The following is a 57,671-nucleotide window of genomic DNA, read 5'->3' as shown; positions in this document are numbered from 1 at the left end:
AAATTTTAAAAGAATTTAATTATAAGGTTGGGATCGCCACTGACCCAGATGTTAAAAAATTACAAATAATATATTATCGAAATGATGCAACTGTTTCAAAAAGTGCAACTGGTTATGATGATGTAGAAACGGTTAAAATGACAACAACTGGTTATCCACGAAATGGGGTTATTACCCCAACACAAGTACAATTAAATTTTGGATGGGTTAAGATAAATTGGACAACAATAATGTGGAGTAAGGATTATAATTAAATTAATAAATGGAGGTGTAATTATGGCAAAGAATCATTATACCGATGAATTTAAACAACAAATTGTTAGTCTTTATAAAACAGGTAAAACAGCAAAACAATTGTCCAGTGACTATCAGGTCGGTAAATCAACAGTTTGAAAATGAATTCATGAATTCAATAATTCTGGTTCATTTAAAGCAAAAGATAATCGAAGCCCAGAAGAAAATGAACTAATTCATCTAAGAAAAGAAATTAAACAATTACGAATGGAAAATGATATTTTAAAGCAAGCCACACTGATAATAGGCAAAAAATAGTAATTATTAAAAACAACAAAGAAAAATATGCAATTACTAATTTATGCAAAACACTAAAAGTTCCTAGATCAACGTTTTATTATCAATTGAAATCAAATAATCCTAAATCAAACCATACTATTGATAATGCTGTTATCAGTATTTTCTTAAAAAGTCGTAAAAATTATGGCACAAGAAAAATTAAAGTTATGTTAGCACAACAAAATATTTTATTATCACGAATAAAAATTAGTAAAATAATGCAAAGATATAACTTAATTTCCAATTATACAAAACTTAAATATAAACATTAAAGTAACAAAAACGCTACATACAAATATCATAATTTGTTAAATCAAGAATTTAATAATTATAAACTACATGAAGTTGTTGTCAGTAATTTAACACAAGTTGCTATCAATAGCAAATGATATTATGTGTGCTTTCTAATTGATTTATTTAATCGTGAAGTTATTGGTTATGATGTTAGTTTTCATAAAGATGCCAAATTAGTTGAAAATACTTTTAAAAAGCTTAGTTTTTCTTTAGATAATATTAAAATATTTCATACTGATCAAGGAAGCGAATTTAATAACAATATCATTTACAATCTTTTAGCTAAAAACAATGTTGCAAAATCTTATAGTAAACCAGGCTGTCCTTATGATAATGCTGTTTCTGAATCAACCTATAAAATTTTAAAAACAGAATTAATTAAAAACAGAAAATTTAAAAATATTGAACAATTTAAATTAGAATTATTTGACTATGTTAATTGATACAATAATGTACGAATTCACAGCAAATTAAATTATTTAACACCAATTGAATATAAAAATCTTTACTCTACATAAAATTTGTCCAAAAAACCCTTGCCATTCCATTTTGGAGAAACACCAGATAAAACGAGAGCCTTTTTAAAAGAAAATCCAAATTACCATCCATCGGATTTGTATACAATGATTGTTGAATGATCAAATGCAAAATATTGTGGGACATATGATTTTCGCCAGTTAGCTTATGCTTTATCAGCTACGAGTGGCCGACCAACATTTGATCCAAATGTTTATACAAGTTTTTCATCATATATGGATAGTGGGACTTCTATTTTTGGAAACTATGCTTATAATTGAATTAAAAAACAAGCCTTTCATGATGAAGCAAGAGCCTTTCTATTTGCAACACAGGTTTCAAATTTATTTAATATGATTCATTACTCAGGAACAAATATGTTTATTAGTGATAAAGATAAGGGTTTACAAGCAAATAGGTTATGCAATGATTATACTAAGTTAGATCCCAAGGTTGATTTCATCGCATCAGCATTTGCAGCTGATCCACGCATTAAAGTAAACAATAAGGGACCAATTAATGATTTTCTTAAACAAAATATTTATGATTACGAATCAAATAATGGTTATAATTCAACTAGTTTTGGGGTTGGTAGTTTAGTACAAGAAAGAACAACATTATTTGATGAAAATCAAATTTTAAATAAATCAACTAATTTTTCAATGGGGAGTGGAATTAAGTTTGTTGATCGTGATGAACAAGGAAATGCTGTTGTAGCAAATGATTATCCTTGAACAAACCGCCGATTAACAGATGTTCTTCCAACTTATCAATGGAAAATTTATGATGAAACAAAAAAGGAACAGCCTCTAAATATTAATGATATTACTGGGATGTATGATTACGATAATGTTTATAAAAAAGGAAATTCAATTGTGATTGGTAGTGGTTTTGATGGTTTAGGAAAAGTTTTATCAGCGAAATGAGATCAAACCAAAGTTTATTACTAAGATATTATGGGAACTAATTTAAGTAGTAATCAACATCAAGTTAGTTTTATTTATTATGATGGTTCAAATAATAACAGTAATGCTGAAGTTAACTTTTGAATTACAACAACTAATCAAACAACAGGAGCATCATCGGGGCAAACTTTTAGCCCAACCAAAACGGAAAAATTAAAAGATGGGTGAGTAAAAATTTCATTTGATTTAAACCACATTGAAAATGTTAAGAAAACAAATCGGATTTCAAAAATTGGTTTACAAATTCGACCACAAACCAAGAATTTTAAATTTAATGTTGGTGAATTTAACATTGCAACTGCGACAAATCAGCAAACCAATAGTGTTGATATTACTAATCCAGGAGTTGAATATGCCATTAAACGACATAATTTAACTAAGGAATGATTTAACCTTCGTTTTAGTTGAAAAAGTCAAAATGTAAATAATCTTAATTATTATGCAATATATTATTTTGCAGATAATAAATGATATCGAGTTGGTGAAACAACACAAAATTATTATTTTTTAAAAAATTTAACAAGTACTCAGCAAATAATTCAGTTGATGATTAAACCCGTTTATAATGATAACATTGCTACGACAGGTTTTGTCTTTAATGTTCGGGTATCATAAGGAGGCATTGATGAAAATTAGTCAAAATTATAAGATGTTTAATCGTTGTATTAGTTATATGTTTAAAACGATTTTAAAAACATCACGAACGTATATTTATATGGTTGTTGCCCCAATTATTTTAATTACTTTTGTTTATTTCTTTTGATATCAACAAATGTTAAAAACAAGTCGTTATATTATGATTTCATCATTTACTCTAATTCCTGCTTTGTTTTTGTTATTTCTAGGTTCATTTATCATTTGTGAATGACGAGATTCGGTTTTTTTAAAATATTTAAAAAATTTTGGTTTAAATAAACTTCAGTTTATGGCAGCTTTATTAATTGTTTTATTTACGATTACTTTTGCTATTATTTGGTTAATAGTGTGTTATTTATTCTTAATTGACTTAACCCATCAAGAGCATATTGTTCAAAATTGATTTAATTTTATTACATTATTTTCACAATGATTTGGTTGACTTTTTGGCATTATTTTAAATATTTTAATAATGTTCTTCTTAGCGCTTTTAGTTGCTGGTTCATTAAAAAATATTTACATTGTGCAAACGATTAATATCTTAATTTTTATTTTTTCGTTATTGTTCGGTGATTTTTTAATTGATTTATCGTATGCAACAACACCAGCAATTATCATTGGTTATTTTATTCCACAAAAATATATTACTTGAATTGTTTATATATTTTACACACAAAGTAATTATAATTCGAATGGGTTTTTCTTAATTGTCCCTTCTGTTGATCGGAACTTAGCATTTACATCAATTTACCAACCAATTTTTGGAACTTTAATTTTTATTAGTACAATTAGTGTTGGTTCATACTTTGCTTTTGTCACTAGATTTAAAAGGTAGGGTTTACTGGTTTTTACCAGTAAACCCTTATTTATTTAACCTTTATTACTGAAACCTTTTTTGCTTCAGAAAATTACTTTCTTTTTTAAAGAAAGGTTTTTATTATGGTAAAGTTAACAAAACAAGATCGAAAAAGGACATTAAAAAATAATTAAGATGAGTAATAAATAGATTATTCGACAGTATTAATTTTATTTATTTACATAAAAAAATGCATTATTTTGAATAATGCATAACATAAGTGTTGAAATATAAATCTTGTGGCTTAAAACCTAGTTCTTGGTATAGGGGCACTTTATCAATTGGAGCAACCATTCCTACACTTTGATATTTTGCTTTTTGGGCTTGATTTAATAAATGGTTTAACATTTTTTTCTCATCATTAGGGTGTTCGTTATCATAACTAATAATTTCACCAATCACAGCAAGTGCTGCTTCAAAATAAATAATACCAGTTACTATTGGAACATCATCTTTTGTTAATGTTGCAACATAACAAAGATTACAAGTTTGGTCCAAAGCAGCAGTACTTGTTGGTGTTGGTAAATCTTTTAACGGTAATTCATTGTCATTAACAATCTTAAGATTATTAGCACTGGTAAGTTTCGTATCATTAATTTCTTTTAAAGTTTTTAGATCTGTTGCAGTAATAAATTTTTCATTTTCTGATAATTCAACTGTTGTGGAAAAGGTTGTGAGATCTAATAACATTCCGTTCCCAGTTCGCCAATGATTTAATCCGCTTTTTTTAAAAAATGATCGTTCACCCTGAGTATTATCAATTGTAATGGTACATCAGATGAAGGGTGTTTTTTCTGAATAAAATTCATCAATAATTTCACCAGCTTTTGCGAATTGTTCTGATGTTGTTAAATGAAAACTAACAACCCCATTAGTGCTATCTTTTAGTTTGCGCGTATCAATTTGGTAAAATAAATTACTGTTATCAAACTTTGTTATTTGCAAATCATTATCATGCTTAGGGTCAATGTTGTAATTTATATAACTCACAATTAACTGGTTTAATTTTTCATTGTTAAAATTAAACATTTTAAATCCCCCTCTTTATTTGAATATAATTTTATCACTTTTTCTAAACATAGAAAGTCTTTTTATTAAGATTTAATATTATTTCCTAATCTTTTTCGTTATATTTACTTGTGATTTAGGGCAAAAAAGGCTAGAATATAAGTATTATATTGACTGTGAAGGAGTTTTGGTATGTTTAAATGGAATCCTCGGGTACATTTTTATTTACGTTTAGCTACGCTAATTTTACTGAGTTTATTTCTATTACTTGATTTAATAATGGCAATTTATTATCCACAACCAAAATTTGCCCATTTGGGTTACGGAGAACGGGTTTCAAATTATTATTCATTTTTTACAACGCAAACAAACTATATTGTCGCCTTATATTTTTTCTTATATTTATTTGAATCAAAATTTAAAAATACAAAGCCGCATTATATTATTCAATTAGCAGTTACAACATACATCACTATTACAATGTTAGTTTTTTGGATTGGAATTGTTGGTCAAAAAGATCAAGCGCATCAGTATCGTCCTTATCATTGGGTTGCAACAATTATTTTACACTTAATTATGCCAGTAACAATGATTACTAGTTATGTTTTAACATCAGGTGACCATTATTACTATTATGAAGATCACCATAAAAAATATTTATGATTAATTATGTTATATATGGTGTTGTATTTAACAATTATTCTTTTACGAGGGACTTATCGTCATTTAGATGGTAAAGATCCGAGTACATTATTTCCATACTTTTTCTTAAATTACTTCCAGCCTGGTGGGGATATTATGGTTGCCACCGCGTTGGTTGTCATTTGTGTTGTTGCCGTGTCATTACAATACTTTTATATTTTTATTAATAACTTATTGTACTTCCGTTACTATCGTAATAAGAATGTTAAAATTGTACCAATTCAATATGTGATGTACACTAATAAGGTCACAATCACTGGTTTTATTATTGGTATTATTGTGTTAACTTTTAACATTGGAATCAATATTCTTTATGTTATTTCTGCTTCGCTGCATGAAATTGTGGATGATAGAAGAAGTATTCAAATTATAAAACAATATCAAATTGATGATCATGTCTTAATTGCCTTTATTTTTATTTCCTTCTTAGCTTTAATTGGATTTATTACTTGTTTTGTTTTTGCATTACGTGGTAAAATTGGTGCACGAATTGCTGGCGCATTATTAATGATTGCATTGATGTTCTTTACATGAATTTGAGTTGTTGGACCAATCTTCTGTTTAATTACAGCCTTAATTATTTTCAATGGACATGAGAAAGTAACGGACATTACATTAGTAGAAGCACATAATTTACGCCAATTGAAAAAAACAAGAAAGGCACAGAAAAAGTTAGCTAAATAACATTTATTTTGAAAATAATTTGTTAGTTACTAAGTAAACATTAACAAGTTATTTGTTATAATTAAAAAAATTATTGACTTTATTAAAAATATTTGAAAAAACGATATGATATTTTTAGATTTAAAAAAAATTAGAAAAGAGGCCATAAAAAATGAAAGAACAAAAGAAAACGACTGCTCAGAGCAAGAAGTTTAGTTTGCCAGAATTAGTTTGATTAGGATTTAATTATACTTGTGGGATTGCTTTTACTTCAGTTTATGCAACAATGATGTTTTCAGAAGTTGATAAAACGGGGCAGTTTTTAGGGATGCATATGATTTGAATCTTCTTAGTGGAGTGGTTAGTGGCCGGAACTTGTGCGTGAGCATTTAATAAGTTATCACAAGTACACCCCGCTGGGAATGGTGCTAGTTATATTTATGTTCGAACAAATTTTGGAAAATTTTGAGGATGATTAATTTCATTCTTACAATATACGACATTACCAATTATTGTTACATCACAAATTGTTTCAATGATTCGTTTAAATTTTGTTGGTTCAGGAACATTTCTTGATACAAAAGATATTTTAGGCAATTGAGCAAACTTAATTTGAGATGCAATTGGAATTGCTATTTATATGTTAGTGTCATTTACATTATTCTTAGGAATGCGTTTATTGAAACGTTATTTAAATGCTTCTAGTTATATTAAATGAGGTTCAACAGGATTATTGATTATTGCGTTGATTGCCTTATTTATTATTAATGGAACTTCTGCGTGAGATGTTAATGCTAGTCCAAAGTACACCACCTTAAATCCAACTAATTTTTCAATTGCTTTTACCTCGTGTTTCTTTTTCTTTTTAGGGTTTGAAACATATGCCACAATTGGAAAAAATGTTTGTAATCCAGAACGCAATATTGGTCGTAGTATTATTTGAACAATGACATTAGCAATTATCTTTTATGTTGTTGTTACCATCTTAATGTTAGGAGCAGTTGCGGGCGCATTTACTAATAATCCAAATTTACAAATTTTCCGGTTATTAGGTAATCATGTTGGACAGTGAATTTATTATGCTGGTGTTATTATTATTATTATTATTATGTTAATTTGTACTATTTCGCTAAAAGCAAATGCGGGAATGTAAAATGCGTTATATTCAGGAGCGATTTTAGAACCATTTGCCGTGGAAGGGTTAATGCCAAGTAAATATAAAGAATTAAATAAAAATGGAATTCCTTTTAAAGCTTCGTTTTTAAACTTAATTATTACTTTTATCTTTGCAATGATTTGATTATTTATTCCTGATATTATTCAAGGTGCAACGGGTGGCAATGCTGTCTTCTCGTATGCTGCTATTACTGGGGAAGCATCATTAATTATGACTATTATTTATTCGTTTGTGATAATGGTTGCTTTAAAGTTAGGATTTACGAAAAAAATGCGGGTAAAGGTTTGAAAAATGATTGCTTGATCATTAGTATTAATTTTCTTAATTTGACAATTTGTGCAATTCTTTGTTGACTTAGGACGCTCATATCATACTGCAATTAATTAGTTAAATACAGGTGCTTCAAAAGGAATTGCAACGATTGTATCAAATACATTAGAAATTGCTTATATTGTCGGAATGATTAGTTTTGCTGTTATTTGGTATTACACATACTATTGAAAAAAAATATCAAGCACGATTAAAAACCAATCCACAATTACAAGCGACTTTAGATGCTTCCTTTACGGTAACAGATGATTGAAATTATGTTGTGAAGGAAATTCAAACTGAATTAGATCGTTATTTAGTTCGAAATCAAAAAATTTATCAATCTAAAGATAATCCAAATTATCAGGATGCTAAACATATTCGCCAGGAAGCTTATCAGGCTGAAGGGGATTTACAAGAACCTGACAAAACAGAATAAAATTAAATGTTATTTTAAAAAAAAGAACTGTTGTCGTTGACAGTTCTTTTTTTTAAAAATTCAAGGGTAACAAGTTGTTGTTTTTGTCGCTTCTCTTTTTTTAGAACCAATAATAATAGAACACCTGCGAGAGAGGCAAAAAGGCCAATTCCTGTAATAATTGTTAAACTAATTTGGTTTGCTAATTTATTAGTTAGATAACCCGTTTCAGTTCCATAATGTTTTAATAAAATTGAATCAATTTGTCAAAATCAGGCATCTGGTGAAAAAGCAATAAATGAGATTAACCCAACAGAGGCAGCATATTCTTTTTGACTAATATTAATTTCATAAATTGTTGCTCAACGGTTGGTAACTAATGATCAACAAATAATTCCTAATGTTAAATATAAAATAACAATTAAAGTTTGAATAACAATTTTTCAAGTTGATGATAATGATTCAAATGACGTTTCATTATAACCAGGTAAACTAATCGCAGTAATAGTAATTAAGGATGCTAAACTTAAACCAATTACAATAAATAAAATATATTTTTGGGTACGATCAGCTAATTTACCAGCAGGGGCATTAAATAAAAACCGGAAGAAATATGTTCGTAAAATTCCTACAACAACGACAATAATTGGTAGAATTTTTAAGGCATCTTGCATAAAAGTTACAAAAATACTTAAACCAGATTGATACATATAAACTCCCATAATTAATAAAGTAACAATTCATAATTTAAAATTTTTTAATGTTTTACCTAATTCTTTAATATCAAAATTATTATTTTGATTAGAATTATGATTTATATTAGGAACAAATTTTCATAATAAAATACAATTAATAAAAATTAAACCCGAAAAAATAAAGACAAGAGTACTAAAAGCTCAGTTTCCTAATGACTCTGTTCAAACATTTTCAAACAATCAAAAGACTAAATAAGCGATTGCAATTATAACTGTTCCAATCAACCCATTTAAACTACCATTAATTCCATTTAGTTTACCGTTTTGAGCAGGAGTTCCTTGTTCTTATAACAATTTCCATAGCGCACTTCAAAAAAATAAAGCAAGTAATAGACTTCTTGCATTACTTGTTAAAAAATTGCAAATATTTGTAAAAAAGATACTAATAGAAAAATATAATTTTAATTAATTATGTTTTTTATTTAAAAATTTAATATTTTTCCACAACGAAAAATTAATTTATTATTTAAATTATTTAATTTTAAATAAATATTTTATGTTAAATATAATAATTGTAAATTATAAATTGAGGCAATTAAATTAAATCTTAAACCAAATCTTTTTCTTCGATTACGATATTTTTCTGTAATAATTTTAAATTTTTTAAGAATAGCAAAAATATTTTCAATAATAATTCTCATTTTTGAAACTAGTCTATTATATTGCTTTTGTTCTTTGTTTAAAGGGTTTTTCTTTGTTTTCTTTGTAGGTATTAGAACATTATTGTGATTTTTTTGTATTCCTTGATAACCACTATCAACTATTAATTTGGTATTTTTTAAAATTGGGATTTTTGATTCTTTAAATAAAGCATAATCATGTTTTTTTCCGAGCGAAAAACTTGTTGCAATAATTTTTTTGGTTTCTTGTTCGATAATTACTTGTGTTTTGATCGTGTGTTTTTTCTTTTTACCAGAATAAGATTGTTTTTGTCTTTTTTTGGGCGTTGGATTGGAGTTTCGGTAGCATCAATAATAATAGTTTTATCATTAAAATAATCATTTATTAGTGCTTTTTTACCAGCAAGTTGTTGAAAATCAGAGTTTTTAATTAAAATATCTTCAATTCACTTAATATTACGATAACAATTAGCCTCACTAATATCAAAACTTTTACCAAGATGAAAATAAGTCTGATATTCTCGTCAATATAATAAAGTCATCAATAATCTATTTTCTAATGATAATTTATTAGTTTTACCACCTTTTTTAAATTTTTCTATTTCAGCAACTTTTAAAATATCTAACATTTTATTAAAAGTGGATTTTTTTATTCCTGTTAATCTTAACCATTCTCTATCATTAAGAGTATTAAATTTATTATTGTTAATATTTTTATGTCCTCATAAATTATATTTTATAATAATATTTTAATAAAAAAGGGTATCGCAAGAAGTCTAATAAAACTTCATAAGGAAAAAATAACATAAACTTGAATAATTTTTCCACTAGTAATAAAAGGAATTAAGCCATATCAAATACTGACAATCCCAATTCCAGTTAACCCAATTAGGGTTAACTTTTTTAAATTAAAGCGATCGGCAAAATAACCGCCCAGAAAATAACTTAATAATGCTACATATTCATAAATAGCATTGACTTGGGAAAACTGCGAGGCGCTAATTCCCAATCCTTCTGAAATTTTGACAGAAGAAATAACGTTTTTTAAGTAGAATTGGATAGCCATTACTAAGACATCAGCTAGTGCTAAAATAGCAATAATTCATATTGTTTTGCTACTAATTTTTTTCTGTTGTTCTGATGTTTCCATTTTGTTTCCTTTCAAAATAAAAATATTATTTTAAGGTCGGATTTAAGGTTGCAATGTCACTAATATAACTATGGACAAAATCTTGGGGATATAAATTATTAATAATTTTAAGATCTTTTTCATTTTTAAAAGTTCAGATATTTAATGGTAAATTAAGATTTTTAATAATAGCAACATTCTTTTTTTGCTTGGCTGTTGCAATTGACGGATGTAAATAATCAAATTTGTTAATTAAAGTTTGATCAATATCTTTTAAACTCTCAATTAAATAACCTTTTTTAAAAGGGTTATTTAAATTACTAATAAATTTTAAAGCGTCATGGCCAAATGAAGAAACAATAATTTCAGCATTTGTTTTTGTTTGTAGTAATAACAATTCTTGTTTAATCAAAGTAAATTCTTGTTCATTATAACGATCTGGTTTGATTTCAACATTAATTACTTGGTATTGCTTAGCAATTTTGTTAGTAAAATCATCAATCAATAAGGGTGGTAAAAATTCGGGATTTTTTTTAAAAAAATCAAGCTCTTTAATTTCTTGATAAGTAAAATGGCGAACAGTTTTATTAACATTCCCAATTCTTTTAAAATTATGGTCATAAAAAATAATAATTTGATGATTTTTAGTCATTCGAATATCAAATTCAACTCCAGGAAAAGTTTCTAATGCATTAATAGACTTCTTGCGATACCCTTTTTTATTAAAATATTATTATAAAATATAATTTATGAGGACATAAAAATATGAACAATAATAAATTTAATACTCTTAATGATAGAGAATGGTTAAGATTAACAGGAATAAAAAAATTCACTTTTAATAAAATGTTAGATATTTTAAAAGTTGCTGAAATAGAAAAATTTAAAAAAGGTGGTAAAACTAATAAATTATCATTAGAAAATAGATTATTGATGACTTTATTATATTGACGAGAATATCAGACTTATTTTCATCTTGGTAAAAGTTTTGATATTAGTGAGGCTAATTGTTATCGTAATATTAAGTGAATTGAAGATATTTTAATTAAAAACTCTGATTTTCAACAACTTGCTGGTAAAAAAGCACTAATAAATGATTATTTTAATGATAAAACTATTATTATTGATGCTACCGAAACTCCAATCCAACGCCCAAAAAAAGACAAAAACAATCTTATTCTGGTAAAAAGAAAAAACACACGATCAAAACACAAGTAATTATCGAACAAGAAACCAAAAAAATTATTGCAACAAGTTTTTCGCTCGGAAAAAAACATGATTATGCTTTATTTAAAGAATCAAAAATCCCAATTTTAAAAAATACCAAATTAATAGTTGATAGTGGTTATCAAGGAATACAAAAAAATCACAATAATGTTCTAATACCTACAAAGAAAACAAAGAAAAACCCTTTAAACAAAGAACAAAAGCAATATAATAGACTAGTTTCAAAAATGAGAATTATTATTGAAAATATTTTTGCTATTCTTAAAAAATTTAAAATTATTACAGAAAAATATCGTAATCGAAGAAAAAGATTTGGTTTAAGATTTAATTTAATTGCCTCAATTTATAATTTACAATTATTATATTTAACATAAAATATTTATTTAAAATTAAATAATTTAAATAATAAATTAATTTTTCATTGTGGAAAAATATTAAATTTTTAAATAAAAAACATAATTAATTAAAATTATATTTTTCTATTAGTATCTTTTTTACAAATATTTGCAATTTTTTAACAAGTAATGCAAGAAGTCTAATAAAATCAACCATACGATTTTCTCCGGCGGGGGGGGGGCTACGAAAACCTTGATGTGCAATTAACATAAATAAATTCCTTCCTTTTATAAGTATTAAATAACATATTTACAAATAATGTGTTAAAAATTATTAATAAATATTTTAATTAAAATTATTTTTTGATAATTTTTGGTAAGGTTATTTAGTTTGATTATAATGCCTTTTAAAAATAATTAGGATAAAAACATTATTTAAAAAATAAATGATAATATTAAATTAAAGACTATGGAAATTCTACATTAATTTAAGGAACATTTCTTCATATAAAGGATAAATGTCAAAAATAGATGGAGAATAAATTTATGACATATCTATGGTTATATAAAGAACTTAAAAAAAAAGAATAATTTTAATTTTAAGTATAAAAAAATGTTAGAAAAATTTGAGGATGTTAAATTTATTTTAACTAAAAATAATTTTATTTTTAAAAGTCAAATAGCCTTAAAAGGTTCAGTAAAAACAAAAACTGTTTATTTTGAAAGAAAATTAAAAGACAATGATTTAGATATTTCAATAAAATATTTTGAAAATGAATTAAATCTTGAAAAATTTAAAAAAATAAAAACAGATATTTTTAATTTTTTAGAAGAAAGTGTTGGAAAAGGCAAGGAAGTAAAAGATAACAATAGGTCAATACAAATTACGGGAAAAAATCAAATTAAAGTTGATATTGTTCCGATATTTTCAATTAAAGATTGTGATTATGTTTTTAAAAATTATGATAATTTAGAAGAGACATATGATGAAAAGTTATTTAATAAAATAAATAATACGTATAAGAATACAAATTTCTTTAAATTTGTATATATAATTAGGAACATTATTAATAAAGTTGCAAAGATTTTAAATATACCACTACAAGCAATCATCTTAGATATTTTAGAAGAAGAAAAAAACTTCGATGACTTATTAGAAGTATCTCAATTTCATAAAATGTTGTTTTTTATATCAAAAAAATTTTGAGATATGTATCATTTAAATACTAAAATTTATCAAAATAAAGAAGGTTTTTCTTTTAAATTAAAAAATAAGGCAAATGATAGAAAAACGTGTAAAAACTATATTTCTTATTTGATTCATGTCGATGAATATGTACAAGAGTGATATAAACTTTATAATAAAAAGTTAGAATATAAAAAAGAACTTGATATTGAAGAGTATCTTAGAAGAAAAGAACAAGAATATGTTAAATAGATTAATTAAATAATGTAAATTCATTTAATTAATCTATTTAATTTAGTTAAGATTTTCTCTCTTTTTGTTGTATAATTAATAATTATATATTAAATAACAAATTGGTGGTGAAACTATGGAGGCAAATTACAAAAAAAGTTTACGAAAACTAAGACAATATAATTACACTTTTTTTAAAGTTTTATTAGTAATTATCTTATTTCCAATTGTTTTATTACTATCCTTTATTTGTTCAAAAGTATTTGTGCCATATCTTTTTGAATATAAACGGAGTGGTATTGATCAAAATAATGTTGAATTAAATACCTTACAACAGTTAGAAGCTGATGTTAAAGCGAAAAAACTAAAAGATTTTGTTATTAATGAAAATGATTTACAAGAATCATTTATTGAATTTAATAATAATAAAATTAGTACATTAACGTTAGAACATCCAACTTCAACGAAATGAGTTGTTGGGTTACATGGTTTTAAACGAAATAAATATATTGGGTTACGAAATATCTATCATTTTTATCAATCGGGATATAACATCTTAACATTTGATGCTTACGCGCACGGAAATACTTATGGTAATAAATCTGATTTAGGTGTTACTAATTCAATTATTTTAAATTTTTTAATTACATGATTAAAACAAAATAAAAATCCAAGTGTGATTGGTGTCTTTGGGATTAGTATGGGAGCATCAACAGCATTATGATTTGCCCATCAGTTTTATTATGAAAATAAAATTGATTGATTAATTGTTGATTGTCCATTTTCACAACCAGTACAACAAATTCGTGCTTTTTTACGAAAATATGTTAAGTTACCATGATGATTAATATCGTTAGGAATTAACCGTAACTTTCGTAAGCATTCAAAAACAAATTTAAAACATATGAATTTATTAAAAGAAAATCAACGCCTAAAAGATTTACCAATTTTATTTATTCATGGGACAAAAGATAGTTTTGTAAAATATCATAATTCAGTGGTGATGTATTATTTACAACAACAAGAAAGTCAGAAGAGTGAAATCTTTTTAGTTAATAAAGCAGAACATACAGGGGCTATTGTTGTTGATCAAAATGCATATAAAGAAAAAACATTAGCGTTTGCTAAGAAATGAGATTTAAATTTTTCAGAAAAAAATTTGATAGTTTAATAAATTATGATGATTCTTATTGGTTAATTCAATAAGAATTATTTTTTATGCTACAATGAAATTAAGAAAAAATTATGATAATTGTTTATTAATTGTTCACTAAAAGGGACGTTTAATAATGAAAAAGTTATTAATTATTTTTATTATCATTTCATTAACAACCTTAACAATTAATATAACAAATGATAGTTTATTAAAACAAAAAATAGAAACAGAACAACGGATGAGCCTACCAACAAGTAAAATAACTTCTGATCAACAGATAGGGCAGGATGATAATTTAATTAGTGTTGAACAGCACAATAATTTATTAGCTGCAATTAAAAAAATAGAAAATAAAATTAAAATTAATCGTCAACAATTAAATCAAACGTTATGAAGTCCAACGGTCTATCAGTTTTTAACAAGTGATGAGTATCTTGCTTATTTAGAACTAATGAGTCAGTTAGGTATCCTTAAGTTTAATGCTGATGAACCATCTTTTTTTAATAATATTGCATATGGTTGACACAATGGTTTTATGCAAGAAACAAAGTGATACTGGTTTGGATATTGAAAACTACACATTGCAAAATGAAGATGTGATCAAGTCTATAATTTATTAACAAATGGTGGCAATGCTAGTAGTATTTTTGCTGATGGACTGTCACAAAAACCATATGGTACAATTATCGCGATTGCTAGTGAAATATTAAGTTTAATTGGAAATAATTGAAATACTGATGATGGGATGATAGTTCATTTTTATTTAGTGACTCCAGTTTGGTTTTCACATCGTTAATTGCAAAGCAATGTCATAATGAAAAATTATAAATTATTTTTATGAGGCATATGAATAATAGGACTTTATCAGCTTAGTATTTTAACAATTTTTCCATTCTTTTTATTTTATCAAGTCGTAGCAGTAAATGGTGGTGAAATAACAAGTTATTATTTTAATTATTCATTAGTGTGAGCATATTGCATGATTTTGGTTAGTTTTACTTTTTTTGGTTTTATTTGTAACATTGTTATTTTTTGTATTAAAACTAAAAAAGCAAAATTTATTCGACCAATCTTGATTTTGATTAGTGTGCTTCCTTCGATTATAATGTTTTTTCCTAGTTTGTTATTATATTTTGATCCTAGTTGTCAAGAAAGTCATACTTTTGATTTACAAAATTATAATGATAAATATAATAAAGTTGGAAAACAAGGTATTTGAATTTTTAATTTAGTAATGGTGGTTTGACTACTTTATGTTATTTTATTACCGCAGGAACTTAATTTCTTTATAACAAGAAAAGCAGAGTTAACAGTGCTAAAAATGTCATTTGAAACATTTTTAACAATTGTAATCCTTTTTATTGCAAGTTTAATTTCCTTTTGATTAGGATTAATTGCTATTAATTCAAAAAATAAAAAAGCACAATTATATGTAAGTATTATTTCTTATTTCTTAGCTCTTTCATTTCTTTATGGTGTTATTTTTCCAGTATTATTATTAACTTCACTATGTGGTGAAGTGCACAGATTATTTAACCGTTAACTTCATAACAATATCATTTTTATAATAACTTATACCTCGTTATACCTCGATAACTTTTTAATTTAGAAAAAAGTAGTATTTTTAAAATCAAAAATACTACTTTTATTTTTAATATTTTACAACTCTTAGCAAATGTGCTAGTATAATTAAGATTAATAGGAAGAGAAAAACTATGAAAAAAAATATTTTAACAATTTTAAGTGAGTATAAAAAACGACTATTAAATGACAAGTCAATAGGAGACATCTTTTTAACAAAAATTAATACAAAAAGTAAAAATATTATTAATTTGTTAGATTTGTTATTTTTGTCAAATCAAAATCCGGAAAAAGTGTGAAAAAATATTAGCAAAAAAGAAAATCTAATTATTACAAAATTATCAACAGAAACAATTAAAGAAATTTGTGGCTATGTTGGTGGAATTATTAATAAAAGTAGGAACGATGAAGAATTTGCTTTGCATTTAAAACAACATGGTTTTACTAAGTATCCAATTTTGCATTATTCAAAAATTCTTGAATTTATTTTTACGTTGTTTGTAAAAAAAGAGGGGAAAAAGATTACTGAAGAAAGTTTATTAAAATTAGAGAAAGTTATTACCGAAGAAACAACGAAAATTTTTAATAAATTTGCCCGAATTTTACAAGATGCTAAACTATATTTATTTGAAAAAAATATTAATCCTTTATATATTGGGTGACCATACATTGAAGGATTAACACAATCACAAAAAGTTTTTCGTGCCCCATTATTATTATGACCAATTACTGAAATTAGTCGAAATAAAACTAAAATTGTTCTTGCAACAAAACATGATGAAATCTTATTAAACTCAGCGATTCGTTTGAGTCAAATCAAAGATAGTAATTATAATGTTGCGGAATTTAGTTTTGATTCATTAACCTTAACAGATGATATTTTTATGAAGGCAATTACTGATTTAAAAACATTGGATTTTAAAGTTAAAAACGAAGACAGCATTAATTATTTACATAATTTAAATTATTATAAACAACAAGAACAATTGTTTCTCAAACATGATGAGAATTTAGAAAGTTATTTAAATAATAATTATCAGATTAATAATTTAGGATTAGTCCTTGATGGTTATTTTGGGATGTATAATATTTCCTCAACCACATTATATCGTGATTATTGTGATCTAGAAAAAGTTACTGATGATTCGGTTAATAAAATTTTTGAAAATGAATATAATGTCGAAGAAGATTGAAAAGAAAATCAGTTGCGATATCAAGAAAAGTTAACAGAAAGTGCTGTTATGGCTATTAATAATTATGATATTTCTCAAAAAGTAGCAATTAAAAAAGCTTTAGAAAAAAATACAATTATTCAAGGTCCACCGGGAACCGGAAAATCACAAACAATTAGTAATTTAATTGTTAATAATTTATGTCGTGGTGAACGAGTTCTTTTTTGTGCGGAAAAACAAGATGCAATTAAGGTAGTTTATAATAATATGAAAAAAATTCAAAATTATGCTTTAATGATTACGAATTTAGAAGAAAAGGAAAGTTTTTATCAAAAAATTTTAGATAGTATCAATAATATTAACCAGTTGTATCCACCAGTAGAAAGTGCAACATTCTTAAGCAAAATGGATACGATGTTTAATGATATTAAAAGATACAAAGCTTTTGTGCGTCAAAATGAGTATCAGGACTACCTCCAATTTTTAGATAATGTTAAAGCCCATCCAATGATATTAGATTTTGAATTATTAAGTCAGTTTTATTTCTTTGAATTAGAATATAATGATTATTTGCATCATTGTCATCGTATGTATCAGAATACAATCGTTGTTCAGAAATTTTTAGCGTTATTTAATGATTTTCCAAATTTTGCGGCACTTTATCATCGTTTTAGTACGAAAGAATTTAAAAAAATGTTAAAAAAAGCGACAGGATTAAAACCACAAAAATTTTTAGCGTTAATTTTTAATTTATTAAATAATAATCTGGTTAGTTACACAATTAATGGTGTTGATGAAAATAAATTTAACTTATTTAAAGTTGAAAAAGAAGAATTAATTGCGGCTTTGACAACAGAATTTAAAAATATTGATTATTTTGTTAATCGCTTGGAATTAATTGATCAAAATGATCGCTTACAACGTGAAGATAAAAACTATGAATTATATGCTTACTTAGGACCAATTATTGCGGATGAAGAAGACATCCCGTTGCTTTATCAACATTATTTTGTCCATCAATTTCAACTTAAACATGGAGCATTATTAAAGGTTGGTACATTGAATTGACGTCAGGAACTAACTAATTTAAGTAATAAATCAATGCTTAATACCACAGAATATTTAACTTATTTATATCATCAACAAATTCGTGATTCTATTAAAGAAAACTTCATTGAAACATTACCAAAAATTATTGAAGAATCTAAAAAGAAAACAAAAAGATCAATTACTTATTTTTTTAAAAATAATTATGAATTAATTAAAACGTTATTTCCAATGATTATGGTAACGCCAGATATTGCTTCGCAATTATTACCATTAAATCATCAGGAGTTTGACCAATTGATTTTTGATGAAGCGTCACAAATTTTTGTTGAACGAGCAATTCCAATTTTTTACCGCGCTAATCGGATTTTAGTAGCGGGAGATAAAAAACAATTAGGACCAACAAACTTTTTTTCATCGCGTTTTGATTATGAAGGGTTGGAAAATAGTGCCGAATTATTAGAAATTGAAACAAATTTAACAGATAAAAGTTTACTTGACTTTGCTAGTAAACAATATAATTCTAGTATGTTACGTTTTCACTACCGTTCAAAATATAGTGAATTAATTAATTTTTCTAATGCGGCTTTTTATGATAACAATTTAATTATGATTTCAAATAAGACAAAAAAAAATTTTCCCTTAAAACTAATTGAAGTTCCGGATGGAACTTGAAAAAACCGTGGTAATATTCCTGAAGCAAAACGGGTTGTTGCTTTAATAAAAGAAATCATTGTAACGCGCAAACAACAAGAAACAATTGGGGTTGTTACTTTTAACGAAGTTCAAAAAAACTTAATTTGACAATATTTGACAGAAGAATTTGAAAAAACACCAGAACTAGAACAAGAGTTGCACCGTGTTTATGATGGTCGGAATGAGGGATTATTTGTTAAAAATATTGAAAATATTCAAGGTGATGAACGTGATATTATTATTTTTTCAATTGGTTTTGCCCGCGATGAAAATAATAAATTTGCACAATTCTTTGGGCCGTTATCCCAAGCTGGGGGTGAAAACCGTTTGAATGTTGCTGTTACCAGGGCAAAAGAAAAAATTTATATTGTTAAATCATTTCCGTCATCATTAATTTCTGAAGATTCAAAACATCCTGGTCCGCGCTATTTTAAATATTATTTAGAATATGTTGAACAATTAAATCGTGGTAAAGACCAAGAACATAAAGTATTAGAAAAATTAGCAACAGCTAAAAGTTATCATCAAGAGCAACAAGGTTCTAAAGTTAACCGTCAATTTACATCCGAAGTTGCTGCTGCTTTAACAACCGTATTAAGCAAATATGATCGTTATCAAATTGCCACACATACTGTTCAAGGAACTTATCAAATTGATGTTACTGTTTATGATCAAAAAAATGATCATTATGTTTTAGGGATTATTTGTGATGATTTAATATATCCAATCGGAGTTGAACAAAAAGAATATGATTTTTATCGGCAAAAGTATTTAGTTGATCGTGGTTGAAAAATTGAATCAATTTTATATAGTAATTGAATGGTAAAGAATCAGCAAGCAGATCTTATTAACGACATTGTTCAAAAGATTATTGGTAAATAGGAGGCCTTATGAAATTTGATTTAGCTAAAATTAAAAAAATGAAAAATCTAACAGATTTAGACATATATTTATTTAAAACATATTTACCAAAAAATGGTAATCGAATTATTAAAGCTGAGTTATTAAATTTGATTCATACATATTTTCCAAGAGTAACATCAGATCAAGCAAATCAATTTATTACCTTGTTAAAAAATAACCGTGTTGTTTTTCTTCGTGGCTATGGTTATGTTGGTAATGAAACATTAGAATCATTTAACCGTCGCCAACAAGATGATGAAGAGGACGAACAAGAAAAGGTTCTGCGACCAACAGCGGTAATTAAAAAATTAGCACCAGTTGTTAAACAAAAAGAAAAACCAAAAGTTGTTGCAAAACCAAAAACAACATTAGTACGAAAAACGATTGATTTTAGTAGTTTATCTTTTTCGGACCGCTATCAAAATTTTATGCAATTATTATATCCAATTAAAAATGAAAAAGAAAAACCTAAAATTGCTTTAGTTGATATTCCTGATTTAACTTCTAATAATTTTGATGATAGCAGAAAAAATACAATGATGAAGGATGATGAAGATTATATTGACCCATCTAAACGAAATATTATTTTAAAAGATGAACCTGTTGCAGATATTGTAGAACAAACCGATGAATGAAACGAACCATCTAAAGCTGAAAAACTAGCTTTTGATTTTTCAAATCCGACTAGTTCGGAAACAATTTGACGAAAAATGAGTATTAGTCAATATCGAAAGTATTTTTTATCGTATCATCAAATTACCCAATTTCAATACCAAGGTTTAAATAAGTTTTTTATTGATTATTTATTAGCCTTACCAATTAATGATAGATTAATTATTAATTATTATGAAACAGCAATTACTAATAAGAAAGTTTATGAAGCTTTTTATGATAATTATTTACGGAATCGGATCAGATATGCTTTTTTAATTGATTATAATTTATTTTATGATGTTCCGTTAATTCAAAAGAATCTTAATAAATATCATAAAGATATTAAAAAAGCAGCGGAAAATATTATTGTTAATTTATTTATGCAATTTTTAACGTTGACTTTTAATGTCAATGAAAAAAAATTAGAGATTACTCCCGATGTGATCGAACAAATTAAAACTTTTTATTGAACATTTAATCAAAAAATGCATTTATTTGAATTTAAAGATTACATTTTTTCAACCAACCCAAAATGAAAAGAAGAATATGCGATGAACTTTATTAATTTTTTTGAAGGATATAAATTTACTTCAAATCAACAAGCAATCAATTTAATTATTGATCATCTTGAAAGTGATAAACTATTAGAATTATTAAAAGAGAAGATTAACAAAATTAACTTTCGAAAAACTACCATCAATGATCATGTCTTATGATATGATGTCAAAACAAGTTGTCATTTATTAGATAATGAATTAACTTATATTAAAGGAAACTTATTAAATAATATTCAAACTATTTTTGAAGAGACAATTGGTTAAGGTTTCTGTTGATACTGACCCATTTATTATTTAAAAAAATAAGGGAATATCATTTTTTAAATTTTTATTTTAAATAACCTTGCATTTCTTTATCCGCTTAGTAAAATTAAAGTACAAAAAAAGAAAGCTATTGAGGATACTATGAAAAAATGATTTAGTAAAATTAAATGACAGTGACAACAATTATGACATATTTTCTTGTTATAAGGTTTTTTGTTTTTTGTTGGCATTTATTTGACATCATTAGGGATTGCGATTTATGCGCCAACTAGTACTGGTGCTAGTCAAATTGATTTTACTATTTTTGCTTTGTTAGTCTTAATGTATGGTAATTATGCGTCGGGTCACTTAAATGATACGGTTCTAACTGCTCATTATGCCTTAGTGTTATGAATGTATTATTTAGTTTTAATTTTATTTACAATTATTTTTATGTTAATTGTAAATGTAAAAGCATATCGGAAAACAAAAGATCGTCAAATTTGAGTTAAATTTGCATTATGATTCTTGGCGATTTAATTTTAGTATGGTTATTACCACTGTTAATTCACTTTAATTGACAATATATTATTTCAGCGGATGGGATTCAACAATGAGCAGAGAGTTCTGGTGGTATTGCGGCGTGATTATTTTTAGGTGGTTTTTCATTATATTGTGTTGGGTTAGCAATTTGAATTTATAGTAAAACTTTATATGGTCCTTATAACCATGTTTGTGAAGCATTTATTAAACTAACAAAATTAAAATATCCTGTTGCTCAGATTTTATTAGATGTGATGATGGTTATTCCCGGGTTTATTTTCTGAGTCTTTTTACCATTAAATGATGATAAGTGAAGTTTTTTATTTACTAACTTTAGTTTTGGGACAAGGGCCTTTATATTTATTTCGGGACCATATGTTAATGTTGTTAAAAAAGTTTTAGCAAAATTTTTAAAAATTAATTTGTGGAAAGCAAATATTCTGGCACGAAATAATAGTGTTAGTACTTAATTATGAAACAGATTCTTTAAAATTAAAATAAAAGCACCTTCATGAATTAGATGAAGATGCTTTCATTACTCAAAATCTTTGCCAAGGAATAATCTTTGTTAAGAAAAGATTACATTGTATTAAGAATAGTTGTTACGGTCCTATTTGTAATTTCTATTGTTAAGCCTTGACTGATTTATCAATAAGTTGTATCAGTTGCCTTTGATAACTTATTTTCAAAAGTTTTTTTGTGTAGAGTGTGTAAATTTTTACACATATATTATTATAACCTATAAAATTAGGGGCTAAGAAAAGTATCAAATTATTTGCAAAATATAATTTATTTTGGAATTAATTTTAAAAGATATTTTATAAGAAAAGAAAATGTATTTTTTATTTAATAGACTTCTTGCGATACCCTTTTTATTAAAATATTATTATAAAATATAATTTATGAGGACATAAAAATATGAACAATAATAAATTTAATACTCTTAATGATAGAGAATGGTTAAGATTAACAGGAATAAAAAAATCCACTTTTAATAAAATGTTAGATATTTTAAAAGTTGTTGAAATAGAAAAATTTAAAAAAGGTGGTAAAACTAATAAATTATCATTAGAAAATAGATTATTGATGACTTTATTATATTGACGAGAATATCAGACTTATTTTCATCTTGGTAAAAGTTTTGATATTAGTGAGGCTAATTGTTATCGTAATATTAAGTGAATTGAAGATATTTTAATTAAAAACTCTGATTTTCAACAACTTGCTGGTAAAAAAGCACTAATAAATGATTATTTTAATGATAAAACTATTATTATTGATGCTACCGAAACTCCAATCCAACGCCCAAAAAAAGACAAAAACAATCTTATTCTGGTAAAAAGAAAAAACACACGATCAAAACACAAGTAATTATCGAACAAGAAACCAAAAAAAATTATTGCAACAAGTTTTTCGCTCGGAAAAAAACATGATTATGCTTTATTTAAAGAATCAAAAATCCCAATTTTAAAAAATACCAAATTAATAGTTGATAGTGGTTATCAAGGAATACAAAAAAATCACAATAATGTTCTAATACCTACAAAGAAAACAAAGAAAAACCCTTTAAACAAAGAACAAAAGCAATATAATAGACTAGTTTCAAAAATGAGAATTATTATTGAAAATATTTTTGCTATTCTTAAAAAATTTAAAATTATTACAGAAAAATATCGTAATCGAAGAAAAAGATTTGGTTTAAGATTTAATTTAATTGCCTCAATAGACTTCTTGCATTACTTGTTAAAAAATTGCAAATATTTGTAAAAAAGATACTAATAGAAAAATATAATTTTAATTAATTATGTTTTTTATTTAAAAATTTAATATTTTTCCACAACGAAAAATTAATTTATTATTTAAATTATTTAATTTTAAATAAATATTTTATGTTAAATATAATAATTGTAAATTATAAATTGGGGCAATTAAATTAAATCTTAAACCAAATCTTTTTCTTCGATTACGATATTTTTCTGTAATAATTTTAAATTTTTTAAGAATAGCAAAAATATTTTCAATAATAATTCTCATTTTTGAAACTAGTCTATTATATTGCTTTTGTTCTTTGTTTAAAGGGTTTTTCTTTGTTTTCTTTGTAGGTATTAGAACATTATTGTGATTTTTTTGTATTCCTTGATAACCACTATCAACTATTAATTTGGTATTTTTTAAAATTGGGATTTTTGATTCTTTAAATAAAGCATAATCATGTTTTTTTCCGAGCGAAAAACTTGTTGCAATAATTTTTTTGGTTTCTTGTTCGATAATTACTTGTGTTTTGATCGTGTGTTTTTTCTTTTTACCAGAATAAGATTGTTTTTGTCTTTTTTTGGGCGTTGGATTGGAGTTTCGGTAGCATCAATAATAATAGTTTTATCATTAAAATAATCATTTATTAGTGCTTTTTTACCAGCAAGTTGTTGAAAATCAGAGTTTTTAATTAAAATATCTTCAATTCACTTAATATTACGATAACAATTAGCCTCACTAATATCAAAACTTTTACCAAGATGAAAATAAGTCTGATATTCTCTTCAATATAATAAAGTCATCAATAATCTATTTTCTAATGATAATTTATTAGTTTTACCACCTTTTTTAAATTTTTCTATTTCAGCAACTTTTAAAATATCTAACATTTTATTAAAAGTGGATTTTTTTATTCCTGTTAATCTTAACCATTCTCTATCATTAAGAGTATTAAATTTATTATTGTTCATATTTTTATGTCCTCATAAATTATATTTTATAATAATATTTTAATAAAAAAGGGTATCGCAAGAAGTCTAATTTATAATTTACAATTATTATATTTAACATAAAATATTTATTTAAAATTAAATAATTTAAATAATAAATTAATTTTTCGTTGTGGAAAAATATTAAATTTTTAAATAAAAAACATAATTAATTAAAATTATATTTTTCTATTAGTATCTTTTTTACAAATATTTGCAATTTTTTAACAAGTAATGCAAGAAGTCTAATGAAAAATATTTTTTCGTTAAATAAAAATATAAGTGGTAAATTGTTATACACACTTTAAAAACATGATTAACATGATGCCCGTTTTAGTCCGCTGTTTTAATTTGTTATATAAAATTTTTGTTTTAAATTACTATTTTTTTCCAGTATGAATAGTTGTAAAAAAATATATTAACAAGATATAATTTAAATAGATTAAACTGTAGGCAAACATTCTTAATAGTTAAAGTAAAGGTTAAAAGAGAAAGTAGTAGAACAAGATGCAAAAAAATATAAAGAAACATGGCAAAATGATTGGATCGATTAGTGGTGGTTTATTAGCAGTATTGGGATTAAGTTTAGGACTATTTTTTGGGTTAAAAACTAGCAACATTGGTAATGATCATTTTGCAACAAAAAAACAAAATTATGAGAGATGATCACAGCAACTCCGCCCGATACAGCGCATGCTGTTTTTATTAATGGTTTTGTTGGAACTTCAATTGTGGAAAAATATTTAATAAAAAATGTTAAAGGAAAGTTTTCGGTTGATATTATTCGTAGTTATAAAAGTAGTGGTCGTGCTCCTGATGAAAATGAAAAAATTGCAAAATATAATTCAGCAATTTCTAAAAAATGATGTTGCAAAATATGCAAATGTTATTGATAAGTCGACAGAATTGTCACATATGAAATCATATTTTTGATTTAATAATAAAAATGGAATGATTCGTGCTTTAACGGGAAGTGGTAATTTTTCTAATAATGCATTATTAGAGGCACCTTCTTATAAGGGAGTTTTATATGATGTTACTAATTATAAAGGGGTTGGTCGTGATATTTTTTGTGGTGGGATTAACGCAACATAACAAGTAAATACAACAAGACTTAGTCAAATCTATCAAGCAAATTGTGCTGGTTTTGATATTAATAAGAAAGAAACTTATCAATCTGGGCCAAATGTTATTAAAGAAAAATCACAATTTAATGATATTGTTAATATTCAAAAACAAAATCCAAAGTTAAAAGGAGCGAAGGGATTATTAATTTTGTCTGGCGATGGGGGAATTGAAGTTATTAAAGACTACTTAGATCAAACAGCAGACGATAATATTAATTTAGATGTTTTTGTTGGGAATAGTGCGGCTGGTTTTGATCCAGTTTTGGAAAAGCAAGTGATTACTGATCAAAAGTATAGTAATCGTTTAAACATTATTCGTGAACATCCGCGGGGAAGTATTAAAGACGATGAGGGCCTTATTAAAAGTACGACAGCAAAAACACATACTAAATTGTACGCTTGATATAATGCCAAAAATGAACTGTTAGCATTTTGATTGGGTAGTGCTAATTTTACAAAAAATGGTGTTAAAAACACGCAATCATTTAGAGAAATTTTGTTGGAAATGCCATTAGAACTTGAAAATTTAAAAGAGAACTTAATTTGTAAAGTTGTTGGAGCTTTTAAAACAGAACCAAGTTAACGAATTCAAGATTTTTGTCGATAATGAGAATTAAGAAGCATTTTGGTTATTTTTTATAAATATTTGCAAAAAGTATATTGCAAATTTTGATCTGAACGAATCCTAATTTCTTCAGATTATTTTTAATTAAGATGTTAAATTTAATTTAAAAATTAATAAGAGTTAATTATACAAAATTTTATTGCAACTATTTGTTTAAGATAGTTGCTTTTTATTATTAATTATTTATAATATTTATAAATAATAAAGGAGGTGGAGAATGCGTCAGAAAAATGATAGTCACAATAAATTTTGTTTATCATATTTTATTTGACTTGGTTGTAACTATGTAGTTAGCATTACCTTTGTTGGAACTTTTGCGACATTATCAAATTTAGATGCTCCTAATGCAATTGGAATTCATGTTTTATGAATCATTGTTTTAGAAGGACTTATTGTTGGCGTGTGTGCCCATATTTGTGCGCGGTTAGCATGAATTCACCATAGTTATAATAATAGTGGTATTTATATTTTTGTTCGAACTAGTTTTGGCCGGTTTTGAGGAATTTTTGTTACTTTTATGCAATAGACTTCTTGCATTACTTGTTAAAAAATTGCAAATATTTGTAAAAAAGATACTAATAGAAAAATATAATTTTAATTAATTATGTTTTTTATTTAAAAATTTAATATTTTTCCACAACGAAAAATTAATTTATTATTTAAATTATTTAATTTTAAATAAATATTTTATGTTAAATATAATAATTGTAAATTATAAATTGAGGCAATTAAATTAAATCTTAAACCAAATCTTTTTCTTCGATTACGATATTTTTCTGTAATAATTTTAAATTTTTTAAGAATAGCAAAAATATTTTCAATAATAATTCTCATTTTTGAAACTAGTCTATTATATTGCTTTTGTTCTTTGTTTAAAGGGTTTTTCTTTGTTTTCTTTGTAGGTATTAGAACATTATTGTGATTTTTTTGTATTCCTTGATAACCACTATCAACTATTAATTTGGTATTTTTTAAAATTGGGATTTTTGATTCTTTAAATAAAGCATAATCATGTTTTTTTCCGAGCGAAAAACTTGTTGCAATAATTTTTTTGGTTTCTTGTTCGATAATTACTTGTGTTTTGATCGTGTGTTTTTTCTTTTTACCAGAATAAGATTGTTTTTGTCTTTTTTTGGGCGTTGGATTGGAGTTTCGGTAGCATCAATAATAATAGTTTTATCATTAAAATAATCATTTATTAGTGCTTTTTTACCAGCAAGTTGTTGAAAATCAGAGTTTTTAATTAAAATATCTTCAATTCACTTAATATTACGATAACAATTAGCCTCACTAATATCAAAACTTTTACCAAGATGAAAATAAGTCTGATATTCTCGTCAATATAATAAAGTCATCAATAATCTATTTTCTAATGATAATTTATTAGTTTTACCACCTTTTTTAAATTTTTCTATTTCAGCAACTTTTAAAATATCTAACATTTTATTAAAAGTGGATTTTTTTATTCCTGTTAATCTTAACCATTCTCTATCATTAAGAGTATTAAATTTATTATTGTTCATATTTTTATGTCCTCATAAATTATATTTTATAATAATATTTTAATAAAAAAGGGTATCGCAAGAAGTCTAATATATAACATTGCCATTTTTAATTACATTTCAAATTATGATGTTATTACGGGGAACATTTAGTGCGCAATGGGTAGCTAGTTATGATCAACAAAACCATGTTGTTATTCCGTGATATGCTTTTAATTTTGGTGCTTTTGGTGATTTATGAATGGATCTGATTGGAATTGTTATTTACTTATTTTTTTCCTTTGTTATTTTTGGCGGAATGAAATTATATAAACGTTTGAACGATTTAACGGCTAGTTTAAAATTAATTGCAGCGAGTGTCTTAATTTTAGCAGACCTTTATTTAGCTTTTCGCAATGGTCATAATAATTTTAAATATTAGACTTCTTGCGATACCCTTTTTTATTAAAATATTATTATAAAATATAATTTATGAGGACATAAAAATATGAACAATAATAAATTTAATACTCTTAATGATAGAGAATGGTTAAGATTAACAGGAATAAAAAAATCCACTTTTAATAAAATGTTAGATATTTTAAAAGTTGCTGAAATAGAAAAATTTAAAAAAGGTGGTAAAACTAATAAATTATCATTAGAAAATAGATTATTGATGACTTTATTATATTGACGAGAATATCAGACTTATTTTCATCTTGGTAAAAGTTTTGATATTAGTGAGGCTAATTGTTATCGTAATATTAAGTGAATTGAAGATATTTTAATTAAAAACTCTGATTTTCAACAACTTGCTGGTAAAAAAGCACTAATAAATGATTATTTTAATGATAAAACTATTATTATTGATGCTACCGAAACTCCAATCCAACGCCCAAAAAAAGACAAAAACAATCTTATTCTGGTAAAAAGAAAAAACACACGATCAAAACACAAGTAATTATCGAACAAGAAACCAAAAAAATTATTGCAACAAGTTTTTCGCTCGGAAAAAAACATGATTATGCTTTATTTAAAGAATCAAAAATCCCAATTTTAAAAAATACCAAATTAATAGTTGATAGTGGTTATCAAGGAATACAAAAAAATCACAATAATGTTCTAATACCTACAAAGAAAACAAAGAAAAACCCTTTAAACAAAGAACAAAAGCAATATAATAGACTAGTTTCAAAAATGAGAATTATTATTGAAAATATTTTTGCTATTCTTAAAAAATTTAAAATTATTACAGAAAAATATCGTAATCGAAGAAAAAGATTTGGTTTAAGATTTAATTTAATTGCCTCAATTTATAATTTACAATTATTATATTTAACATAAAATATTTATTTAAAATTAAATAATTTAAATAATAAATTAATTTTTCGTTGTGGAAAAATATTAAATTTTTAAATAAAAAACATAATTAATTAAAATTATATTTTTCTATTAGTATCTTTTTTACAAATATTTGCAATTTTTTAACAAGTAATGCAAGAAGTCTATTGAAGTACTAATAGTCATTTAAATTTAGATGGTTTTGTTAAGGCCTTTAATTCTTGTTTTTATTTTTTTACTGGGTTTGAAGTTTTTACAACTGCTGGTCGTAATATTGCTTCAGCACGGAAGAATATTGGGTTAGGGGTTATTATCGTTTTAATTATTAATGTTTTATCCCATTTAATTATTGCCATAATTTTCTTTGCTGCTTTTAATCACTTTGTACAAAATATGAATATGGGAACTTGAAATAGTTTTCATAATAAATTTGTTGTTTATGGGGGCACGATTATGATGATTGTGTTTGTAATTACGTTAAAGATTAACCTAATTATGCAAGATAGTTTATATGGCGGAACATCATTACAGCCATTAGCGCACGAAGGATTTCTTTCTAATCGGTTTCAAAAATTAAGTAGTGATAATATTTCAACAAAAGCATCATTCTTGCATATGAGTTTAACAATTCTTAGTTTATTTATTTGGTTAATTATTCCAGATTTAATCAAAGGAATTACCTTAACAAAAGAATATGGTTTTATGTGTACGATTGAACAATCATTAACTTATCAGGAACCTTTTACTGGATCTTCGTTAACAGCAGCTTCTTCGGCAATTACAATTTTTATTTATGCGATGATGTTTGCGGTTGCTATTAAATTAGGAATAACAAAACAAATGAAGTTAAAAATATGAGAATGAATTGTCGTACCAATTACAATGTTAATTTTAATTTTTGTTTTAATTTGACATTATTATACTTTAATTAATAATATCGTAACTGCATCAGCAGAAAATTTCCAAAGTGCTTTGATTTCAGGGCTTATTGAGTTTATCTTTATTGGAACAGCAGTTAGTTTTGTTACTATTTGGTATTTTACTTATTATCGAATTAAATATTGTAAACGAGTGTTATGATTTCCAGAACAACAAGCTAAAATTGAACAAAATTTTCAAGTAATTAGTCAATCAAAACTTGTTTATGAACATATTTATCAAATTTTATTGCGTTATTTAAAATATTATAATCATAGTAATAAGGCAGAAGATTATTAAACGGTGTTACAAATTTTAACACAGTTAGAGGATGATTTTTTACCAGGCGATGAACAAGAACTAGATGACGAGAAGCGGCAGTGTTAAAATAATTATTTATAATTAGTATAAATAATCTTGATTTTTAATTTAGATTTAATTATAATATTTATAAATAAAAAGGAGGTGAAAAATGGCCCAATTATTAAACCAAAATAGTAATAATGATTTACAAGAATACTTAACTGAACATATTACTATGCAATTACAATGTTTTAATTTAAGTGCTGAAGCTAATCGTTTGGGATATCCTGGTTTTGCGCACTATTTTAAAGTTCAAGCACAAGATGAGATTTTACATCAACGTTGAATTATTAATTTTATTGCTGATTGTGATGGTACTTATTGCGTTGATAATATTAAAGTGAATAATGACAATAAAAAATGTGATTCATTATTAATGTTAATGGAGCATTATCAAAAACATCGTCAACATTTTAGTAATTTAACTACTAAATTAGCAAATAATGCTAAAGCACAAAATGATTTAGTAACTTATAAATTTTATGATTGATTTATAATTGATTTTTATGAAGAATTAGCAGAAATAAAAGATATTATTGATTGAATTAAAATGGCAAATCATAATTATTATGATTTGGATTCTAAATTAGGAACGCGTGAAGAACCAGATACCTTATTGGTAATTGACCCTTTTAGTTATCATAGTTAAAATTTTCTAACAACTAAAATATTTATAATCTTAATCCAAAAACCTATTTCAAATTTAAATCTTAAATAAAAGATAATAATAAAGTTTTATTGTTTTTATTATTATTTTTTATTTCAAATTAAAAGTTATTAATAAGTTAGAAAGAAAGGAGGAAGAAAAATGCAGACAGTAAATTTAACAATTCGTGAACAAAAATTACGTTATGCTAAGCCATGGTTAGCAATTGCTTATTTTTCAATTCCAACGGTTTTAATTATGCTTATTCAAGGTCTTTATAATATTATTGATAAAGAATTGGCGCTTCAATTTGCGGCGATTGATTTACGACAAGATCCTTGGTATATTCACCAATATAATTTAATTACAAAGCAAAACGTTACCAACATTCCCTTAAAAGATATGCAAGCTTTTATTAATGTTGCAACACAATATACAACCCAAATTTATAGTTTATTATGATCATTTTCACTAATTACGGGAATGGGGTGTGCCATTAATTTTTCATTAGCTTATGGTCGTCGTGATCTTTTCCAAATGCGAGAAATTGCAGGAAATGGTTTTTCGTGTACAATTTTATTTTCACTTATTAGTTCGCTATTTATGTTTTGTTTAATTTTTCCATCGTGACATGCTGTTTTTATTACAAGTCAAATGGGCGGAATGCATAATAACATTACTAATTATTTAGCGTGAGAATACTCATATCCAATGTTATTAACAACACCATTAATGTTTTTAAGTTATTATTTTGTGTCATTACTTCGTAATGAAGGACGAACTAACTATGTGTTGTTATTAATTACAGTTTCTGTTTTTATTAATATGGGAGCCGGAACTTTCTTTATGCGTGTTTGTCATTTAAAAATGGAAGGTGCAATGTTAGGAACAGTTGTTGCTTGATTGTGACAAATTATTATGGGTTTTGTCATTGTTTTTTGTTCAAAAAGTAGTTATTCCCAATTTAAAGTACAAGATGTGTTAAAACTTAAATGATACAACGTTATTGCTTTTTTTAAAGCAGGTTTATCGAACTTTATTTCAAATTTTGTTTTAGTTGTTAGTTCTTATTTATCAACTGTGCTTGTTGTATTATTACCAAATTAAGAGCAGTATAATGGGGTTTCTGTTTTACAAGAATTATTAAGTGCTTTAAATCCTTGAATAACATTAATTTTATCAGCAGGAATTGGTTTAACGCAAGGAGCACGAACGGTTATTGTTTATAATTATGGAGCCCAAAAGTATCATCGTATTTGACAAGTTTTAAAAATTACTAGTTATTTGTTAATTATTTGATTTTGTTTAATGTTATTATTAGTAATAATCTTTAATCGGCAAATGCTGTTAATGTTTGCTTTTCCAAGTCAATATGTTAGCAAATATAAATGATGATTAGTTTTGTGTGTTTATTCGTATCCATTTTGTGCGACAACTTTTATTTGTTTTACCATTTATCAAGGGATTAATAAAACAACTTTGGCAAGTATAACAACTAGTTTTCGTGCTATCTTTATTGCAATTCCAATTATATGTTTAGGATATGGGATTAGTATTTGAACTAATAATTCAATTTATTATTTTATCGCAATGGGTGGGATTGATTTTATTGCTTCATTATGTTTGATTCCTTTTCTATGTTATAGTTGAAAAAAATATGATTGGCAATTAATTGATCATCCGGATAATTTTGTTGTTAGTTCATTAAAAATTAAAGTTTAAAAAGTCAATGTGTTTTTAATAAACATCTAGTGGAACATATGAAAGTATCAAATAATTTGCACTAATTAAATCTTTATGGAAGTAAGTTGTTAAAGAGGAAGGGGTAATAATTTTGCTTTCTTTTCAAGTATAATATTAATAAGCAAGTAAACTTTGCAAAAAGGAGTAGCGCAATGGAAATCGGAGATACAATTTATACTGTCTTAACAACTATATGATTTGCATATATGGTTCTTTCGATACAAAAATCAAAAATACCAATGACTCGTTTACAACCAAGTTCTTTTAATAATCAACAAAAAATAAACATTAGTACATGAACAGAACTTGATGAAAAAATAATTTCTATTACAGCTAAAAATACAACTATTACAATTGGAGAACTTAGAGAAACAATTGATGAAGTAATTTTGAAAATGTTTCATAAAACTAATATCAATATTACAAGTAATGATTATTCTTATCAAATTTTTAAAAATAAAACAGGTGAAGCTTTTAAGAATCATAATTTAAATGTTAATAGTTTTGTTGTTTTTATTAAAATTTTTAGTAAAGAAAATAAATTAATTATTGGGATGACAGATTACATTCCGGTTAATTTGACAATTGCTAACTATTCGCATTATCTTAATCCTTCTAAAAATTAAATTTTTTACAAAAATTAGTCTTCAAAAATGATGATAAAAAAGGTTATTAACCAGATTTATGAATATAAACAGTAAGATTAGGTTTTATGAAGGGATTTTGTTGTTTAAAGAGCTAATTAAAAACTGCTTATTTAAGCAGTTTTTTCTTTTTTTCCAAAGTAAAATATGATATGATTAATTACATAGAATAGTTAGCAGCTATTTTTTGTATCAACTTATATTAAACATTTAGCAATTATCAACAATATTAATTGAATATAAAGAAGGAGTTATTCAAATATGAACAAAACATTTTTTACCATTATAACAGCTTCAATGTTAGGATCAACGTTACCACAAACGCTTAATCAAGAACAAGCCACAACGAAATCTTTAAATTGAGATATTAGTGTGATGTCTGGAAATGCATCATTTCCAGTTGCAAAACGTGGGATGAAATTTGTCACTAATAGTGACAGACCATTGGTTTTTAACTACTTAAATTATGCTACGACATGAGAATTATTTATTCAACAATATCCTTATTTTAAAATTATTGACTCAAGCATTACAGCAGGGTTAAAAGGGGATAATAAACAAAACAACTTTGATAGTATGGTTTATCATACGAGTGATTTTAACACTGGTTCATCAGGGGCAATGTTCACAATGGGTGAAGTTAAGTCACAATTCATTGGTGATTATGTTGTTTTATCGGTTGTTGGAATGTTATTAAACAATGCGATCCAGTTCGGTGTGATGTATACTCTAAATATCACGCAGCAATATGCTGACCCGTATCCATTTTATGACGCAGTAACTGGTCGAATCCAGTTTATGAGTCAGAAGTAGACTTTGAATTAAAGGGAATTAATTAGAAATGTCAAGGATTGATAAGTTATATCAAATCAAAAAAAATGGGAAGGGCTATAGTAATAATAAAATTAAAATTAGAGATATATACGAACGATTTATTAAAATTATTACTTTAATAATTATCCCATTGTTGTTGATTGTTTTGATCTATGCGATTGGTGCCACTTTAAATGAACACAGTAAAAATCAAGTCTTAATTACAATAGGGGACGTCTTCATTAAAATTGGAAGAGATGTTTTTAATAATTTATCAATTATTTTTTGTCTTGTTACTGTTATTAGTATTACTAATAATCTTAAAGCCGTAGCAATTGGTGTTACTGGCTTTTTAGTCTTTTCGGTAACCCAATTTGCTTTAATTCAATATCAGTTTACACCAGATGGAATCTTGTATGTTGATAGCATTTTATTTTTCTATAAAGGGGATAATTTATCTTTATTTTTAGGCTCAACATTAGGAATTGTTACCTTAAATACGTCAATTTTTGGTGGGGTTGTTGTTGGACTTATGTCATCATACATTTATTATAAGTGTATTGAATTAAGAATGCCTAAATCATTAGGATTACTGAATGGCTTTCCTTTGGTTAGCATCATTGTTGTTTTTGCTAGTATGCTGTTAGCTGTTATCTTCTTATTATTATGGATTGGGATGGCAATGTTTTTAAATAAACTTTATTTCTGAATGTGAAGTCAAAGTGCGCGTAATTTTTTAGGGGCTGCTTTTGTTTATGAATTTTTAAATATCTTATTAGTTCCATTTGGATTTAAAGATATTTCAGCAAACTTATTTGTGCAAAGTAATTCACAAGTATTAACTCAACAAGAATTTCTAGAGTTATTTAGGCATATCTCATATTGTTATGGTTGACAATATAATATTTTCACGCAAAGTTGAAATAATGAAAGCATTCAAGCAGTATGAACATATTTACAACAACCACAATTACTTGATAGTAAATTATCTTTAATTGACTGAATGTCAATCTTACCATTTAACCGTTTACCACAAATTAATGGAATTGAAACGGGGTTATATAATTGATTCTTATATAGTCAAAACATTGGTGATCTATTTCAATTAAAATTACCACCAAATTATGCGATTGTATTTGGTGCTTCATTAGGGGTTAGTGTTGCTATTGTTTTAACTAGTAAGAAAGAAAACCGCGTTCCAACCGCGTTATTAATGTCAATTATCGTATTAGTAACAATCTTAACAGGAAATAATATTATCATTAACTTATTTATTTTCTTAGCATCACCATTACTATATGTGTTTGTGTATGCGCCAATTGCTGGGTTAAATGGCTTATTTATGTCTATGTTAGGTGTTCACATTTGAGTATCCTTTACTGATGGTTTAATTGATTTTATTTACAAGGGGATTTTACCAGCGGCAAAAGGAACACAGTTCTTCTGAATTCCAATCTTTAGTGTTATCTGGTTTGTAATCATTACACCGATTTTTGCCAAAGCAATTATTCATTTTGATTATCCTTTTATTGGGCGCCGAGAAACGATTCTAACACGAATTACGCACAAAAAGTATCATGAGATTTGGAATCATTAAAAATAACAGGCTTTAATGTTTAATTTAAAAAATGTGAAGGAATTTTTAGGGTGTCACAAAATTTAACAAATTTTTCGAAAAGTTTTAAATATAATAGGTTATCTAACCAAATAATTATTATTAATCATAATACAGTTTTTAAATTTGTTAAATTAAGTCCGAAAAGAAAAAACATTATTAATTGATTATTAGCAAATAATAGTTATTATTTACCTAATATAAATATTTTTCAAAATTATATTTCATATGATTTAATTGCCGGTTATTCTTTTAAACAAATTGGTTTTACAGGGATTTTAGAATTAAAAAATATTTTGTTAGTAATTCAAACTTTGCAGAAATTAAAATATAAGAGAAAATATGTTGTTCACGGGGATTTAAGCCCAGTTAATATTATTTTTACCCAAAATTTAGAAGTTAAGAAAATAATTGATTGAGACAATGCTAAACTTGGTTCAAAATATCAAGATCCAGCATATATTTTTTGATTATGAATAAATTTTGGGGCAAATAATAAAAATTTTAGTCAACTTAAAAGGGAGGCCAATGTTTTTAAGAATACTTTGCAGTATAATCAAAACGATCTTAAAAAACTTCAATGATGAATTTATAAAGTTATAAAAAACAAAATGAAGAAACATTCTTATCAAATTAAAAATAATGATTGATTGTTAAAATGATATCTAAATTGTATAGAATAGACTTCTTGCATTACTTGTTAAAAAATTGCAAATATTTGTAAAAAAGATACTAATAGAAAAATATAATTTTAATTAATTATGTTTTTTATTTAAAAATTTAATATTTTTCCACAACGAAAAATTAATTTATTATTTAAATTATTTAATTTTAAATAAATATTTTATGTTAAATATAATAATTGTAAATTATAAATTGAGGCAATTAAATTAAATCTTAAACCAAATCTTTTTCTTCGATTACGATATTTTTCTGTAATAATTTTAAATTTTTTAAGAATAGCAAAAATATTTTCAATAATAATTCTCATTTTTGAAACTAGTCTATTATATTGCTTTTGTTCTTTTTTTAAAGGGTTTTTCTTTGTTTTCTTTGTAGGTATTAGAACATTATTGTGATTTTTTTGTATTCCTTGATAACCACTATCAACTATTAATTTGGTATTTTTTAAAATTGGGATTTTTGATTCTTTAAATAAAGCATAATCATGTTTTTTTCCGAGCGAAAAACTTGTTGCAATAATTTTTTTGGTTTCTTGTTCGATAATTACTTGTGTTTTGATCGTGTGTTTTTTCTTTTTACCAGAATAAGATTGTTTTTGTCTTTTTTTGGGCGTTGGATTGGAGTTTCGGTAGCATCAATAATAATAGTTTTATCATTAAAATAATCATTTATTAGTGCTTTTTTACCAGCAAGTTGTTGAAAATCAGAGTTTTTAATTAAAATATCTTCAATTCACTTAATATTACGATAACAATTAGCCTCACTAATATCAAAACTTTTACCAAGATGAAAATAAGTCTGATATTCTCGTCAATATAATAAAGTCATCAATAATCTATTTTCTAATGATAATTTATTAGTTTTACCACCTTTTTTAAATTTTTCTATTTCAGCAACTTTTAAAATATCTAACATTTTATTAAAAGTGGATTTTTTTATTCCTGTTAATCTTAACCATTCTCTATCATTAAGAGTATTAAATTTATTATTGTTCATATTTTTATGTCCTCATAAATTATATTTTATAATAATATTTTAATAAAAAAGGGTATCGCAAGAAGTCTACTGAATAACGCTATATTTTACTTGATATATTTGGATAATCAAAAATATAAGACGATTATCTAACAACACATTTGCCATAATTTACCATGGCAAGCAAATAAAAAAACAATAATGTTTTAAAACATTATTGTTTTTTTATTAAAGCAGAGTTATAAATAATTTAGATAAAGGTTTTTATATAACCTTATCTAAACTATCAAAAATTTATAATAACAATTTAATAGAAAGAAGGAAAAACTATGGGAACATTATTAAGTCTTTTAGGTTCAATTGGAATTATCAGCAGTGGGGCTGGTACTGTTGCAAGTGCGACAAATTCTGTTGCTATTAAAGATAGCGCTATTAAAAGTTTACTAAATAGTTTTGAAGCATCATTACAAAATGGTTGAGATGAATTTAGTGAAGGTACGTTATCTTTATTAAAACAATATGTTCATATACCAGAAGGAATGGAAACAAGTGATATAATTCCATACCTTGAAGAAATGGGCTATGTGGTATCAAATGAAGCAGTAACAGTTGAAGGAACATTAGCAGCCGAAACTGCTGTTGAAGGTGGTATCCTTGCTGGTTCGTTAGGAACAGCGGCTGAAACTTTGGGCATTTCATTAGCAATTGGAGCAGCGATTTATGGTGGTTATTATGCTTATCACCATTGAGATAGCATTAAAAATTTCGCTAGTGAATCGCTAAAAACAACTGAACATTATGTATCATCTGCAGTGAATTACTTAAAAGGTTGATGACCTTTTTAAAACTAAAAATTCAATAATAGAAAGAAGGAAAAAATTATGGGAGCGTTATTATTAAGTCTTTTCGGCTCACTTGGAATTATCAGTAGTGGGGCTGGTACTGTTGCAGGTGCAACAACTATCCCTGCTGGAACATATGTTATTAATGCAAGTGCATCATCAATGATTGATCTTGTTAGCAAAGAAGTATCAGGAATTCTTAATGCAGATTCAACATGAATTTTAACTATTGAAAAAGCAATTTATGTTGGTGAAAAAGCAACAGCTGATATTGTTGCTGATGCGATGATTGCATTAGAAGAAGCGGCTAGTTTAACAACTGAAGTTTTATCAAATGAGGCGGCGTTAGCAACTGCTGCTGAAGCCTTATCAACAACAACTGCTGTTGAAGGTGGTATTCTTGCTGGTTCGTTAGGAACAGCAGTACAGACTTTGGGTATTTCATTAGCAATTGGAGCTGCAATTTATGGTGGTTATTATACTTACCAACATTGAGATAGTGTTAAACATTTTGCAAGTGAAGCATTAACAACAACTGGGCATTACGTATCATCGGCGACTGATTACTTAAAAGGGTGATGATCTTTTTAAAAAAATAACAATTTAATAGAAAGAAGGAAAAATTATGGGAACATTATTAAGTCTTTTGGGTTTAATCGGAATTATCAGTAATGGGGCAGGAACAACAGTAAATGCTACAACAAATTTAATTGCAGAAACTGTAATTCTTGATAATCCAGCTGAATTTATAGAAGAATATTTCTAAGATTATTTAGATTTTCCGACTGTGTTAAATTAAGAAGAAATATTTAACACAACAATGTCAACTAATGAATTATTAGAAACTGTTGAGGGCGGTATTCTTGCTGGTTCGTTAGGAACGGCAGTAAAGACCTTGGGAATTTCGTTAGCGATTGGGGCTGCGATTTATGGTGGCTATTATACTTATCAACATTGAGATAGTGTCAAACATTTTGTAAGTGAAGCATTAACAACAACTGGGCATTACGTATCATCTGCAACTGATTACTTAAAAGGTTGATGACCTTTTAAGTAATGATTTACTGAAAATAATAGAAATATAAAATTAGAAAGAAGACGAATTTTATGAAAAAACTTTTATGTGTACTCAGTACAGTTCTTTTAACAACTAGTGGGGTTTTATCAATCGCTGTAGACAAAACACATGAATCAACAATCCAACAGAACAATAATGTTGATAAAGAAGCTGTTGATTGAAACCAAGTTAAAAATTATTTTAAGGAAAATTCTTTTGAAACATTATATCAAACCAATTCTCTTAAAGATGCCAATGGTCATCCGCTTACTTCAGAAGTAGTTAATAAAGTACAACAAAAATCATTAGAATATGTAAACAATTTTAAAAACAAAAATTTTAATTTAAATCAAATTACCAATTATTTAAAAACAAATGTTAAAGACTTTGATCAACATTTTAAAGTTGATAATAAAAATGAAACATTAAAATTAAATTCTTATTCTTTGTTACAAACAAATAACAAAGATTTAGACAAAGAAAAAACAATTACTAATACATTAAATGCAGTAAACAAACTTAAAATTGTTAATACCGGAATTTATACAGCTGCTACTATCGCTGAAATTGCGGCGGCTGGTTTCTGAGCAGCAGCTTGATGGTTTGGACTTAGCGTTCCGTGAGCGATTGCCGCAACCACTTTAGGAGCAGCGCTATTCACTGTTTATTATGCAATAAATACATTTCTGATTGATAATGATATCTCCAATAAAAACTTATGAGATGACTTGTTATGAGCAAAAGATATTACCTTTTTTGTAAGTAGCGTTTCATATAGTTTAATTTATAATACAGCAGTTTTAGTAGCCGAGGGAACATTAACTGCAACATCATGAGCAGTTCCGGCAGCCTTTGCTGCAATCGGAGTTTTTTTCGGAACTTGGACATGATTAAAACTGTATATTGAAGATATAATTTAGAAAAGAAGGAAAAAATTATGGGAACATTATTAAGCCTTTTAGGGTCAATCGGAATTATTAGTAGTGGAGCAGGGAGTGCTGCAAGTGCAGCTAATACTGCTAACGTTACCATTGGATTTTGAGATTATGTTGTAGGAATGAAAAATATCTTAACTAATCCTAATTTATTAAATGAAACTTATGCTCTTTACAATGCGGCAATGGGTCAATTAGGAACTTTGTTTAATCTTTTAAAAACATTTCAATGAAGTAATTTCTATAATAGACTTCTTGCATTACTTGTTAAAAAATTGCAAATATTTGTAAAAAAGATACTAATAGAAAAATATAATTTTAATTAATTATGTTTTTTATTTAAAAATTTAATATTTTTCCACAACGAAAAATTAATTTATTATTTAAATTATTTAATTTTAAATAAATATTTTATGTTAAATATAATAATTGTAAATTATAAATTGAGGCAATTAAATTAAATCTTAAACCAAATCTTTTTCTTCGATTACGATATTTTTCTGTAATAATTTTAAATTTTTTAAGAATAGCAAAAATATTTTCAATAATAATTCTCATTTTTGAAACTAGTCTATTATATTGCTTTTGTTCTTTGTTTAAAGGGTTTTTCTTTGTTTTCTTTGTAGGTATTAGAACATTATTGTGATTTTTTTGTATTCCTTGATAACCACTATCAACTATTAATTTGGTATTTTTTAAAATTGGGATTTTTGATTCTTTAAATAAAGCATAATCATGTTTTTTTCCGAGCGAAAAACTTGTTGCAATAATTTTTTTGGTTTCTTGTTCGATAATTACTTGTGTTTTGATCGTGTGTTTTTTCTTTTTACCAGAATAAGATTGTTTTTGTCTTTTTTTGGGCGTTGGATTGGAGTTTCGGTAGCATCAATAATAATAGTTTTATCATTAAAATAATCATTTATTAGTGCTTTTTTACCAGCAAGTTGTTGAAAATCAGAGTTTTTAATTAAAATATCTTCAATTCACTTAATATTACGATAACAATTAGCCTCACTAATATCAAAACTTTTACCAAGATGAAAATAAGTCTGATATTCTCGTCAATATAATAAAGTCATCAATAATCTATTTTCTAATGATAATTTATTAGTTTTACCACCTTTTTTAAATTTTTCTATTTCAGCAACTTTTAAAATATCTAACATTTTATTAAAAGTGGATTTTTTTATTCCTGTTAATCTTAACCATTCTCTATCATTAAGAGTATTAAATTTATTATTGTTCATATTTTTATGTCCTCATAAATTATATTTTATAATAATATTTTAATAAAAAAGGGTATCGCAAGAAGTCTAATGAACTATCATCATTAGAAATGACAACAAAAAATTTATTAATATATGCTAAAAACATTGCACAACGAATTGACCAATTAATTCCCGATGCCTTTTTATAATTAGAAAACCTTTCTGGAGTAGAACTTGCTGAAATTGAAGGAATTATAGCAGGTTCAACATCGACTGCTGTTGAAGGTGGTATTCTTGCTGGTTCGTTAGGAACAGCACTTGAAACAATGGGAATTTCATTAATAATTGGTGCTGCGGTTTATGGCGGCTACTATGCTTATGAACATTGAGATAGTATCAAACATTTTGCCAGTGAAGCAGTAAAAACTGCTGAACATTATATTTCATCAGCAACTGATTACTTAAAATCAGCAGCTAATTATTTAAAAAGTTGGTGACCGTTTTAATAAGAATTATTAAAACACTATAAATAGTTTTATAATTAATTAATTCTAACAATTAGCAATTTCCTCTTTTAAAACATAAAACTATTTTTAAAAATATGAGAATATCAGTAATATGATATTCTTTTTTTCTTGTAAAAAATATTTTAGAAGTGTCCGTTCAAATAATTTTAAAAGCAAGTAAAAATCCTTGCTTTTTTGTTTTTTTAGATATTTTAGCTTTAGAAAGAAAGGAGAAAAAACGATAATTATATATTGATATGTTAAATATTTTTTCATTAAGAATTAATAATTTTTTATTTTTATTGAAAATTATTTTTTAAATAAGGTAAACTTATAATTAGAGAAGACTATTAAAACTTTTATGAAAATAATCATTTTTATTTTAAATAATTAATATTGTGCCTAAATTAGTATATATAAAGTAAATAATAACTAACAAAATTTTGAATATTTAAGAGGTTGGTAATGGATCGAAATGAAAATTATAGTATTAAAGTGTATACTGTAAAACTAAACGATAAAAAGTTATAATTATATTAACATATTAATCATAAAATACAATAAAAAAGTAAAAAATAGTATAAAACTATTTTTTACTTTTTTATATTTTTATTAATTTATTCATTTTTGTTTGTTTTACTAATATTTTCAATATTGTCTGTTTTATCTTGTTTTTTATTTAAGTTTTGGAATGCTGTTTTTATTTCCTGAATTTCTTTATCATCATTTTTTAATAATTCAGGGTGACAATTTTTATAACTTAATTTAAGATGTTTTCTAACTGTATTAAAATCAAGCACCTCAACTTCAATTTCATCACCAATATCAAAAAAATCTTTAATATCTTTAACAAAATAATCTGAAACTTCATTAATATGGATTAAACCATCAGCCTTTCCTGCTCTACAAAAAGCACCACAGGGAGTAATATTTGTTATTTTTACAATAATTTTGTTATTTTTATCATACATAATATTTTTTTCTCCTTTACTAAACCTAATTATATTATTAAAGTGCTAAAAATAATTTGTTAAACACAAAAATAATTAATAGATTTTATTATTTTTATTATATACATTAGACTTCTTGCGATACCCTTTTTTATTAAAATATTATTATAAAATATAATTTATGAGGACATAAAAATATGAACAATAATAAATTTAATACTCTTAATGATAGAGAATGGTTAAGATTAACAGGAATAAAAAAATTCACTTTTAATAAAATGTTAGATATTTTAAAAGTTGCTGAAATAGAAAAATTTAAAAAAGGTGGTAAAACTAATAAATTATCATTAGAAAATAGATTATTGATGACTTTATTATATTGACGAGAATATCAGACTTATTTTCATCTTGGTAAAAGTTTTGATATTAGTGAGGCTAATTGTTATCGTAATATTAAGTGAATTGAAGATATTTTAATTAAAAACTCTGATTTTCAACAACTTGCTGGTAAAAAAGCACTAATAAATGATTATTTTAATGATAAAACTATTATTATTGATGCTACCGAAACTCCAATCCAACGCCCAAAAAAAGACAAAAACAATCTTATTCTGGTAAAAAGAAAAAACACACGATCAAAACACAAGTAATTATCGAACAAGAAACCAAAAAAATTATTGCAACAAGTTTTTTGCTCGGAAAAAAACATGATTATGCTTTATTTAAAGAATCAAAAATCCCAATTTTAAAAAATACCAAATTAATAGTTGATAGTGGTTATCAAGGAATACAAAAAAATCACAATAATGTTCTAATACCTACAAAGAAAACAAAGAAAAACCCTTTAAACAAAGAACAAAAGCAATATAATAGACTAGTTTCAAAAATGAGAATTATTATTGAAAATATTTTTGCTATTCTTAAAAAATTTAAAATTATTACAGAAAAATATCGTAATCGAAGAAAAAGATTTGGTTTAAGATTTAATTTAATTGCCTCAATTTATAATTTACAATTATTATATTTAACATAAAATATTTATTTAAAATTAAATAATTTAAATAATAAATTAATTTTTCGTTGTGGAAAAATATTAAATTTTTAAATAAAAAACATAATTAATTAAAATTATATTTTTCTATTAGTATCTTTTTTACAAATATTTGCAATTTTTTAACAAGTAATGCAAGAAGTCTATTAACTAATTAATGAACAAATATTTTTTTAAAATGTTGTCTTGATGTAAAATTCCCTAAACAAGGTCGTATTGTTTTATTGGTTTTAGTATCATATTTCTTCTGATATGTTTTAAATAAAAAAACCGAAGTTTTAGTTACGCACAAATGATGAAAAGCAACGAACTTCTCATTCTTTGTAACAGTGTTATTAATTCAAAATGGTTATACTTTAATTAAAGTCATCTTTGCCACAAAATTTGGGGTTGATTTAGATATAATCTTATTAATTATTATTCCAATTGGGACGATTACTGTTATTATTGCAGTCTTTATCAAAAACATGTTATCAACAAAAGTGACTGCTGTTCGAAATGCGATTAAAACAATTGGAGCAAAAGTGAGTGCCTTTCGAATTTTTTATTATACGGAAAAAGAAAAAGCCTTGGAGGATTATGCTTTTGTAACGCAATTACCAACTTTAGTGAAAGGACCATTATCAACAAATAGTATTGATACAAAAACAGCTTATCAATTAATGACAATAATTGATGAAACAGCCGCTTTTTTTGAACAACATTTTGCAACGAAAGAAAAAGAAAAAAATTATATGTTATATCATTTGTTTAATGAAATTACTGATGTTGCTGAAATTGAAGAGATTAAAGATAATGTTTTAAAAGTTGAAGCAAAAAAACAAAAAGGTGCTAAACATTCTAAGTAAAACTTAGGATGTTTTTTTCTTGGCATATCATTGAACTTTCATTATATAATATTGTTAGAAAACAATATTGGGTGAAAGTATGGAACAAAAAACAATTATTACATTAACAGTTAAGAATAATGATGTAAATCAAACGATTTTTAATTTTATGAAAAAAATGTTTCAAACAACATCATTATCAGTCCTTTATAAATTATTTCGGAATAAAAAGATTAAAGTAAATAATAAAATTATGAAAGAACGAAATTATAAGTTACAATTAGGTGATCAAATTTTAATTTTTGATAAGAATTTAGTCATTACAGAACGAAAACAACAAATAGCAGAAACTGATTCTGCGTCAGAAAAGGTAGCAGTTGTTTATGAAGATCAAAGCATTTTAGTTGTTGATAAACCACATGGCGTAGAAATGCATTCAACGTTTAATAGTTCCTTAGATGGAATGGTCCAAAGTTATTTAATGCAAAAAGGAGCGTATCACCCGCAAACTGAGCAATCATTTGTTATTTCTCATATTCATCGGTTAGATAAGTTAACACGAGGGTTAGTGCTATATGCTAAAAATAAAATTAGTTTAGATTTATTATTAAAGAAAATTAATCAAAAAGAATATATTGAAAAAAAATATCTAACCCAATGTGAAGGAATCATAACAGAAGATGAATTTACTGTTACTGGTTATCTTGTCAAAGATGAATCAGAGCAGAAGATGATTTTTAGTTTAACAGAGCAACCGAATAGTAAAAAGGCAATTACCTATTTTAAAGTTCTTACAAGAACACTAAATACAACTTGATTAGAAGTAACATTAGGAACGGGACGGAAACATCAAATTCGAGCATCATTAAGTTATTTACAGCATCCAATTATAAATGATGTTAAATATGGTGCTAAAAGAATAGCCAAAAAATATATGATTGGTTTATATGCAACAACTTTGGTGTTCCATCAGTTACCTGAACCTTTAGAATATTTAAATGAAAAGGTTATTAAAATTTTAGAAAATATTATAGAATAATAATATGAGTAAGAATGGAAAGAGGTGAAGTAATTGTCAACAAGAAGAGGAATCATTAGTATTTTGATTGGCGCTTTTACTTCTTTAATTGGAACTGCTTTTCAATTTACTTTAATGTACTTATTAATTCGGAGTTATGGTTCACAGTTAAATGGGTTTGTGAAGAATAGTATTGCCATTGTTTCATTCTTAGGAACCGTTGAAGGTGGGTTAGGAGCCATTACCGTTATTTTTTTAATGAAACCATTATTACAAAAAGATTGAATTAAATCTAATGAAATGGTCAATACAGCAAAACACCAGTATAAGATTTCGGGAATTGTTGGGGTCATTTTATTAGCGGTCATTGCAATTGGGTATAGTACTTATATTTATTTATTTGAAGGTAATTTTAGCATTTTATGAAATGATCATACAATTAGTTATCCGTTATGAAAAATGATGTTAATTATTGTAATTATTGGATCAAAAAACTTAATTGCCTTATTTTGAACTGCTTGTTATGAAAATTTAATGCAAGCAGATCAAAATAATCATATGCGGCGTTTAATTTTGATGATTTGTGATTTAATTTCTTATTCAGTTATTTTTTACTTGATCTCACGAACAGTTGACCCGCTTTTTGTTTTTATAATTTTCTTAGCATATTCCATTATGAAAGGAAGTTTAATTTATATCTTTGTTAAGTTTCATTATCCTTGAATTCGAATTGTTCGCCAAAAAGATAATATGCAATTAGTAAAATCAAGTAATATTGTTGTATTAAAAAATATTGGTGAGACCTTATTAATTAATGGGGATGTTATTATTACCGCTTTACTATTAGGATTACGGGTGTCATCAACCTTATCGCTATATATGACAATTACCGTTGGGGTACGAAGTATTATGATGATTTTAATTAATTCATTTCGTGAGTTTTTTGCTGCTTGAACGGCAAAAAATGGCCGGATTGATTGAAATAGCTATCTTAAGTTTGAAACGTATGCCTTTATGATTGGTGGGTTTTTATTTGTAAACCAATTTATTTTATCACCATATTTTGTGACAACATTATATGCTCCCCAAATTATTGAACAAATTAATAATAGTGCAACAGGTGTAAATGCTTGAACCGCACAAGAAATAGCTATTTTTAAAAGTATTTTTTATCAGCCAACATTTTCATTATTAGTGGCATTAAGTTCGGTTTTTATTGTTTTAGCTGAACCAGCCAATGTTTTAGTGTACGCCAAAGCAAATTATAAACAAACGGCAATTCCAACCTTTGTGATTGGAATTATTAATATTGTGTTGTGTTTTTTTACGGCCTTAATTTTCTGTTTTTTAGTAAATGATCTTTCCGCGGCATTATATGGGATTTTAATTATTACGTGTTTTGTTAGTCTTCTTCGCTTTTTATATTTATGGTTTTATAACTGATTATTTTTAACATACAATAGTAATTTTAAAGGTGTTTTTCGTAATTGAATGATTTTATTGGTGCCAATTGTGGTTGCTATTTTAGTTAACTATTTATTCTTAACAAAAACATATAATCCAATGGAAATTTATAATGATCAGTTACAACCAATATGGGGCTGACAAAAACTATTAAATATGTTCTTTGGATTAATCTTTGCTTCCTTGTTTGTTATTATTGGGAACTCAATCTTATGAGCACCGCGCTCAGTTCGTGGAATTTTCTTACGTTTACCAATTGTGCATAAAATTTGAACAAAACGCCAAGATAAAATGCGTCAAATTCGTCAGAAAAAATATGAAGATGATTTTATTATCTTAACCGAACCAGAAATGCAATATCAAAAATTATGAGAACGTGAAGAAGCCTTACACCAAAATACAAAGAAAATGAGTGAGGATGAACCACCAAAAGAAATTTATAAATTAAAAGGAACGTAAAGAATTTAATAAAACAAAAAATGTATATAAAATATACATTTTTTAAATAAAGTATAATTATTATTTTTTAATATCACTTAAATAACCAGGATGATATTTATTACCATGAATGATTTTTGTAATGTTAAATAAAGCATTAATTGCTTCGCCAAAACCAGTGACCATATTATAGTATTTTCCTTCATAATAAGCGCTATTTCCTGCGGCAAAAATATGGCTGTGACTAGTTTGCCCACTTGGTTGAATGATAATTTTCCGCATTGGGGTTGTTTCTAATGAAAACTGCTGTAACATTGTTGGTGCTACTTTGGCTCCATATTGAACAATAAAATAATCAGCTGTTACTTCTAATGTTTCTTTGTTGCTTTTATGTTCAAGGGTTAACATTGTAATCTCATTATTCTGGATTTGTGCTGCTTTAACATGATAAGGTTTGAGTTCGGTAATCTTATTTTGCTGTAATTTTTGAACATTGCTTTCTTTGGCACGATATAAGTCACGACGATGAATGATGGTAACATTGTTGGTAATCTTATCTTCAACTAAATGATTTGCTCAGTCAACAGCACTATCACCACCACCAAGGACAATAACCTTTTTATTAGTTAAAGTAGGTAGATCTTTCACAGCATATCACAAGTTGTCGTATTCTTTTGTTGCATCAAGATGTTCTAACCGAATAGGGGTAAAAACACCATTGCCACTAGTAATTAGAATTGTTTTAACATTAAGAACTTTGTTATTTGTTAAAGTAATAGTAAATCCATTATTTTCTTCAACAACCGTTAGAATGTTTGTTTTTCCAAAATATGTTATTTGTTTATTATTTTTTTCACCTTGGACAATTAGATTTTCAATAAAAGTTTTTGCTTTAATTTCCGGGAAACCAGGCATATCATATAAAAGTTTTTCAGGATATAACTCTCAGGGTTGACCCCCCGGGGTATCATTTCCTTCAATGGTATAACCAGTTAATCCCAACATTCCAGCACAGCTTCAAGCATATAACCCAACGGGACCAGCACCAATAATTAAAATATCTTTCATTAGTTTATAACGACCTTTCTCTTTTTCTGCACTTTAATTATTACATATTTTTTGGAAAGTATAGCACAATAATTAATTCCTAGATATAATTATTTATAGAAAGTGGGATATTATGAAAATAATGATTAGCGATGAAAATGCAACAAAACAATTAGCTACTAAAATAGCACCATTTTTACAACCCAATTGATGCTTATTATTAGAAGGACAATTAGCAGCGGGTAAAACAACTTTTACAAAGTATTTATTAGCAGCGTTAGGAGTGACAAAACCAGTTACTTCACCATCTTTTATTATTATGAATAAATATACCACCCCAGATCAAACGCTTATTAACCATATGGATTGTTATCGGTTATTAGGCTTAGATCATTCTGAAGAATGAGGAATGTATTTTGATTATTTCCCAAATAGTATTAATATTATTGAATGACCAAGTTTAATTAGTAAGGATTTAACTGACCAGTATGAAATAATTAAAATTACTATTAATATTGAAAAAGACCAGGAACGAGTTTTTACCATTAAAACCAATAATGTCGCGTTACGCATTGCATTAGAAAGCGGGGGATAATATGTTAAACCTATTTATTGATACTAGTACTGATTTTTTAATTTTAATATTAGAACAAGATGAGCAAGTTCTTGGCTATGTTCATCAAAATAATGCGCGGCGTCACACTGAAGAAACGTTACCAGCGATTAATAAGTTATTAGCAACATATCACTTGCAGTTAAAAGATGTTAATCATTTTTATTTAACAACAGGACCAGGGAGTTATACTGGGCTTCGAATTCCAATGACAATTGTTAAAACCATTAAAATAATTAATCCCGATGTTAAAGTATCGGTTATTAATACTTTATTATATCAAGCAGGATTTGACAGTGTTGTTTCAATGTTAGATGCGCGCGGTGGACAACGCTACTTTGCTGTAATTAGTAATGGGCAAGAAATTATTCCTAGTCAAGTTGTTGATTATGAAACTTGTCTCGAAATTAGTAAACAATTTCCAGGTTATCAATTTCGTAGTGATTTACAAGAAATTGACCCCGTCCAAAATTATCAACTGTTAAAGAACCATTTTCACTTGGTAGATGATATTTTCGCTTTAGAACCACGTTATATTAAGAAAGCTTTCGGATAATGTTCGAAATTAAAGCAGTTAATAATACTGATGGGTTATTATTGTTTTTGTTAGAGCAAGAAAATTACCCGCAGCATTATTATAAATATCGTAATTTAATTCAAATTATTAATAATCCGAATTATCTTGTTTATAAATTGGTTCTTAATAATAATTTAGTGGGCTCTTTTATTTTAATGCATAGTGGTGATGATTTAGAAATTATTAAACTTACCGTTAAAAAAACACACCACCAACAAGGATGGGGTACTAAAATGTTAACTTATATATTAGCACATTTTCCTTTTCATAGTATTTTTTTAGAAGTAAATGAACATAATTTAGCCGCCCAAAAGTTATATCTTAAGCATGGATTTGACATTGTGCGAACAATTCCCCAATATTATGGTAATGAAAATGGTTATTTAATGCGTTATGATAAATAACTTTTAAAGATTTTATTAGACTTCTTGCGATACCCTTTTTTATTAAAATATTATTATAAAATATAATTTATGAGGACATAAAAATATGAACAATAATAAATTTAATACTGTTAATGATAGAGAATGGTTAAGATTAACAGGAATAAAAAAATCCACTTTTAATAAAATGTTAGATATTTTAAAAGTTGCTGAAATAGAAAAATTTAAAAAAGGTGGTAAAACTAATAAATTATCATTAGAAAATAGATTATTGATGACTTTATTATATTGACGAGAATATCAGACTTATTTTCATCTTGGTAAAAGTTTTGATATTAGTGAGGCTAATTGTTATCGTAATATTAAGTGAATTGAAGATATTTTAATTAAAAACTCTGATTTTCAACAACTTGCTGGTAAAAAAGCACTAATAAATGATTATTTTAATGATAAAACTATTATTATTGATGCTACCGAAACTCCAATCCAACGCCCAAAAAAAGACAAAAACAATCTTATTCTGGTAAAAAGAAAAAACACACGATCAAAACACAAGTAATTATCGAACAAGAAACCAAAAAAATTATTGCAACAAGTTTTTCGCTCGGAAAAAAACATGATTATGCTTTATTTAAAGAATCAAAAATCCCAATTTTAAAAAATACCAAATTAATAGTTGATAGTGGTTATCAAGGAATACAAAAAAATCACAATAATGTTCTAATACCTACAAAGAAAACAAAGAAAAACCCTTTAAACAAAGAACAAAAGCAATATAATAGACTAGTTTCAAAAATGAGAATTATTATTGAAAATATTTTTGCTATTCTTAAAAAATTTAAAATTATTACAGAAAAATATCGTAATCGAAGAAAAAGATTTGGTTTAAGATTTAATTTAATTGCCTCAATTTATAATTTACAATTATTATATTTAACATAAAATATTTATTTAAAATTAAATAATTTAAATAATAAATTAATTTTTCGTTGTGGAAAAATATTAAATTTTTAAATAAAAAACATAATTAATTAAAATTATATTTTTCTATTAGTATCTTTTTTACAAATATTTGCAATTTTTTAACAAGTAATGCAAGAAGTCTATTGTATAATATATACGGAAAAAATCAGGATTTAAGGAGAGCAAATTATGGGAAGAGCGTTTGAAGTTCGAAAACAATCAATGGCAGCAACTGCTGCGAAAAAAGCGGTGTTATATAACCGGGTGGCACGTGAAATTTATTTAGCAGCGCGGGAAAGCGGAGCTGATCCGAATGCTAATTTAGCATTACGTAATGCAATCGATAAAGCAAAATCAAAACAAGTTCCCCGTGATGTTATTGACCGTGCAATTAAAAAAGCAAGTGGTAATGATAATGAAAACTACCAAGCAATTCGTTATGAGGGTTACGGACCAGGAGGCAGTGCAATTATTATTGATACGTTAACAAATAATGTTAATCGTGCTATAGCAGAAGTTCGTAATTGTTTTACAAAAACTGGTGGTAAATTAGGGGTTAATGGTGCAGTAACGCATTTATTTGATAATTTAGCAGTTTTTGCTTTTGAAGGAAAAACAGTTGAAGAAATTTTTGAATTATTACTGCTAGCAAATTGTGATGTTAATGATGTTGTGGCTGAAGATGGCCAAGTTGTTGTGTATGCTCCCGCTACAGCATTTAATAGTGTTAAAAAAACTTTAGATGAAAATGGAATTGAAGCATTTCAAATGGCGGAAATTACAATGTTACCCTATGAACGAATTACATTACAAGGTGAGGACGCAGAGCGCTTTGAAAAAATGTTAAATATGTTAGACGAAGTTGATGATGTTCAAGAAGTTTATCACAATGTTGTTGTTGGTTAAGAAAGGATTAACCAAAAAGAAAAGGAAATTTACTTATAGATTCCTAAATAAAATTATGATAAAAATTCAAATTTTAGTTTATTTGAAAAAGTTAGATTTTATTTATGTTTTTTTATATATATCTAATATAATAAAATTATTAACAAAGTTGATCAAAGTATGAATGAAAGAGGTGCAAAATGCAAACTACTAGTAAACAATATAAAGTTATAGATTTTTTAAATTGATCACAAAGCAACCAATTAATTACTAATCCACATTATTAAAGAAATTTAGTATGACCTGATAAAGCAAAATCATATTTAATAGATTCTTTACTTAAAGGATACCAGGATACCCTATTTCACATATTTTTTTAGCTGAAGAAATAGATGCTTCTACCATGAAAACTAATAGAGAAGTAGTAGATGGTCAACAACGAATATCTACAATTTTGCAGTATGTTAATAATTCTTTTAAAATTTTAAAAGTTCATAATGAAGAAGTGGCTAATTTATTTTTTAAAGATTTACCAGATGAACAAAAAGAACTTATATTATTATACGAAATTCCTTGTCAGGTTTTTTCTACTAAAGATAAAAATATAATATATGATATTTTTGCTCGTTTAAATACATTTAATTATGCATTAAATAGTCAAGAGTTACGAAATGCAAATTATTTTGGTACATTTAAAACTATAGTTGAAAAAATAAGATTAGCAATTTTTGATGAAATAGAAGAACTTGGATTATATAAAGATATGGAAATAAGACGTATGAAGTTGCAAGAAGATTTAGCAAGAATTTTAATTTTTTATTTAGAAAGTTATGTTAATGATTCTGATAAGAGTATCAATAATTTTTATGAAAAATATGATAATGATGATACATTTTCAAATGCTTTAGATGCATTAAATTCTGTTATATATATTTATAGGGAAGCAATAGATATTTTTAAAAAAATAATTAACTTAAATGGTAGTTTATTAAGTTTTGATCGTAAATATTTTTTTACAATTTTTATGTTGTTAATAGAAATAAAAAAATGGATAATGATCAAATTGCAAAACTCGCTTCACTAGATAGAAATATTTTTTTAACTAAAACTAAAAATAGACAATATTTAGAAGAAAAAAAGGCACTTACTGATAATTTTAAGTTAATGTGTGAAAAATGTATTGAATTGCATACACAAGGAACAACAGATCCAAATAGAAAAAAGGAAAGAATCAAATTAATAAAAAATTTTATTAATTAAATTTAAAAATGAATAAAGAATTAATTGATTTACAAAAATGAATTATTGTTGAATTTACTGCTCTTGAAAATTGTATTTCAGATGTCCCGGATCAAAATGATATTATGCAGTTTACCTATTTTTATATAAAATTATTAAATAATGTATGAATCATTTAGAAAAATGGCAGTTGTAATATTGTTAAATGATAAAATTATTTTACCATCAGGGATTATAGTTATAAATCCTTTTAATATTTTATTAATTGGCAAAGAAGGGGGTCTCAATATGTTACTAAAACAGTTAGAAACAGGAGGTAAAAGTGAACCATTAAGAAAAATTAAAATTTTTTTGAATCATTATATATAAATACTGAAAATAAAAATTTATTTTCAAATTATAATGATGGTGAAATAAATGAAATTCAAAATATAAGAAACATTCTTGCGCATCCATTAGTATTAAATTTTAACAATATAACATTTCCTTATAATTGACGTCCAAAAAATATGAATGATTTTATTTTATTATTAAGAAAAAATAATAATAAATATAAAATGTCATATTATAAATATCATTTAAAAGTAATTAGAATTGCAATTGATTCACTTATTAATGGCAAAATTAAATAGATTTTTAAAAAAATATGTCCACTTAACATGTTTTTTAAAAAATGTATTATAATTAATTATGGTGATATTATATGCGTCAAGAATTTTTAACAATTAAAGAAATAGCTGAATTAGAACAAAAGAGCTTAAAAACTATTCGTAGAGCAATCGCGAGTAATGAACTACTTGCAGAGAAAAAAGGTGGTAATTTTTATTCTGTAAATAAAGAGGAATATTATAGGTGAAAAACAGCGGACCATAAAATTAATAAAATACCAGATAGAATTAAATATTTCAATAAAAATATTGAATATCAAGACACTAAATTTATAAATATTTTACCTGAAATGAAAATAATTGATGGTTGAAATAATAAAAATAATAAAAATGGATTAAAATTTTTAGATTTATTTTCAGGAGCTGGTGGTTTATCTTGTGGAATGGTAATGGCTGGTTTTACACCTGTTTATAGTGTAGAAATTTTGCAATGTGCTGTTAACACATATAAAAAAAACTTTATAAATTCTGGAAGATTTCCAAATGAAAATATTGAAACAAGAGATATTAAAGATGCCAAAATAAAACAAAATGTAATTAAAAAATGTAAAGAAGAGCAAGTAGATGTCATAGTTGGGGGGTTTCCATGTCAAGGTTTTAGTATGGCAGGAAATAGAGTTGTGGCTGATCCTAGAAATTCTTTATATTTAGATATGTTGGAAATAGTTAAACAAATAAATCCTAAATTTGTTGTTATGGAAAATGTAGAAGGATTACGAAGTATGCTAAATGGTAAGATTGAAAAAATGATAATTTCGGATTATCAAGATATAGGATACAATATTTCTGTTCATACGTTGAATGCAGCTGATTATGGTGTTGCTCAGCAAAGAAAAAGAGTTATTTTTATAGCAAATAATATAGGTTTAGTAAATTATCATCCAGAACCTATTTTTAATGAAAATAATTATAAAACTTTGGGTCAAGAACTAGAACGTTTTTTATATATAGACGAAAATAAAGATATTAATCATATATTTACAAATCATACAGAAGAAATGAAGAAAAGATTATCAAAAGTTCCTGAGGGTAAATCTTTATATAAGAATTATTCAGATGCATGAAAAAAGTCGCCATGAAATAAGACTTCATGTACTATTAAAGAAAATCATGGTGGTGTAAATATACATCCAAAATTACCACGAGTTTTAACTCCAAGAGAATTAGCAGCATTACAAAGTTTCCCAGATGATTTTATTTTTGAGGGCACAAAAAAATGACAATTATTACAAATTGGAAATGCAGTTCCACCATTATTATCAAAAGCAATTGCTCTTGCAGTATATAAAACTTTAAAAAATAAATAGCATAATATTGTGCTATTTTTTATTTTTTTTGTTAACATTATATTATATACAGATATTTGGAGTAATCAATAGTGAAAAAAGAAATTAGTATGCGTATAGAAAATAATTTAATAATTTGGTCACCATCTGAGGCATCACCGGATATTAATAGACAAGTTCCTAAAAAAGGAGTAAATTTATCAAGTTTAAAGGCAGTTACTGTTCCCACGGTTTTATATTCAGAATTTAAAATTAATCTAAATGATTTAAGTTATATTGATTTAGGAGAATTTTGAATTAATATAAATAAATTAAAAGACCATTTATTAGAGGTTAAGAGTAATATTCCATCACTTATTTTTGCTGGAAAAGTTGATAATAAAGTATATGATTCAGTATTATTTAATAAATATAAAGGCAAAGAGAAAGTATATGGTAATTTAACAATAGGACTAAGAGCAAATTATCGAACTGAACGGGTAATTAATTTTGGTAAAAAAACTGCAAAACGAAAAGAAAATGATGCTACTAAAGAAGAACTTGAATTTCAGCGTTTTGTATTTTTAGGTTTTTTTGGTGGTGGAAAATCAATTGAGAATCAAAAAATGAATAAAAATTTAAACTTTTTTGAATTAATCATTGATAAAAAATCTAAAGAAATATATCACAAAATTAATTATGAAAAATTAGAATATTTTAAAAAAGAAATGAGTATTGGACCAACTTTAAAAACCTTTCCTAATATATTAGAAGTAAATGAAGAAGAACAAAATAAAATTTTATATGATAACTGAGATACTAATATTTTTGAACTGAACAAAAATGAAAATTTAGAGGTTATAACAATTAATAGGCAATCTTGTTTGTCTTTAGAACATAATAGAATTCAAAGTATATTAGCTGCTCATTTCTTTAACCAAGATTATAAGGTTAAAATAGAAAAATTTAATTTTATTGATTTATATGTAGAAAATGAAAATGAAACTAAAATTTTTGAAATTAAAACTTCTGGAACTGAAATATATAAAGCGATTGGACAGATTTTAGTATATGAAAACTTTGTACTTTCTAATAATTTACAAAAATCTAAGTTTGAAAAAATAATTTTATTTGATAAAATTTACTCTTATGATTCAAAAATTTTATTGACACTTAAAAAATATAATATTGAACTAAAGGTAATTTCAGATTATATATAAAATTGTTTTATAATTAATTATTTTTTTAATTTTATTACTAGGTAAAATAATTAATTGTTAATTAAAACTACACAAGATAAGTGTAAAAATAGTTTTAAATTATATTTATTTAAATGAAGTTATTAGTGAATCATTGTATTTATTTTTGGATTTAACCATTTTTACAAAGAGATAGTTTAAAACTATTGTTAAACTAGTGACTAAAATAATATTAGAACTCACCTGGGAAAATATTTGTAAAATTCTTGGTAATAGTGCATAATATAAATAAAGTAAAAAGGAGTCTAGATAACAATGTCAAATTTTCTGGGTGGCAGTATGACAATGAATGTCATTTTAGTAGTGATTGTAGTTGCAGTTATTATTTTTGCAATTGTTTCTTCAATTATGGGACGAAAAGCGCAGCGTCTTGAACGAGAAAAGCGTAAAAAACAAGTTAAAGATAAAATTAAACAGTATATTAAAGAAACTGACAATCGTAAAAACTTACGCTTAGAATATGAAAAAGTTATTGCTCGTAAGGGGAAAGAATTTAAATATCGTGATATCTTTGATGTTATTGTTGATATTTATGAAGCAAAAACTAATTCTTTTTTAGAACAAAAAGCTTTTGAAATTGAAGGAATTTCAAAAAAAATTAGTAAAAA

At 25.6% G+C, this 57,671-nt stretch carries 78 protein-coding genes and 1 pseudogene (2 of these 79 only partly in view); 63 read left to right on the top strand and 16 right to left on the bottom strand.

Annotated elements, in window-relative coordinates:
* The 7 genes from MSROBK_RS07080 to MSROBK_RS07050 form a co-directional block, all read left to right on the top strand.
* Positions 1 to 254, top strand: partial view of an endo-beta-N-acetylglucosaminidase gene (locus MSROBK_RS07080; RefSeq protein ID WP_227991551.1) — the final stretch only. Its footprint begins 298 nt before the window's first position; the window shows 254 of its 552 coding nt (coding positions 299–552); its start codon lies beyond the left edge, outside the window; its stop codon occupies positions 252 to 254.
* 22 nt (positions 255 to 276) lie between these two features.
* Entirely contained in the window at positions 277 to 552 is a 276-nt protein-coding gene (locus MSROBK_RS07075; protein ID WP_040093310.1) for an IS3 family transposase, read from the top strand.
* An 86-nt stretch (positions 553 to 638) separates the two neighbouring features.
* Positions 639 to 845 carry an IS3 family transposase gene (locus MSROBK_RS07070; protein WP_084218027.1) on the top strand — a complete coding sequence of 69 codons (207 nt, stop codon included), beginning with the start codon at positions 639 to 641 and terminating at the stop codon, positions 843 to 845.
* A gap of 33 nt (positions 846 to 878) precedes the next feature.
* The gene (locus MSROBK_RS07065; RefSeq protein ID WP_084218025.1) at positions 879 to 1,385 is read left to right on the top strand and encodes an IS3 family transposase; all 507 of its coding nucleotides are present in this window, start codon (positions 879 to 881) and stop codon (positions 1,383 to 1,385) included.
* A 3-nt stretch (positions 1,386 to 1,388) separates the two neighbouring features.
* Positions 1,389 to 2,333, top strand: coding sequence for a hypothetical protein (locus tag MSROBK_RS07060; RefSeq protein ID WP_159373225.1), 945 nt, complete (start codon positions 1,389 to 1,391; stop codon positions 2,331 to 2,333).
* Positions 2,334 to 2,339: 6 nt separating this feature from the next.
* On the top strand, positions 2,340 to 2,963 hold the full coding sequence (locus tag MSROBK_RS07055) for a hypothetical protein (protein ID WP_040093754.1): 624 nt from the start codon (positions 2,340 to 2,342) through the stop codon (positions 2,961 to 2,963).
* A 10-nt stretch (positions 2,964 to 2,973) separates the two neighbouring features.
* On the top strand, positions 2,974 to 3,819 hold the full coding sequence (locus MSROBK_RS07050; protein WP_040093753.1) for a hypothetical protein: 846 nt from the start codon (positions 2,974 to 2,976) through the stop codon (positions 3,817 to 3,819).
* 216 nt (positions 3,820 to 4,035) lie between these two features.
* On the opposite strand, the gene MSROBK_RS07045 is transcribed toward MSROBK_RS07050, so the two are convergent.
* A complete protein-coding gene (locus MSROBK_RS07045) occupies positions 4,036 to 4,869 on the bottom strand; it encodes a hypothetical protein (protein ID WP_040093752.1) in 834 nt (277 codons plus the stop codon).
* Between the two features lie 258 nt (positions 4,870 to 5,127).
* Between MSROBK_RS07045 and MSROBK_RS07040 the strand changes: the two genes are divergently transcribed.
* From MSROBK_RS07040 to MSROBK_RS07025, 4 genes are all read left to right on the top strand, one after another.
* Entirely contained in the window at positions 5,128 to 6,234 is a 1,107-nt protein-coding gene (locus MSROBK_RS07040) for a hypothetical protein (protein WP_227991181.1), read from the top strand.
* 151 nt (positions 6,235 to 6,385) lie between these two features.
* Positions 6,386 to 7,366: an APC family permease gene (locus MSROBK_RS07035; protein ID WP_052443522.1), complete on the top strand. Its 981-nt coding sequence runs from the start codon at positions 6,386 to 6,388 to the stop codon at positions 7,364 to 7,366.
* A 51-nt stretch (positions 7,367 to 7,417) separates the two neighbouring features.
* Positions 7,418 to 7,777 (top strand): amino acid permease, encoded by a 360-nt coding sequence (locus tag MSROBK_RS07030; protein WP_105628960.1) that lies wholly within the window; start codon positions 7,418 to 7,420, stop codon positions 7,775 to 7,777.
* A gap of 64 nt (positions 7,778 to 7,841) precedes the next feature.
* A complete protein-coding gene (locus tag MSROBK_RS07025) occupies positions 7,842 to 8,138 on the top strand; it encodes a hypothetical protein (protein WP_133165064.1) in 297 nt (98 codons plus the stop codon).
* 14 nt (positions 8,139 to 8,152) lie between these two features.
* Here MSROBK_RS07025 and MSROBK_RS07020 read toward each other — a convergent pair whose 3' ends face one another.
* The 5 genes from MSROBK_RS07020 to MSROBK_RS07005 all read right to left on the bottom strand — a co-directional run bounded on the left by MSROBK_RS07020 (position 8,153) and on the right by MSROBK_RS07005 (position 11,318).
* Entirely contained in the window at positions 8,153 to 9,052 is a 900-nt protein-coding gene (locus tag MSROBK_RS07020; protein ID WP_227991180.1) for a hypothetical protein, read from the bottom strand.
* Positions 9,053 to 9,366: 314 nt separating this feature from the next.
* The gene (locus MSROBK_RS13930; RefSeq protein WP_242441474.1) at positions 9,367 to 9,765 is read right to left on the bottom strand and encodes a transposase family protein; all 399 of its coding nucleotides are present in this window, start codon (positions 9,763 to 9,765) and stop codon (positions 9,367 to 9,369) included.
* The gene (locus MSROBK_RS13925; protein ID WP_040093092.1) at positions 9,750 to 10,121 is read right to left on the bottom strand and encodes an IS5 family transposase; all 372 of its coding nucleotides are present in this window, start codon (positions 10,119 to 10,121) and stop codon (positions 9,750 to 9,752) included. Before MSROBK_RS13925 ends, MSROBK_RS13930 begins: the two co-directional genes overlap by 16 nt.
* Positions 10,122 to 10,228: 107 nt before the next feature.
* Entirely contained in the window at positions 10,229 to 10,642 is a 414-nt protein-coding gene (locus tag MSROBK_RS07010; RefSeq protein ID WP_040093750.1) for an MFS transporter, read from the bottom strand.
* A 25-nt stretch (positions 10,643 to 10,667) separates the two neighbouring features.
* Complete coding sequence (locus tag MSROBK_RS07005) at positions 10,668 to 11,318, bottom strand: glycerophosphodiester phosphodiesterase (RefSeq protein WP_052443519.1); 651 nt, start codon at positions 11,316 to 11,318, stop codon at positions 10,668 to 10,670.
* A 68-nt stretch (positions 11,319 to 11,386) separates the two neighbouring features.
* On the opposite strand from MSROBK_RS07005, the gene MSROBK_RS13920 reads away from it, so the two are divergent.
* Both MSROBK_RS13920 and MSROBK_RS13915 read left to right on the top strand, forming a co-directional pair.
* Complete coding sequence (locus MSROBK_RS13920; protein ID WP_040092647.1) at positions 11,387 to 11,839, top strand: IS5 family transposase; 453 nt, start codon at positions 11,387 to 11,389, stop codon at positions 11,837 to 11,839.
* Positions 11,824 to 12,222, top strand: a complete 399-nt coding sequence (locus MSROBK_RS13915) for a transposase family protein (RefSeq protein ID WP_242441474.1) — start codon at positions 11,824 to 11,826, stop codon at positions 12,220 to 12,222. Before MSROBK_RS13920 ends, MSROBK_RS13915 begins: the two co-directional genes overlap by 16 nt.
* An 85-nt stretch (positions 12,223 to 12,307) precedes the next feature.
* On the opposite strand, the gene MSROBK_RS06995 is transcribed toward MSROBK_RS13915, so the two are convergent.
* Positions 12,308 to 12,454, bottom strand: coding sequence for a hypothetical protein (locus MSROBK_RS06995; RefSeq protein WP_157944242.1), 147 nt, complete (start codon positions 12,452 to 12,454; stop codon positions 12,308 to 12,310).
* 342 nt (positions 12,455 to 12,796) lie between these two features.
* Here MSROBK_RS06995 and MSROBK_RS06990 point away from each other — a divergent pair, with 342 nt between their 5' ends.
* From MSROBK_RS06990 to MSROBK_RS13905, 10 genes are all read left to right on the top strand, one after another.
* Positions 12,797 to 13,621 carry a nucleotidyltransferase family protein gene (locus tag MSROBK_RS06990; RefSeq protein ID WP_040093749.1) on the top strand — a complete coding sequence of 275 codons (825 nt, stop codon included), beginning with the start codon at positions 12,797 to 12,799 and terminating at the stop codon, positions 13,619 to 13,621.
* 115 nt (positions 13,622 to 13,736) lie between these two features.
* Positions 13,737 to 14,771, top strand: coding sequence for an alpha/beta hydrolase (locus MSROBK_RS06985; protein ID WP_040093748.1), 1,035 nt, complete (start codon positions 13,737 to 13,739; stop codon positions 14,769 to 14,771).
* Between the two features lie 118 nt (positions 14,772 to 14,889).
* Positions 14,890 to 15,552, top strand: coding sequence for a hypothetical protein (locus tag MSROBK_RS06980; protein ID WP_040093747.1), 663 nt, complete (start codon positions 14,890 to 14,892; stop codon positions 15,550 to 15,552).
* An 18-nt stretch (positions 15,553 to 15,570) separates the two neighbouring features.
* Complete coding sequence (locus MSROBK_RS06975) at positions 15,571 to 16,299, top strand: hypothetical protein (RefSeq protein ID WP_040093746.1); 729 nt, start codon at positions 15,571 to 15,573, stop codon at positions 16,297 to 16,299.
* Positions 16,300 to 16,471: 172 nt separating this feature from the next.
* Positions 16,472 to 20,134 carry an AAA domain-containing protein gene (locus MSROBK_RS06970; protein ID WP_040093745.1) on the top strand — a complete coding sequence of 1,221 codons (3,663 nt, stop codon included), beginning with the start codon at positions 16,472 to 16,474 and terminating at the stop codon, positions 20,132 to 20,134.
* 8 nt (positions 20,135 to 20,142) lie between these two features.
* Positions 20,143 to 21,630 (top strand): hypothetical protein, encoded by a 1,488-nt coding sequence (locus MSROBK_RS06965; protein WP_040093744.1) that lies wholly within the window; start codon positions 20,143 to 20,145, stop codon positions 21,628 to 21,630.
* Positions 21,631 to 21,864: 234 nt separating this feature from the next.
* On the top strand, positions 21,865 to 22,149 hold the full coding sequence (locus MSROBK_RS06960) for a hypothetical protein (RefSeq protein WP_040093743.1): 285 nt from the start codon (positions 21,865 to 21,867) through the stop codon (positions 22,147 to 22,149).
* A complete protein-coding gene (locus MSROBK_RS06955; protein WP_052443518.1) occupies positions 22,131 to 22,622 on the top strand; it encodes an SPE_1075/MLC_0560 family membrane protein in 492 nt (163 codons plus the stop codon). Before MSROBK_RS06960 ends, MSROBK_RS06955 begins: the two co-directional genes overlap by 19 nt.
* 448 nt (positions 22,623 to 23,070) lie before the next feature.
* A complete protein-coding gene (locus MSROBK_RS13910; RefSeq protein WP_040093163.1) occupies positions 23,071 to 23,523 on the top strand; it encodes an IS5 family transposase in 453 nt (150 codons plus the stop codon).
* The gene (locus MSROBK_RS13905) at positions 23,524 to 23,919 is read left to right on the top strand and encodes a transposase family protein (RefSeq protein WP_416375048.1); all 396 of its coding nucleotides are present in this window, start codon (positions 23,524 to 23,526) and stop codon (positions 23,917 to 23,919) included.
* A 120-nt stretch (positions 23,920 to 24,039) separates the two neighbouring features.
* Here MSROBK_RS13905 and MSROBK_RS13900 read toward each other — a convergent pair whose 3' ends face one another.
* Positions 24,040 to 24,438 carry a transposase family protein gene (locus tag MSROBK_RS13900; protein ID WP_416375047.1) on the bottom strand — a complete coding sequence of 133 codons (399 nt, stop codon included), beginning with the start codon at positions 24,436 to 24,438 and terminating at the stop codon, positions 24,040 to 24,042.
* Complete coding sequence (locus tag MSROBK_RS13895; protein WP_040092446.1) at positions 24,423 to 24,875, bottom strand: IS5 family transposase; 453 nt, start codon at positions 24,873 to 24,875, stop codon at positions 24,423 to 24,425. The genes MSROBK_RS13900 and MSROBK_RS13895 overlap by 16 nt, the downstream gene beginning before the upstream one ends.
* A 680-nt stretch (positions 24,876 to 25,555) precedes the next feature.
* Between MSROBK_RS13895 and MSROBK_RS11755 the strand changes: the two genes are divergently transcribed.
* The 4 genes from MSROBK_RS11755 (at position 25,556) to MSROBK_RS06935 (ending at position 27,171) form a co-directional block, all read left to right on the top strand.
* Positions 25,556 to 25,789, top strand: a complete 234-nt coding sequence (locus MSROBK_RS11755) for a hypothetical protein (RefSeq protein ID WP_227991179.1) — start codon at positions 25,556 to 25,558, stop codon at positions 25,787 to 25,789.
* A gap of 19 nt (positions 25,790 to 25,808) precedes the next feature.
* Complete coding sequence (locus tag MSROBK_RS11750) at positions 25,809 to 25,988, top strand: hypothetical protein (RefSeq protein ID WP_227991177.1); 180 nt, start codon at positions 25,809 to 25,811, stop codon at positions 25,986 to 25,988.
* 180 nt (positions 25,989 to 26,168) lie between these two features.
* Positions 26,169 to 26,603, top strand: a complete 435-nt coding sequence (locus MSROBK_RS11745) for a restriction endonuclease PLD domain-containing protein (protein WP_227991175.1) — start codon at positions 26,169 to 26,171, stop codon at positions 26,601 to 26,603.
* A gap of 259 nt (positions 26,604 to 26,862) precedes the next feature.
* A complete protein-coding gene (locus MSROBK_RS06935; protein WP_052443517.1) occupies positions 26,863 to 27,171 on the top strand; it encodes a hypothetical protein in 309 nt (102 codons plus the stop codon).
* A gap of 161 nt (positions 27,172 to 27,332) precedes the next feature.
* Here the strand turns inward: MSROBK_RS06935 and MSROBK_RS13890 are convergent, their stop codons facing one another.
* Both MSROBK_RS13890 and MSROBK_RS13885 read right to left on the bottom strand, forming a co-directional pair.
* Complete coding sequence (locus MSROBK_RS13890) at positions 27,333 to 27,731, bottom strand: transposase family protein (RefSeq protein ID WP_242441474.1); 399 nt, start codon at positions 27,729 to 27,731, stop codon at positions 27,333 to 27,335.
* A complete protein-coding gene (locus MSROBK_RS13885) occupies positions 27,716 to 28,168 on the bottom strand; it encodes an IS5 family transposase (RefSeq protein ID WP_040092446.1) in 453 nt (150 codons plus the stop codon). Before MSROBK_RS13885 ends, MSROBK_RS13890 begins: the two co-directional genes overlap by 16 nt.
* A gap of 106 nt (positions 28,169 to 28,274) precedes the next feature.
* On the opposite strand from MSROBK_RS13885, the gene MSROBK_RS06925 reads away from it, so the two are divergent.
* The 11 genes from MSROBK_RS06925 to MSROBK_RS06880 all read left to right on the top strand — a co-directional run bounded on the left by MSROBK_RS06925 (position 28,275) and on the right by MSROBK_RS06880 (position 36,892).
* Positions 28,275 to 28,568 carry a hypothetical protein gene (locus tag MSROBK_RS06925; RefSeq protein WP_146182484.1) on the top strand — a complete coding sequence of 98 codons (294 nt, stop codon included), beginning with the start codon at positions 28,275 to 28,277 and terminating at the stop codon, positions 28,566 to 28,568.
* 66 nt (positions 28,569 to 28,634) lie between these two features.
* A complete protein-coding gene (locus MSROBK_RS13880) occupies positions 28,635 to 29,087 on the top strand; it encodes an IS5 family transposase (RefSeq protein ID WP_040092446.1) in 453 nt (150 codons plus the stop codon).
* Complete coding sequence (locus MSROBK_RS13875) at positions 29,072 to 29,470, top strand: transposase family protein (protein WP_242441474.1); 399 nt, start codon at positions 29,072 to 29,074, stop codon at positions 29,468 to 29,470. The genes MSROBK_RS13880 and MSROBK_RS13875 overlap by 16 nt, the downstream gene beginning before the upstream one ends.
* A gap of 150 nt (positions 29,471 to 29,620) precedes the next feature.
* Positions 29,621 to 30,685, top strand: a complete 1,065-nt coding sequence (locus MSROBK_RS06915) for an amino acid permease (RefSeq protein WP_052443516.1) — start codon at positions 29,621 to 29,623, stop codon at positions 30,683 to 30,685.
* A gap of 172 nt (positions 30,686 to 30,857) precedes the next feature.
* A complete protein-coding gene (locus MSROBK_RS06910; RefSeq protein ID WP_227991166.1) occupies positions 30,858 to 31,397 on the top strand; it encodes a ferritin-like domain-containing protein in 540 nt (179 codons plus the stop codon).
* A gap of 159 nt (positions 31,398 to 31,556) precedes the next feature.
* On the top strand, positions 31,557 to 32,501 hold the full coding sequence (locus MSROBK_RS06905) for an MATE family efflux transporter (protein ID WP_052443515.1): 945 nt from the start codon (positions 31,557 to 31,559) through the stop codon (positions 32,499 to 32,501).
* Positions 32,502 to 32,678: 177 nt separating this feature from the next.
* Complete coding sequence (locus tag MSROBK_RS06900; protein WP_052443514.1) at positions 32,679 to 33,116, top strand: hypothetical protein; 438 nt, start codon at positions 32,679 to 32,681, stop codon at positions 33,114 to 33,116.
* A 173-nt stretch (positions 33,117 to 33,289) separates the two neighbouring features.
* A complete protein-coding gene (locus MSROBK_RS06895) occupies positions 33,290 to 33,763 on the top strand; it encodes a hypothetical protein (RefSeq protein WP_040093741.1) in 474 nt (157 codons plus the stop codon).
* Positions 33,764 to 34,042: 279 nt separating this feature from the next.
* Complete coding sequence (locus tag MSROBK_RS06890) at positions 34,043 to 34,594, top strand: hypothetical protein (RefSeq protein WP_040093740.1); 552 nt, start codon at positions 34,043 to 34,045, stop codon at positions 34,592 to 34,594.
* 28 nt (positions 34,595 to 34,622) lie between these two features.
* Entirely contained in the window at positions 34,623 to 36,191 is a 1,569-nt protein-coding gene (locus MSROBK_RS06885) for a PTS sugar transporter subunit IIBC family protein (RefSeq protein ID WP_040093739.1), read from the top strand.
* Between the two features lie 50 nt (positions 36,192 to 36,241).
* On the top strand, positions 36,242 to 36,892 hold the full coding sequence (locus tag MSROBK_RS06880; RefSeq protein WP_040093738.1) for a phosphotransferase: 651 nt from the start codon (positions 36,242 to 36,244) through the stop codon (positions 36,890 to 36,892).
* Between the two features lie 161 nt (positions 36,893 to 37,053).
* Here MSROBK_RS06880 and MSROBK_RS06875 read toward each other — a convergent pair.
* Positions 37,054 to 37,889: pseudogene (locus MSROBK_RS06875) on the bottom strand (IS5 family transposase).
* Positions 37,890 to 38,197: 308 nt separating this feature from the next.
* Here MSROBK_RS06875 and MSROBK_RS06870 point away from each other — a divergent pair.
* Genes MSROBK_RS06870 through MSROBK_RS06850 form a run of 6 tightly spaced genes read left to right on the top strand, consistent with a single transcriptional unit; the run spans position 38,198 to position 41,028 of the window.
* Positions 38,198 to 38,713: a hypothetical protein gene (locus tag MSROBK_RS06870; RefSeq protein WP_040093737.1), complete on the top strand. Its 516-nt coding sequence runs from the start codon at positions 38,198 to 38,200 to the stop codon at positions 38,711 to 38,713.
* A gap of 36 nt (positions 38,714 to 38,749) precedes the next feature.
* Positions 38,750 to 39,301 (top strand): hypothetical protein, encoded by a 552-nt coding sequence (locus MSROBK_RS06865; protein WP_040093736.1) that lies wholly within the window; start codon positions 38,750 to 38,752, stop codon positions 39,299 to 39,301.
* 34 nt (positions 39,302 to 39,335) lie between these two features.
* The gene (locus tag MSROBK_RS11740; protein WP_227991164.1) at positions 39,336 to 39,476 is read left to right on the top strand and encodes a hypothetical protein; all 141 of its coding nucleotides are present in this window, start codon (positions 39,336 to 39,338) and stop codon (positions 39,474 to 39,476) included.
* Between the two features lie 54 nt (positions 39,477 to 39,530).
* Positions 39,531 to 39,767: a hypothetical protein gene (locus MSROBK_RS11735; RefSeq protein ID WP_052443513.1), complete on the top strand. Its 237-nt coding sequence runs from the start codon at positions 39,531 to 39,533 to the stop codon at positions 39,765 to 39,767.
* A 50-nt stretch (positions 39,768 to 39,817) separates the two neighbouring features.
* Complete coding sequence (locus MSROBK_RS06855; protein ID WP_040093735.1) at positions 39,818 to 40,687, top strand: hypothetical protein; 870 nt, start codon at positions 39,818 to 39,820, stop codon at positions 40,685 to 40,687.
* A gap of 17 nt (positions 40,688 to 40,704) precedes the next feature.
* Complete coding sequence (locus tag MSROBK_RS06850; protein ID WP_133165062.1) at positions 40,705 to 41,028, top strand: hypothetical protein; 324 nt, start codon at positions 40,705 to 40,707, stop codon at positions 41,026 to 41,028.
* Positions 41,029 to 41,113: 85 nt separating this feature from the next.
* Here MSROBK_RS06850 and MSROBK_RS13870 read toward each other — a convergent pair whose 3' ends face one another.
* Positions 41,114 to 41,512, bottom strand: coding sequence for a transposase family protein (locus tag MSROBK_RS13870; protein WP_242441474.1), 399 nt, complete (start codon positions 41,510 to 41,512; stop codon positions 41,114 to 41,116).
* Positions 41,497 to 41,949: an IS5 family transposase gene (locus MSROBK_RS13865; RefSeq protein WP_040092446.1), complete on the bottom strand. Its 453-nt coding sequence runs from the start codon at positions 41,947 to 41,949 to the stop codon at positions 41,497 to 41,499. The genes MSROBK_RS13870 and MSROBK_RS13865 overlap by 16 nt, the downstream gene beginning before the upstream one ends.
* A 287-nt stretch (positions 41,950 to 42,236) precedes the next feature.
* Between MSROBK_RS13865 and MSROBK_RS11730 the strand changes: the two genes are divergently transcribed.
* Positions 42,237 to 42,416 (top strand): hypothetical protein, encoded by a 180-nt coding sequence (locus tag MSROBK_RS11730; RefSeq protein WP_052443511.1) that lies wholly within the window; start codon positions 42,237 to 42,239, stop codon positions 42,414 to 42,416.
* A gap of 617 nt (positions 42,417 to 43,033) precedes the next feature.
* Here the strand turns inward: MSROBK_RS11730 and MSROBK_RS06835 are convergent.
* Complete coding sequence (locus tag MSROBK_RS06835) at positions 43,034 to 43,387, bottom strand: S1 RNA-binding domain-containing protein (RefSeq protein WP_052443510.1); 354 nt, start codon at positions 43,385 to 43,387, stop codon at positions 43,034 to 43,036.
* A gap of 176 nt (positions 43,388 to 43,563) precedes the next feature.
* On the opposite strand from MSROBK_RS06835, the gene MSROBK_RS13860 reads away from it, so the two are divergent.
* The 5 genes from MSROBK_RS13860 to MSROBK_RS06815 all read left to right on the top strand — a co-directional run bounded on the left by MSROBK_RS13860 (position 43,564) and on the right by MSROBK_RS06815 (position 48,185).
* On the top strand, positions 43,564 to 44,016 hold the full coding sequence (locus MSROBK_RS13860; protein WP_040092647.1) for an IS5 family transposase: 453 nt from the start codon (positions 43,564 to 43,566) through the stop codon (positions 44,014 to 44,016).
* Complete coding sequence (locus tag MSROBK_RS13855; RefSeq protein ID WP_416375029.1) at positions 44,001 to 44,399, top strand: transposase family protein; 399 nt, start codon at positions 44,001 to 44,003, stop codon at positions 44,397 to 44,399. Before MSROBK_RS13860 ends, MSROBK_RS13855 begins: the two co-directional genes overlap by 16 nt.
* A 242-nt stretch (positions 44,400 to 44,641) precedes the next feature.
* Positions 44,642 to 45,265: a hypothetical protein gene (locus MSROBK_RS06825; RefSeq protein ID WP_227991162.1), complete on the top strand. Its 624-nt coding sequence runs from the start codon at positions 44,642 to 44,644 to the stop codon at positions 45,263 to 45,265.
* 79 nt (positions 45,266 to 45,344) lie between these two features.
* A complete protein-coding gene (locus MSROBK_RS06820) occupies positions 45,345 to 46,283 on the top strand; it encodes an RluA family pseudouridine synthase (protein WP_040093734.1) in 939 nt (312 codons plus the stop codon).
* Positions 46,284 to 46,316: 33 nt separating this feature from the next.
* Positions 46,317 to 48,185, top strand: a complete 1,869-nt coding sequence (locus tag MSROBK_RS06815; RefSeq protein WP_040093733.1) for a polysaccharide biosynthesis protein — start codon at positions 46,317 to 46,319, stop codon at positions 48,183 to 48,185.
* A gap of 60 nt (positions 48,186 to 48,245) precedes the next feature.
* On the opposite strand, the gene MSROBK_RS06810 is transcribed toward MSROBK_RS06815, so the two are convergent.
* Positions 48,246 to 49,232, bottom strand: a complete 987-nt coding sequence (locus MSROBK_RS06810) for an NAD(P)/FAD-dependent oxidoreductase (protein WP_040093732.1) — start codon at positions 49,230 to 49,232, stop codon at positions 48,246 to 48,248.
* 112 nt (positions 49,233 to 49,344) lie between these two features.
* Here MSROBK_RS06810 and tsaE point away from each other — a divergent pair, with 112 nt between their 5' ends.
* The 13 genes from tsaE to MSROBK_RS06755 form a co-directional block, all read left to right on the top strand.
* Entirely contained in the window at positions 49,345 to 49,806 is a 462-nt protein-coding gene (gene tsaE, locus MSROBK_RS06805) for a tRNA (adenosine(37)-N6)-threonylcarbamoyltransferase complex ATPase subunit type 1 TsaE (RefSeq protein ID WP_040093731.1), read from the top strand.
* Between the two features lies 1 nt (position 49,807).
* Positions 49,808 to 50,380 carry a tRNA (adenosine(37)-N6)-threonylcarbamoyltransferase complex dimerization subunit type 1 TsaB gene (gene tsaB / locus MSROBK_RS06800; RefSeq protein WP_040093730.1) on the top strand — a complete coding sequence of 191 codons (573 nt, stop codon included), beginning with the start codon at positions 49,808 to 49,810 and terminating at the stop codon, positions 50,378 to 50,380.
* Positions 50,380 to 50,805, top strand: coding sequence for a GNAT family N-acetyltransferase (locus MSROBK_RS06795; RefSeq protein WP_040093729.1), 426 nt, complete (start codon positions 50,380 to 50,382; stop codon positions 50,803 to 50,805). Before tsaB ends, MSROBK_RS06795 begins: the two co-directional genes overlap by 1 nt.
* 85 nt (positions 50,806 to 50,890) lie before the next feature.
* Complete coding sequence (locus MSROBK_RS13850; RefSeq protein ID WP_040092682.1) at positions 50,891 to 51,343, top strand: IS5 family transposase; 453 nt, start codon at positions 50,891 to 50,893, stop codon at positions 51,341 to 51,343.
* Positions 51,328 to 51,726, top strand: coding sequence for a transposase family protein (locus MSROBK_RS13845; RefSeq protein ID WP_242441474.1), 399 nt, complete (start codon positions 51,328 to 51,330; stop codon positions 51,724 to 51,726). Before MSROBK_RS13850 ends, MSROBK_RS13845 begins: the two co-directional genes overlap by 16 nt.
* Before the next feature lie 210 nt (positions 51,727 to 51,936).
* Positions 51,937 to 52,653, top strand: a complete 717-nt coding sequence (locus MSROBK_RS06785; protein WP_040093728.1) for a YebC/PmpR family DNA-binding transcriptional regulator — start codon at positions 51,937 to 51,939, stop codon at positions 52,651 to 52,653.
* 325 nt (positions 52,654 to 52,978) lie between these two features.
* Positions 52,979 to 53,716: a GmrSD restriction endonuclease domain-containing protein gene (locus tag MSROBK_RS06780; protein WP_107685394.1), complete on the top strand. Its 738-nt coding sequence runs from the start codon at positions 52,979 to 52,981 to the stop codon at positions 53,714 to 53,716.
* On the top strand, positions 53,680 to 53,892 hold the full coding sequence (locus MSROBK_RS06775) for a hypothetical protein (protein WP_040093726.1): 213 nt from the start codon (positions 53,680 to 53,682) through the stop codon (positions 53,890 to 53,892). Before MSROBK_RS06780 ends, MSROBK_RS06775 begins: the two co-directional genes overlap by 37 nt.
* A gap of 8 nt (positions 53,893 to 53,900) precedes the next feature.
* Positions 53,901 to 54,050, top strand: a complete 150-nt coding sequence (locus MSROBK_RS06770; RefSeq protein WP_157944241.1) for a hypothetical protein — start codon at positions 53,901 to 53,903, stop codon at positions 54,048 to 54,050.
* A 330-nt stretch (positions 54,051 to 54,380) separates the two neighbouring features.
* Positions 54,381 to 54,503: a hypothetical protein gene (locus tag MSROBK_RS12155; protein WP_258267075.1), complete on the top strand. Its 123-nt coding sequence runs from the start codon at positions 54,381 to 54,383 to the stop codon at positions 54,501 to 54,503.
* 71 nt (positions 54,504 to 54,574) lie between these two features.
* The gene (locus MSROBK_RS06765) at positions 54,575 to 55,846 is read left to right on the top strand and encodes a DNA cytosine methyltransferase (protein WP_040093724.1); all 1,272 of its coding nucleotides are present in this window, start codon (positions 54,575 to 54,577) and stop codon (positions 55,844 to 55,846) included.
* 71 nt (positions 55,847 to 55,917) lie between these two features.
* The gene (locus MSROBK_RS06760) at positions 55,918 to 57,024 is read left to right on the top strand and encodes a hypothetical protein (protein ID WP_040093723.1); all 1,107 of its coding nucleotides are present in this window, start codon (positions 55,918 to 55,920) and stop codon (positions 57,022 to 57,024) included.
* 294 nt (positions 57,025 to 57,318) lie between these two features.
* Positions 57,319 to 57,671, top strand: the 5' portion of a protein-coding gene (locus MSROBK_RS06755) for a hypothetical protein (RefSeq protein WP_040093722.1). Its footprint extends 262 nt past the window's final position; 353 of the gene's 615 nt are visible here — the first part of the coding sequence; the start codon lies at positions 57,319 to 57,321; the stop codon falls past the right edge of the window.

The sequence above is a fragment of the Spiroplasma poulsonii genome (genome assembly GCF_009866525.1).
GTDB classification, from domain to species: domain Bacteria; phylum Bacillota_I; class Bacilli_A; order Mycoplasmatales; family Mycoplasmataceae; genus Spiroplasma; species Spiroplasma poulsonii.
This window is presented reverse-complemented; position numbering and strand designations above follow the sequence as displayed.